Genomic DNA, 55,318 nt, shown 5'->3' with positions numbered 1-55,318 from the left:
GGGCGAGCTTTACGCCACCGACATGAGCCTCGTGCTCGAACTGATCGATGCCGTGGAGGTGCGTCACGGCGCCCGCGCGGAGCTGGACCCCCTGCTGGAAGCGATCCGCGCCTCGCTCGTCCCGGTGGAGCCGGCGGCGGGCGATATCTTCCTCGTGGTCGGCGCCTTCTGGATCTTCCCGGATTATGATCTGCTGAAGACGCTCCGGGATCGAGGCGTCGCCGTGACGGTCTTCATCCACGACATCATTCCCGTCAGCCACGCGGGCTATGCCGAACCGGCCGCCAGCGAGGTGTTCTGCCGCGCGCTGGTCGACATGCTGGAGGTGGCGAGCTTCGTCACCACCAACTCGGCTTTCGTCGCCGCCGAGGTCCGCCATGTTCTGCGCGAGCAGATGGCGCTCGACACGCCTGTCGTCGCCGTCCCGCTCGCGACCGAGCTGGCGCTGGCCCCGCCCGACCCCGATCAGGAGGCGGCGCTGCGGGCGGGATATCCGGGCGGCTATGTGTTGTGCGTCTGCTCGATCGAGGGCCGCAAGAACCATCTCTATCTCGCGCGGCTGTGGGACGCGCTGATCCGGTCCGGGCGGACGGCCGTGCCGACGCTGGTGCTGGTCGGCAAATGGGATCGCAAGTCCGAGGATTTCCGCGATTATCTGGAACGGACCGGCCATCTCGGCGGCAAGGTGCGCATCCTGTCGGGAATCTCCAACGCGATGCTCGCGAGCCTCTATCACGCGAGCCGCTTCACCATCTTCCCCAGCCTCATCGAAGGCTGGGGCCTGCCGCCGGGCGAGAGCCTGATGCTGGGCAAGGGCTGCATCGCCTCGGCGACCAGCTCCATCCCCGAAGTGGGCGGCGATCTGATCCGCTACATCGATCCGCTCGACGTCTCGACGGGGTTGGCGCAGGTGACGCGGCTGCTCGACGATCCGGCCGAGCTTTCCGCGTGGGAAGAGGACATCCGCGCAAGATTCCGCCCGCGTTCATGGCAGGCGTTCGCAGCGGACCTGCTCGGCGTGACGCGGCGGCTCGCCGCCTATACCGCCACGCGGAGGCCGCACGCTCACGCCCGGCTGGCGGCGGGCGAGATGGCCGTGGTGGGTGCCGAGGATCTCGCCGCGGTCGCCGGCGCGGGGCGTCCGCTGCGCACGGCACGCATGGCGCGAGCGGCAGGCTGGCACGCCCCGTCGGCGGACGGCGTCTGGTCCAGCGCACCGCAAGCCACTCTGCGCTTCCTCGCAATGGATTGCCGCGCCGGTGATCGGCTCCGCCTGATCGTCGAGCTGCGCCGGGCGACGGGCTCCGCTTCGATGTGGATCAGCCTCGACGCCGGCATGGGCGAGACGACGCCCGTGGAGCTGGATGAACGGCTCCAGCGCTTCGAATGCGATGCGCTTGTCGGCGAAAATGCCGTGGTGGAGCTTCGCCTCCGCACCGAGGGAGACCCGGCGCACCAGAATGGGCAGACGGTCCATGCGCTGCTGTCGCGGATCGGTTTCCACGGCCCCGACGGGCGGGGGCGGCTCGCTCTGGCGGAAGAGGTGCTGATCCCCGCCTAGGCGGCCCGCCCGATCACCTCCAGCAGCGACCAGCGCGCCGCATGGTCGCCTTTCTCGACAAGGCAGAACCCCGCCACGCCGAGCGACACCGGATAAGGCCTGCGCCCCATGCCGAGATCGGCGGGGACGCCCTCCTGCCGCGCGCCGCGCAGGAAGAGCCTCAGCACGCCGTCGCGCGCCACCGGCACGTCCATCGCGATCCATTTGTCCTCGCCCGCGCGGACGATGCCCTCGATGCGCGGCAGGTTCTCGATCTTGAGCACATAGCCGCAGTCGCTATGCGGCAGCCCTCGCAGCCGGAAATAGAGGCGCGGCGTGCGGGCGCCCTTCGGCAGCCGGACGGCCAGCTCGCCGCCTTCCGCGAGCGTCCAGCAACCATCCGCATCGGGGACGTGCCAGCCCTGCCCGGCACGGAAACCCTCGCCCGCATCCTCCAGCGCATACCATTGCCCGAAACGCGCCTCGGCCACCGGGCCACGGATCGTGCTCCACCCGAAATCGGCGACTTCGGCCACCCAGCCCGCGCCGAACGACGTCCCCCTCACCCTCTCCGGCTGCAACGCCTTGCAGAGCGCGAGCAGCGTCCCCCGCGCGGCATCCGAGCCGACGAAGAAACCCGACGCATGGTCCACCGCCCTGGCAAGCCATCCGACCGACGGCAGCGGTCCGGGCAGGCATATCCGATAGGACAGGCCGAGCCGGCGCTGCATCGCCCGGATGGACAGGAAATAATTCCCGAGCCGCATCGGCGCACCGAGTCCGATCAGCACGCCGCCGGGCGGGAAGGTGACAGGCTGCGCGGCCATCAGCCTCAGTCGCGCATCCATCCGCTCGGCCGCGTCCGCCGTCCCCTCCCATCCGAGCAGCGCGCGCCGCGTCCCGGGCGGCACCTCCACCCAGTCGTTGCGGTCCACCGTCAGGCAACAGAGGCTAACGCCGGTTCCCGTTTCCCGCAGCAGGGCGAGCTGCGCCCGCACAGCGTCGTCGGGAGCATCGTCATGCAGCCAGCGATCGATCAGATCGGAAATGTCGAGGGCGACCGCCGTCTCCGCCGGTGGCTCGACGTGGAGCATCTCGCGCAGAACGGCATGAAGCTCCCCGCCCGGCGCGCGCGCCAACATATCCGCCAGCTCGATCACGGCTTCATTGCGCGCAGGCTCGGCCAGCGCCGCCCGCGCCAGAAGACGCACGGCCTCTTCCAGCCCAGCTCGCTGCCGGGCGTTGCGGCCGAGGATCAGGAGCGGTTCCGCCCAGTCCGCCCGACTGTCGGACGCCGCCCTATAGGCCGCCTCCGCTTCGCCCTCCTCGCCCAGCTCGCTGAGCATATGGCCGAGCTGCACCCAGATATGGGACAGCGCGCCATCACGGGACAGCGCCTCGCGATAAGCATCGGCGGCCTCGCGCCATTGGCCGGCCTCACGGGCGCGGTTGCCCCGGACGATCAGGCGTTGGACAAACCAGGTGACGCGGATACCGGCGCTTTTGTGGGTCTTGAGCGCGAAGGCCATGCGGGGGCTTTGCCAGCGCGCGGAAACCCTGTCCAGCCGCGCCCTTGCGGGGCCACGCAAAGCTGCCTAACCGATCGAATATCGCCAGGGGACGCGTGTTGGACAGGCTCAGGATCGGCATCGACGGCTATAATCTCGCGATGCACCGGGGCACCGGTGTCGCGACTTACAGCCGTGCGCTCGCCGACACGCTGCTGGAGGCCGGGCACGGCGTCGAAGGCGTGTTCGGGCTCTCCGTCGGCCGCTCGCCAGCGACACGGGAGACCCGCTTCGTCGAAGCGCTCCGCCGCCACCATCCCAAGCCGCTCAACCGCCGCGACGCCGCCCGGCTGATGCTGAAGGCCGCAGCCCCGGCGCTCAAGGCGCGCGCTTTCGACGTACCGCTGGGCGGCCTGATCGCGCGGGCCGATTTCCCGCAGCGCCTCCCCGCCTTCTCCCGCCTGACGAGCGTGGCCGACCTGTTCATGGTCGCCAACCGGCATTTCAAGCTCCACGGCCGCTTCGTCACGCTGGAGATGGAGAACCCGCCCGAGATCATGCACTGGACCTATCCGGTGCCGATCACGCTCAAGGGCGCGCGCAACATCTATACGCTGCATGATCTGGTGCCGCTGGTGCTGCCGCACACCACGCTCGACATGAAGCCCAACTATCGCCGTCTGGTGCAGCGCTGCGTCGACGAGGCCGCGCATGTCTGCACCGTCTCGGAGGCGAGCAAGCACGACATCGTGGAGTTGCTCCACACGCGATCGGACCATGTCACCAACACCTATCAGACGTCGCTGCCGCCTGTGGTGGAGGCTTCGGAGGAGCCGTTCGGCGGACCGCTTCCGGGGCTCAGGCCCGGCGGCTATTTCCTGTTCTTCGGCGCGATCGAGCCCAAGAAGAATGTCGGCCGGCTGATCGAGGCCTATCGCTCGCTCAGGACCGGGACGCCGCTCGTCATCGTCGGCCCGCGCGCATGGCAGAGCGAGGTGGAGCTGGCGCGCCTCCCCGCCCATGGCACGCTCGACGGCCCGGCGGGCGAGCGGATCGTCCAGATCGACTTCCTGCCCCGCGCCGAGCTGCTGCGGCTGATCCGCTCGGCGCGGGCGGTGCTGTTCCCGTCGCTCTACGAGGGGTTCGGGCTGCCGGTGCTGGAAGCGCTGCAACTGGGCGCTCCCGTGCTGACCTCGACGGCCGGCTCGCTCCCCGAGGTGGCGGGCGACACGGCGGTGCTGGTCAATCCGCTCGACGTGGCGGCGATCGCCGAGGGGATGCGGGCGCTCGACAGCGATGAAACGCTCCGCCGCCGCCTCTCGGAAGACGGCCCACGGCAAGCCGAACGCTTCGCGCCCGAACCTTATCTGCGTCGTCTGGAGGCCATGTACGCGCACGTCATGGCCACCACCCGGCCAGGCTAGGCCAGGATCAGCCCCGCCGCCTCCACGAGCGTCGCGCAGACGGGCACGCCCTGCGCGCGCATCGCCGCCTCGTCCTTCCGGCCATGGCCGGTCGTGACGAGAATCGACCGCGCGCCCACCGCATCCGCCAGCCCCACATCGGAGCTTTTGTCCCCGATCACCCAGCTCCGGGCGAGATCGAGCCCCAGTTCTTCGGCCGCCTGTCTCGCCATGCCGGGGCGCGGCTTGCGGCAATCGCACTCCTCATCCGGCGCGTGGGGACAGAGATACCAGCCGGCGATGACGATCCCCTCCGCCGCCAGCAATTCCGCCACGCGGGCGTTGACCGCCTTCGCCGCCATCAAATCGAAATAGCCGCGCCCGATGCCCGACTGGTTGGTCAGCACCGCCAGCACGAAGCCTGCCTCCGCCAGCGCGCGCAGCCCTTCCACCGCGCCCGTCTCCAGTTCGACCAGCGCCGGATCGCTCAGATAGTCGCGCTCGACGATGATCGTGCCGTCCCGGTCGAGCAGGACGGCCGGGCGGCCGCTCACTCCGCCGGAGCCTGCGCGCGGGCGATGATGCTGCTGGTCGAGCGCCCCGGCACCAGATCGAAGGTCACGACCTTGCCGCCGCGCGCCTGCACGATGTCATGGCCGACGACCTGCTCGATCGTGTAGTCCGAACCCTTCACCAGCACGTCGGGCTGGAGCGCCTTGATGAGTTCGTAGGGTGTGTCCTCGGCGAACATCGTCACCGCGTCGACGAAGCCGAAGGCGCCGAGAATCTGCGCGCGGTCCGCCTCATGGTTGATCGGCCGCGTCGGCCCCTTGAGCCGGCTCACCGAGGCATCGTCGTTCACCGCGACGATCAGCCGGTCGCACTGCGAGCGCGCGAACTCCAGGATCTGGATGTGGCCGACATGGAGGATGTCGAAGCAGCCATTGGTGAAGCCGACGGTCAGCCCCTCGCGCTCCCACTGCGCGCGCAACCGCGCGGCGTGCGCCTGCGAGACCACCTTGAGCTGCGAGGAAACCATCCCCGCGCGGCTGAGGCGGACCAGCTCATCCTCCAACTCGGAGCAGGAGACCGTCGCCGTGCCATGCTTGCCGACGACCAGCCCCGCCGCCGCATTGGCGATCCGCGCCGCGTCGGCCACGGCCATGCCGCCGCCGAGACACAGAGCCAGCGTCGCCACCACCGTGTCGCCTGCGCCGACCACGTCGAACACCTCGCGCGCGCTCGCCGGGAGATGCGCCACCGCGCCGTCGCGGCCGATCAGCGACATGCCCCGGCCCGCGCGCGTGATGAGCATCGCGTCGATATCGGCATCCGCCAGCGCTTTCGCGCCGGCACGCTCGGCGTCCTCGTCCTCGTGGATGGCGATGCCGGTGGCGTCGCCGGCTTCCTTGGCGTTGGGGGTGACGACGCTCGCCCCTGCATAGCGCGCCAGCCGCGCCGACTTGGGATCGACCACCACCGGCACGCCCGCCTTGCGCGCCACAGAGATCACCTCGGCGATGAGCGCGTCGGTCAGCACGCCCTTGGCATAATCGGAGAGCACGACGACCTGATGCTCGCCGATCCGCTTCTCGACCTCGGCGACGATCTCACGCGCGGCGGCGTCGGCGATGTCACCGGGCTCCTCATGATCAACGCGGAGCAGATGCTGCCCCTGCGCCACGAAACGCACCTTCTCGATCGACGGCCGCGCCGCATCGACCACCAGCACCGGATCGATCCGCCCGCATTCGGAGAGCAGCGCGCGCAGCTCCGCCCCCACCGGATCGTCGCCCACAGCCCCGATCAGCGTGCAGCGCCCGCCGAGCGCCGACACGTTCCGCCCGACGTTCGCGGCGCCGCCGGGCACGCTCTCGGTCGCCTTGCGGAGCACGATCGGCACCGGGCTCTCGGGCGAGATACGCTGGACGCTCCCCTCGACGAAACGGTCCAGCATCACGTCGCCCACGCACAGGATGCGGATCGTCGTGAAGTCGGGCAGGTCGGTCATGCGGGGCTCCGAACGGGGTCGAGCAGCGGCAGGAAGCCGGTCATGATGTGGTAGAAGGAGGAAGCCGGCGCGGGCTCGTCGATGAGCGTGCCGTCGGCATCGATCCGGTCGCGCCACAGGCCCTTGACCGGCACGTCGAGATAGCGGCGCAGCGTCGCGAGGCTTTCGAGCGCGGCGGCCTCGCCCTCGCCCGCCGGCATCTCGTCTGCAAAGGTGAGCATGGTGCGCAGCCGCTCGGTCTGCGCCCAGAGGCGCGCCGAGCCGTCGACCACGCCGCCCGCCGCGTCCACCGAGAAGATGGCGCGGCCGCCATGGATGCCGTGACGCTCGCCAAAGCGGTACAGACGCTCGGAGGCCTCGCGATGCTCGCCGCCCAGCGCTCTGCCCGCGCGGTGCAGGAGGAAGGCCCATTCGAACTGGTGCCCCGGCTCGCGCAGGCCGCCGTCGGGGCCGGGCGCGAAACGCCAGTCGCCATCATAATATTCGCCGACCGCGCCCGTCGCCGGATCGATCAGCCGTTCGAGCGCGAGCCCGACGATCGCCCGCGCCTGCCGCTCGAAGCGCGGCCCGCCGCCCGCCTCGACCCACGCCAGCAGCGCCTCCAGCATGTGCATATGCGGGTTGGAGCGCAGCGGCAGGCGACGTGGGTTCGCCTCCTCGAAGCCGCGCTCGAGGTGCGCCCACAGCGTCTCCAGCGTGTCGAGCAGCGCCTCGGCGCGCTCCAGCAGCATCGCCGGACGTCCCAGCGCCGCATAGGCCGACGCCCAGCCGAACAGCACGAAAGCCTGATCGTAGAGGTCCGGCGTCTCGACATGCGGTGCGCCGTCACGCGTCACAGCCGAGCGGAACAGCCCATCCTCACGGGCGTAGGCGGCCTGCATGAAATCGAGCCCGTGCATCACAGCATCACGCCACGGGCCGTCCCAGCCCAGCTTTCCGGCCTCGGCATAGACGAAGGCCTGCCGCGCCTGCACGCGCAACCGCTTGGGGCTGTCGACGGGGCGGGCCTGCTGGTCCAGCCGGTCATGGAAGCCGCCATATTCCCGGTCGGCGCCCGATTGCCACCAGAGCGGCAGAGCGGCGTCCAGCAGCCACTCGCGCGCCCAACCCTTTGCCTGGCCCAACTCGTTCACGCCTGTCCCCTCACGCTGCGCACGCCTCACAGATAGGGGCGCGCGGCTTCATACACTTCGTCCACCCCGATCGAGCGCACACACACCGCGTCGCGCCCGCAGAGCTGGAGATCGTTCAGGCCGCAGCCGGTGCACGGCATCCGCTTGGAGACGATCACGCCCTCGCTGTCCTGCCCCCACTCGTTCCAGTTGAGGCGGTCGACATGGACGCTGACCGTCGGCACCCCGCGCGTGGCGGCGAGATGCTTCGGCCCGGAATCATTGCCTACCATCAGGCGCGCATTCGCCAGGATGGCGTCGAAGGCGCCGGCATCGAGCCCGTGGAGGAAGTGGATGCGCTCGCTGGCCACCGCGGCCGGGCGCGAGGGATCGGCGGGATCGTCCCAGAAGATCGCGACGTCGTGCGCCGTCCCGGCAACGATCCGCTCGGCGAGCGCGAGATAATGCTCGCCGGGCCAGCGGTTGATCGCATGGCGCGCGCCGGTGTGCAGCACGACATATCCTCGCGGCGAAAGCCCCTGCCCGGCCAGCACCGCATCCCCGCTCGCGACGCGGATGACGGGCGGACGCCTTGGCGTCACGGCGACGGCGAGCGCCTCCACCAGCGTCAGCACGGTGGCCGCGTGGGAGAGCTTTTCGAGCTGGTTCACCTTGTCGCGCGAGCGCAGGCCGATGCCGAAGTCGAGATAGGTGAAGCGATCCGAGTTGAAGCCCACCAGATAGGTCGCGCTGCTGAGCAGCAGCAGCGGGCGCGTTTCGTCGCCGGGGCAGAGGTCGATCGCAAGATCGAAATGCGCCTCGTCGAAATGGGCGCGGAGCCGCTCCTCCTCCTCGACGGGCAGATGGCGGCGCTCCGTCTCGGCATTGTAGGGAAGCGCGACGGTCACGACCTCCTCGGCCAGGCCCGAGGCCTCGATCACCGCGCGCACGCCCGGCTGGACGAGCATGGTGACGCGCGCCTCCGGGAACAGCTCGCGCAGCCGCGCCACGGCGGGCAGCGAGGCCGACACGTCGCCAAGCTGATCGACGCGCACCGCGAGGATGCTGCGGATCGGCCGATCGAAGAGCGAACGCGCGGCGGGGCGCAGCTCGGCCGGCGCCGAGACGACGGCCGTATCCGGGGCCTGCCCGTCCGTGGGGGACGGCACGAAGCTGTTGGACGAAGCGAGATCGGTGCCGAGTTCGCCCACCTCGATCACGTTGACGAACAGCCCGTGCGAGGGAACCCACCGCCCCGCTTCCACGCTCAGCCAATGGCGGCCGCGCGGCAGCTTCGCGCTGTCGATCCAGGCGTTGAGGACATGGAGGCGCAGCTTCGCGCCGCCACGCTCCACGGGCGTGACCGGCACGGTGGCGATGCATTGCTTGGCGGCGCCATCGTCGAGGTGGATCTCCACCGTCTCCAGCGGCACGGGCGAGACGATCCGCGCCCGGATCGCGACGACGCCGGCCAGCAGCGGCTCCTGCACGCCGTCCCGATCCATGGACAATGCGCCCACCTGATCGAGCACGACCGAGGGATGGACGTTGCCCCGCGCGCGCACCGCGCGATGATCGGTGCGCCCGAGCGCGCCCAGCCAGTTGCGCTCCCCCTCGCTCTCCAGCTTCAGGCGGTTGGGCAGCAGCCGCGCGGTGAGCGCGGGCAGAGGCGTGTCATCCTCGTCGCCGATCAGCTCGCCGGGGCCCTCGGCCATCGCATAGGGCAGGATGGTGGTGCCCGCGAGGCGGTTGGCGTGAGCGATCTGCTTCATCGCCTCGGGCCGATGCTGGCTGCCGCGCACCGAGCTGTACGCCTTCACCGCGCCGCGATAATCGCCATATTCCTTGAGGCAGTTGCCGATCTGGATCTTCAGATCCTCACGCCACGGCAGCCATTCCAGCCCCCGGCGATAGCCGATCACGGCCTCGATCCATTCGGACTGGGAGCGGAACGTGTCGGCGCGGCGCACATGCGGCCGGCCGATCCACAGCCGCACCGGCTTGGAAGCGGCCGCCAGCATACGGGCGAACGGGCCGTCGGCGGGCGCGCGGCGGCGCCCCTTTGCGATCGGAGGGCTCATTTCGCGGCCCGCGTCGCGCGGCGCGCCCGCCGCGAACCCGCGCGGCCGACTCGATCCGGATGAGCCAAGCCAGGGCCACCGATGGCGATACGCGACAGAGTCAAAAGCCTGTGTTCCAAGAAGATCGTGCTATGGTCTGTCGCCTACACGGGCCTCCGGCGAAGTGCAATTCCGGCTTTGCGGGCGGACTCCGGGCGGGATTGAATGCCATCTACCGATCCGGGCCAAAGCGCTGTAAACGCCGTCCGGCCCGGCTGAGGCCCGGCGCGCGTGCACACCCAGGACGAACGATGATCAGGCTCCAGAACGTATCGAAACATTACCATCTGGGGAAAAGCGACAAGATCGTCTTCAGCAATCTCGACTTCGAGATCCACAAGGGCGAATCGATCGGCATCTGCGGCGCGAACGGCGCCGGCAAGTCGACGCTGCTCCGCCTGCTCGCAGGCGTGGAGCGGCCGACCAGCGGCAAGGTGACGCGCAGCATGACGACGAGCTGGCCGCTCGGCTACACCAGCGCGTTCCAGAGCAGCCTGACCGGTGCCGACAATGCGCGCTTCATCTCGCGCATCTACAACCGGCCCGAGCAGGAACTGCTCGCCTTCGTCGATGATTTCGCGCAGCTCGGCCAGTATCTCTATCAGCCGGTGAGCACCTATTCCGCCGGCATGGCCGCGCGCCTCGCCTTCGGCGTGTCGCTGGCGATCGAGTTCGACTGCTATCTGATCGACGAGGTCACCGGCGCGGGCGACGAACGCTTCCGTGCGCGTTCGGAAGAGGCGCTGATGGCGCGGCGCGACAATGCCTCGCTCGTCATGACCTCGCACGACCCCAACACGCTGCGCGCCTACACCCGGCGCGGGGCCGTGCTCTATGGCGGCGCGCTCGTCATGTACGACACGATCGAGGAAGCCTGCGACGTTCATCACCGGCTCCAGCTCCGCGGGCTCTGAGCTGCCTCAACAGACGCTGGCGCGGAACGGCTTTTCTGGTTAAGCGGAGCGCAACTGTGGCCATGTTCTGGCCCGGAGCGGGGCAATGGTCGCGTAAGGGAATTGGGCTTTCCATGAAGAATGTTGTGACGGCTCGGACGGGCCTTGGCATGCTGCTGGCTTCGACGGTGGCACTGGGGGGATGCGCCACGCTTCCCACCAACGGCCCCACGGCGCATCAGGTCCGCAAGGGCGCGGAGCATAGCCAGCCGCCGCTGAAGTTCGAGATCGTCGACATCACGCCGCAGATGGTCGAGGCGCTGCGCGCCGAGGACCTCCAGCTTTCCAGCAAGGTGCCCACCCTCGCGCAGCTTGCCGAGGATCGCCCCGTCGATGCGGTCGGGCCCGGCGACGTGCTCGGCATCGGCATCTTCGAAGTCGGCGTCTCGCTCTTCTCCTCGCGTTCGCTCGGCGAGGGTTTCGACCCCTCCGCCCACCCGCAGCTCTTCCCCGACCTCACTGTCGCGGCGGACGGCACGATCAACCTGCCCTATGCCGGCCGGCTCGAGGTGGCGGGCAAGACGCCGCACGAGATCGAGCAGATGATCGACCGTGCGCTGTCGCAGAAGTCCCAGAACCCGCAGGCGATGGTCACGGTGAAGGAGAATGTCAGCAACGCCGCTTTCGTCAGCGGCGAGGTGGGCAAGCCCGGCCGTTTCGAACTGGACCTGACGCACATCCGCCTGCTCGACGCCATCGCGCAGGCCGGCGGCAGCAAGAACTCGTCGGAAGACACCGTCATCCGCTTCTCGCGCGGCGACCGCGTCGTCGACGAGCGGCTGGGCTTCATCCGCGCAGGATCGGCCGACGATCTGGTGCTGGTCCCCGGTGACCGCATCGAACTGATCCGCCGCCCGCGCAGCTACACCGTGTTCGGCGCGACCGAGAAGGCCTCGCAGGTGTCGTTCGAGACGGGCGCCGTGTCGCTTGCCGAGGCGATCGCGCGCTCGGGCGGCCCCAACGATGCCTCGGCGGACGCGTCGGCCATCTATCTGTTCCGCTATGACGGGATCCCCGATTCTGCCGATGTCGGTGCGCCCAAGGTCTATCGCCTCAACATGCTGAACCCCGCGAGCTACCTGCTCGCCCAGCGGCTGGAGATGCGCGACAAGGACGTGCTCTACTTCGCCAATGCCGCCTCGAACCAGCCGTCCAAGCTGATCGGCATCATCAACAACCTCTTCTCGCCGTTCGTGACGGCCCGCGCGATCTCGCGTTAAACTTTAGTCGGAGGGGCGCGCGCCGGCCGCTCCTCCGCCTATTGTCAGGGCGCGTTTCCTGCACGGCTCAACGCTACGCTAAGATCTTCTCAACGGCTGGATCGCTATGAAAACAAGGCGGTCCAGGTTTCCCTGCGGCTGGCCGGTGACAGGCAGAGTGAGCCCGCGCGATGGCAGCGATCAACGCAGATCAGAACACCGAACTCACCTATATCACCGGCATCACCGACACGGGTCGGATAGCCGCCACCAGCTTCGATACATGGAACCGGAACTCCCCGGCGACCTACGGCACCACCAGCTACGAGGCGAAGTGGGGCACGCCGGCCGCGGGCACGGGCGCCACGATCACCTATATGTTCGACCCGGCCGCGCACTGGACGACGACGGAGCAGAACGCGTTCATCGCCACGATGCACCTCTGGTCGGACGTCGCCAACATCACCTTCGTGCAGGTATCGAACTCGGCATCAGCGGACATCACCCTCTCGCGCGGCTCGGACGGCACCGCGGAAGGCGGCATCAACGATCTGTATCCGGGAGCGATCGGCTCGGCGTCGCTGGGCCGCGCCGACACTGCCAACATCACGATCGACACCAGCGTCGCGGGGTTCGGTCCGCTCGGATCGACCTTCTCCAACTATGGCGGCTATCCGTGGCAGGTGCTGCTGCATGAGGAAGGCCATGCCCTCGGCCTCGGCCATGCCGGCCCCTATAATGACGGCGACACGAGCACCACCCCGCAGCTCACCCAGTACGACTCCCGCGCCTGGTCGATCATGTCTTATGTCGACAGCGGCTCATTGGCGGTCCAGACCGTCCCCTCCACGCCGAGCGGCGGCTTCGTCTGGGGATCGTCGCAGTCCAGCAACGGCGGCTATTATGCCAATGTCTCGACGACATGGATGCCGCTCGACATCCTCGCCATCCAGCGCGTCTACGGCGCGCCGGTGGATTCGCCGCTCAGCCACGGCGGGCAGGTGTTCGGTTTCCACACCAACATCGCAGGCGACACCGCCCAGTTCTTCGACTTCACGGTGAACACCCGCCCCATTGTCACCCTGTGGGACGGCGGCGTCGGCAACACGCTCGACCTGTCGGGCTTCAGCGCCGCCTCGACCGTCAGCCTGGTGCAGGGGACGTTCAGTAGCGCGGCCGGCCTCGTGAACAACATCGCCATCGCCTATGACACGCGGATCGACACCGCCATCACCGGCCCCGGCAACGACATCATCCATGCCAACGACAACAGCGACGTTCTGATGGGCGGCGCGGGCGCCGACACGCTCTATGGCGGGGCGGGCAACGACCATATCTACGGCAACGCCTCCACCACCACGCAGGGCAGCACGGATGGGGCGGACATCATCTACACGGGCGGCGGCACCAACTATGTGAACGGCAATGCCGGCAACGACACGATCATCAGTTCGGACGGCGACGACCGGCTCTATGGCGGCGCGGGAAACGACCGCATCACGGCCGGCAACGGCTCCGACCATATCAACGGCAATCTCGGCAACGACGTGATCCAGGCCGGCAACGGCAACAACATCATCCTCGGCGGCCAGGGGGACGACCTCATCACGGTCGGCAGCGGCGACAATATTCTGGAAGGCGATCTCGGCAACGATGTGCTCATCGCCGGCACCGGCGTCGACATCTTCATCGGCGGCGGCGGACCGGACCTGTTCGTCTTTTCGTCCGGCGACGCCTCGACGAAGATGAACGGCTATTGGGACGAGATCAGGGACTTCGCCGGCGGCAGCGACAAGATCAACGTCGGCCACACCATCTCCACCGTCCTCCATGCGGCGCAGGCCTTTGCCGATGCGACCAGCGCCGAGGCCTATGCCCAGACGCTGATGACCGCCGCCGCGAACCTGTCCGACGCGGTCGCGCTTCAGGTCGGCTCGGACACCTTCCTGTTCTACAACGACATGGGCATCAGCACGGTGATCACCGCCGGCATCAAGCTGGACGGCTTCACCAGCTCATCGCTTTCGGCGTCGGACTTCACCAGCGCCACCACCCACCTGTAATCAGGCGGCGCCGAGCTTCGCCCGCTCGATCAGCGGCTGCCACCAGCCGGGATTGGCGAGATACCAGGCGAGCGTCATGTCGAGGCCGCCCTCGAAGTCGTAGCCCGGCTCGTAGCGCAGCTCGTCGCGCGCCTTGCGCTCGTCGATGGCATAGCGGCGATCGTGGCCCTTGCGGTCCTCGACATAGGTCATCAGCTCGGTCGTCGAGCGGCCCTGCGCGGCGGGCGCGTCCGGGAAACGCTCCGCCAGCGAGGGATCGGCCGCGAAGGCCGCATCCACATGGGCGCAGATGCGACGGACCACCTCGATGTTGGGCAGTTCCTGCCCGCCGCCGATATTGTAGGTCTCGCCCGGCTTGCCGTTGCTGAGCGCGAGGTCGATGCCCCGGCAATGATCCTCGACATGCAGCCAGTCGCGCACGTTCATGCCGTCGCCGTAGATCGGCAGGTTCCGGCCGTTCAGCGCGTTGATCATGAACAGCGGGATCAGCTTTTCGGGGAATTGGTACGGCCCGTAATTGTTCGAGCAATTGCTGGTCGTGACGTCGAGCCCGAAGGTGTGGTGATAGGCCCGCACCAGATGGTCCGCCGAGGCCTTGGACGCCGAATAGGGTGAGTTGGGCGCATAAGGCGTCGTCTCGCTGAACGCCGCATCGTCCGGCCCGAGCGAGCCGTAGACCTCGTCGGTCGAGACATTGTGGAAACGGTGCGGACGCCCCGTCCCCTTGTCGAGCCACACGGCACGCGCCGCCTTCAGCAGGCTGTGCGTGCCGAGCACATTGGTGTCGATGAACGCATCTGGCCCGGAGATCGAGCGGTCGACATGGCTCTCCGCCGCGAAGTGGACGATCGTGTCGATGCCCCGCTCGTCGAGGAGCTTCGTCACGAGATCGGTGTCGCGGATGTCGCCGACCACCAGCTCGGCGCCCGGTACGTCGGCGATATTCTCGCGATTGCCGGCATAGGTCAGCGCGTCGAGGACGACGATCTCCCCGCCCGGTGCCTTCTCCTGCCAGTAGCGGACGAAATTGGCGCCGATGAACCCAGCGCCTCCGGTGACGAGCAGCTTAGCCATGGGCCTGGATCTCTTTCAGCATCGTGCGGAGCTGGACGCGCCAGTGCGGCGCGGGACCGCCCAGCGCCGCATAGGTGTCGCGCTTGTCGAGCACGGAATAGGCAGGACGCGTCGCCGGCGTCGGGAAGTCGGCGGTGGCGATGGGGACGATGGGCACGGCGGTCGGCAAAAGCCCGAGCGCCAGCGCCTCCTCCTGGATCGCCACCGCGAAGTCGTACCAGCTCGCCACGCCCGCGTCGGTGTAATGATGGATGCCGCACGCGCCCTGCCCCGCCAGCGTCCAGAGCGCGGCGGCCAGGCCGGGCGCATAGGTCGGCGTGCCGATCTGGTCGGCGACGACGCGCACCTCCGGGAGCGTGCCCATGAGGCGGAGCATGGTCCGCACGAAATTATGGCCCACCGGGCCATAGACCCACGCCGTCCGCACGATCAGCGCTCCCTCGCCGGCAAGGCGCTCGCCTTCCAGCTTGGTGCGGCCGTAGACAGAGAGCGGGTTCGGCTGCGCATCCGGCGCATAAGGGCGGCTAGCCGTGCCGTCGAACACGAAGTCGGTCGAGACATGGACGAGCCGCGCGCCCACCGCCCGCGCCTCTTCCGCAAGGATGCCGACGGCAGTGGCGTTCACCCGATGGGCGGCCTCCTCCTCGCTCTCGGCGCGGTCCACGGCGGTGTAGGCGGCACAGTTGAACAGTACGTCCGGCCGCACCTCCTCCAGCGCGACGCGCACCGCCGCCCGATCCGTGATGTCGAGATGCTCGACGTCGCGATCGATGACCGTGACGCCTCCAGGCACGCACCCCCGTAGCGCATGGCCAAGCTGGCCGTTGCCGCCGGTGATCAGCGCCTTCACGCAAAGGCCTCGATGCGATCGAGCGGCAGGCCCGCCTGATCCTTGGCCGAGATGACCGGCTCGATCCCTTCGAGTGGCCATTCGATCGCCACCGCCGGGTCGTTCCACGCAAGACTGTGCTCGGCGGAGGCATCATAAGGCGCGGTGCATTTGTAGAGGAAGTCGGTGTCGTCCTCGAGGCTCAGGAAGCCGTGCGCGAAGCCCTCCGGCACCCAGAACATCCGCTTGTTCGCCGCCGACAGCTCCACGCCCGCCCAGCGCCCGAAGGTCGGCGAGCCGCGCCGGATATCCACCGCCACGTCCCACGCGCGGCCCGAGGTGACGCGCACCAGCTTGCCCTGCGGACGGGGGTTCTGGAAGTGCAGGCCGCGCAGCACGCCCTTGCGCGAGCGGCTGTGATTGTCCTGCACAAAATGGAGGTCCAACCCCGCCTCGGCGAAGCGCGCCGCGTTCCAGCTTTCCATGAAGAAGCCGCGCTCGTCGCCGAACACCTGCGGTTCGATGATGAGCGGGCCGTCGATGCCGACGGGCAGGACTTTCATGCCAGGTCCGTCCTTCGTTCGAGGAGGTCGAGGAGATAGGCGCCATAGCCGCTCTTGCGCAGCGGCACCGCGAGGCGTTCGAGCTGGGCATCGTCGATCAGGCCGGTGCGCCACGCAATCTCCTCGGGGCAGCAGACCTTGAGGCCCTGCCGCTCCTCGGTCACGCGCACGAAATGGGCGGCGTCGATCAGCGAGGCGTGCGTGCCGGTATCGAGCCACGCGAAGCCGCGCCCCATGATCTCGACGGAGAGCGTCCCCTCCTCCAGATAGCGGCGGTTGAGGTCGGTGATCTCCAGCTCGCCGCGCGGCGAGGGTTTCAGCGCACGGGCATATTCCGACGCGCGGCCGTCGTAGAAATAGAGCCCCGTCACTGCATAGCGCGAGCGCGGCTGGGCGGGCTTCTCCTCGATGGTCTCGGCGCGGCCGTCCTTGTCGAACGACACCACGCCGTAAGCGGTCGGATCGTTGACATAATAGCCGAACACCGTCGCCCCGCTGTCGCGCGCGGAGGCCTTGTGGAGCATCTCGGGCAGGCCGTGGCCGTGGAAGATATTGTCGCCGAGGATCAGCGCGGAGGGGCCGCCGTCCACGAATGTCTCGCCGATATGATAGGCCTGCGCGAGGCCCTCCGGCTCGGGCTGGACGGCATATTCGAAGCGCATCCCCCATTCCTCGCCGCTGCCGAGCAGAGCACGGAACGCCGCCTCGTCGCCGGGCGTGGTGATGATGAGGATTTCCCGGATGTCCGCCAGCATCAGCGTCGACAGCGGATAATAGATCATCGGCTTGTCGTAGACCGGCATGAGCTGCTTCGAGACAGCCCTGGTCAGCGGATAGAGCCGCGTGCCCGAGCCCCCGGCCAGAATGATACCCTTGCGCACAGACGCCCTCCCTTACAGCGCAGGTCGATAGGGGGAGCGGCGCGCCACAGCAATAGAACGATTGGCGGTGGGCTTTTTCAGGCCCTTTCCCCGCCCATGTCGGGCCACGGCCGGTCGAGTGTGATGTGTCCGGCGCGCTTGAGCTGGTCGACGGCGCGCTTGACCTGCTGGCTGTCGCCGCGCGGCATGACGAGCACGGCGTCGCGGGTGGCGATGACGATGACGTCCTTGACGCCGATGGCGGCGACCAGCGGGCCTTCGGAGCGGATCAGGCAGTTGGAGGTGTCGATGGCGAGCACCTCGCCATGGTGGGCGTTGCCGTCATGGTCCTTGACCGCCAGCTCGTGGAGCGCATCCCAGCTTCCGACATCGGACCAGCCCATCTCGACCGGCACGACCGCGACGCGGTCCGCCTTCTCCATCACCGCATAGTCGATCGAATCCGACGGCGAGCGCCCGAACGCCAGCGGATCGGGATGGAGCCGGCCGCCCTCGCGCCGCCCCGAGGCCACCGCCTCGCGCGCGGCGGCCGCGATCGCCGGCGCATGGAGATCGAGCGCCGCCATGTAGCTCGCCGCCGTGAACAGGAAGATGCCGCCGTTCCACGAATAGCAGCCCTGCGCCAGATAGCCCTCGGCGGTGGCGAGATCGGGCTTCTCGACGAAGCGGGCGACGCGCTGGACGCCGGGCGCGATCTCCTCGCCGCGGCAGATATAGCCATAGCCCGTCTCGGGCGAGGTCGGCGTGATGCCGAAGGTGGCGAGCCAGCCGGCCTCCACCAGCGGCACCGCCTTCTCGATCGCGGCGTGGAAGGCGGAGACGTCACCGATGACATGATCGCTCGGCATCACCAGCAGCATCTGGTCGGGCTCGGCGGCGGCCGCCGCCAGCGCGATGGCAGGCGCGGTGTTGCGCGCGGCGGGCTCGAGGATCAGCGTGCCGGGCTCGATCCCCGCCTCATGGAGCTGCGCCTCGATCGCATCGGCGTGGGCGGCGTTCGCCACCACCATCGGTGCCGCGAACCGCTCGCCCCCCATCGTCCGCCGCGCCGTCATCTGGAGCATCGTCTCCACATGCGTCAGCGACAGGAGCTGCTTCGGACGCTCCGTCCGGGACAGCGGCCACAGCCGCGTGCCGGAGCCGCCGGACAGGATCACAGGGATGACAGAACGCATGAAAACTCGCAGCCGGTTAACCAAGGCCCCTGCCTTCCCCGGTGGTTGCAGTTTCGTCAAGCCGGCAGGCCTGCCCGCCCTGTGCTCCACGTCGCCGATGCGACCGAAGCCCGCAAAATCGGGGCGGATCGGGAACTTCCCTGCGCCTTGCCTCGCTTTGCCAGGGGTCGTAACGCCCCCCGATGGGGAATCGCGGCTTTCGATCCGCGCACCCGGGAGCTAAAAGAGGCTGCCGCGGAGGCAACCGGAGGTTTATGATTATTCGCATCGCCCTGCTGGCGCTGGCCTGCATTCTCGCGGCCGATATCGGCTGGATGGCCATGTCCGCGAGCCTCTGGATGCTGCCCGCGATACTGGCGGGCTGGTACGCCGCCGACATGGCGTCAGGCGTGGTCCATATGTACATGGACTATAAGCCCTCGCGTGCCGGGATCGGGCTCGACAAGATCTTCTTCTACGAAGGATCGCGCGAATCCGCCGAATATCTGGCGCTGCGCGACGCAGCCTTCTCTCAGCTCAACCCGATCGAGCGGCTGATCTACGACTTCAAGAACCATCATCCGCGCCCCGACGCGCTGGGCCGCCGCTCGATGGTCACCCAGATCGGCTCGTCCGTGCTGTTCGCCACGCTGCCCTTCACGATCCTCGCCAACATCGTCTTTCTGCTGTTCCCGCTGCCGCTGTGGCTGATCGCGGGCGTGCTGACCTTCGTGGTGGGGGCGAGCTTCGCCCAATATTTCCACGGGACGCTGCACCGGAAGGACAATCCGTTCATCGTGCGGGCGATGCAGCAGACGAAGCTGCTGATGAACGCCGAGGATCATCAGCGCCACCACGCGACGCTCCAGTGCGATTTCAGCACGATCAACGGCTGGTCCAACCCCGCGCTGAACCGCGTCTTCAACGCGATGCGCCGCCGCGGCTATCTGCGCGACGAGGGCCTCATCCCAAACTGAGGCCTCAGCGGCCCGCTTCCATCGCCGTCACCAGCCGCTCGCGCGCCTCAATCGCGAGCGCCTTGCGATCCGCCCAGCCGGACGGATCGATCGGGTCAAGAAAGCGGATCGTCACCTTGCGACGGCCCGGCAGGCCCAGCACGCGCATCATCTCGCGCCCCATGCCGATCCCCCGATCCCAGGCGAGATCGGGTGTGTCGCGGCCATAATCGATGGCGACGGGCTGGAGGCGGATGCCGGGCACCGGCGGCAGCAGCGCTTCGAACAGCGAGGCACGGAATGGCTTGACCCCCTGCCCGTCGCCCGTGCCGCCTTCGGCGAACAGCGCCACCGGGCATCCCTCCGCCAGCGCCTCGCGCACCAGCCCGGCCTGCTCGCGCACCTCGCCCCGCTTCTTGCGCGCGATATAGACGGTGCGGTTCAGTCCCGCGAGGAAACCGAAGAGCGGCCAGCGGGCGATCTCGTCCTTCGCCACGAAGCGCGCGCCCGAAGCGCCCGCCAGCACCAGAATGTCCAGCCATGTCAGATGGTTCGTCGCCATCAGCACATGCGAGCGCAGCGGCGTTCCGACGATGCGGACATCCGCCCCCGCCGCGCGGCCGGCCAGCCGCAGGAAGCTCGTCGGCCAGGGCGACCGCCGCCCGAACAGCCGCCACAACCCATGCAGCGGCACATGGACCGCCAGCAGCGCCGCGATCATCGCGACGCGGCGGCGGCCACGCCAGAGATTGGCGTCAACCGCGCTTTTCCCCGGCAGACTCAACGCGAGCACGGCATCCGTCCATCGACTCCGTCATTTCGTTCATTGGCGAGCATGGACCAAATGCCTATCAGGGACGATCGGGACGCTGCCGGTCGCATGATGCCGAGGTCCCCATGCGATCCAACAGGGTTGCCACGACGGAAATATCGGGACTGGGACATATGTCGAAGACGGTTGAGCTTAATCATAATATTGCGCAACTCTCCCCGGCGGATCCCGATCCCAAGCCCAACAAGAAGCTCGTTCCGAAAAAGCCCCTCTGGATGCGGATCGGCGTCCGCCTCCAGCCCAAGATCAACGCCATCGTGGCCCGCGCGTCCAGGATCGGCAACCATCCCTTTTACGAAACGCACAATTTTCCGTGGATTTCCGCGCTGGAGGAGAATTGGGAGGCGATCCGCGCCGAGGCGGCCAACGTCCTCCAGGATCTGAGCACCGTCCCCCCGCTCGCGGAAATCTCGCCCGATCACCGGCGGATCGCACCGGCGGGCAAGTGGCGCTCCTATTTCCTCTACGGCTATGGCTATCGGGTCGACGCCAATTGCGACGCCTGCCCGCAGACGGCGGCGCTGCTGAAGAAGGTGCCGGGGCTGAACTCGGCGCTCTTCTCGATCCTCGTGCCGGGCACGCATATCCCGGCGCACACCGGCGTCTCCAAGGCGATCCTCACCTGCCACCTCGGCCTTCAGGTGCCGCGCGAGGCGGAAAAGTGCCGGATGCGGGTGGATACCGAATATACCACCTGGGAAGAGGGCAAGGCCTTCGTGTTCGACGACATGTTCAACCACGAAGTCCTGAACGACACCGACGACACGCGCATCATCCTGCTGGTCCAGTTCCGCCGGCCGATGCGTCCGCTGGGCCGGCTGGTCGGCGGGCTGTTCATCTGGGCGGTGAAAAAGTCCCGTTTCGTGCAGGATGCGCGCCGGGGTGTCGCGAAGTGGAGCGAGCAGCGACATTGAGACGTTGACGCGGGCGGCCGTGTGAGCGTCGATGTCCATCGGCGCTTGTGCCGCTATTCTCCGGCTTCGGCCGGCGCCGACGGAGACGAACGCATCCATGCTCGGTTTCCTGAACCGAAAACCCGCACCGCCCTGCCTGCCGGCCGGGTTGCGGGCCTATGCGATCGGGGACGTGCATGGTCGCCTCGATCTGCTGACCGAGATGCTGGCGCGCATCCGCGAGGACAACGCCGCCCGTCCGCCCGCCGAAACGCGCGTGGTGCTGCTCGGCGACCTGATCGATCGCGGGCCGGATTCTGCGGGCGTGGTGGATCTGGCGATGCGTCCGCTCGATTTCGCCTCCCTGACCGTGCTCCAGGGCAATCACGAGGCGATGATGCTCCAGGCGCTGGCCGGCGATCATGAGGCGCTGACCGGCTGGCTCCGCTTCGGCGGCAGCGAATCCCTCCGGAGCTGGGGCGTCTCGCTCGAAGCGATCGAGCGCTATGAATATTCCCGTCTGATCGCCGCCTGCCGCGCGGTGATCCCGCCGGCGCAGCTCCGCTGGCTGGCGACGCGGCCGAGGGGATTGCAGCTCGGCGATTATTATTTCGTCCATGCCGGCATCCGGCCGGGAGTCGCGCTGCATCGCCAGTCGGATCAGGACCGGCTGTGGATTCGCGAGCCTTTCCTGCACAGCACCGCCCGCCACTTCGCCGTGATCGTCCACGGCCATTCGGTGACGCCGGACGTCGAGCTGCTGCCCAACCGCATCGGCATCGACACCGGCGCTTATGCGAGCGGCACGCTCACCGCGCTCGGCCTCGACGGCGAGGAGCAATGGATTCTCCAGACCGGCTGATCCGCTCGCCCGGCGGGAGATGGCCCCGCGCGCGCAGCACGTCCGAGCCCAGCCGCATCTTCGCCCAAGCCCACCACAGGCGATATCCGATCCGACCGAGCATCGTCATATTCGCGTGCCATAGCCCCCCGCCTGCCCGGAAGGATAGTGCTCGGCGGCCCCAAGAGGACCGCTTGCGCTCCCTCTCCCCATCATGCAATCAGCCGGCCGATATCGGCCTGAGAGTGAGATACCTATGCGGATTACCATGATCGGAACCGGCTATGTCGGGCTCGTGTCCGGCGCGTGTTTTTCCGACTTCGGCCATGAAGTGATCTGCGTCGACAAGGACGAGTCCAAGATCGCCTCGCTGGAACGCGGCGTGATGCCGATCTACGAGCCGGGCCTCGACGCGCTGGTGGCCACCAACGTGCGCGCCGGCCGCCTTTCCTTCACCACCGACGTGAAGGCCGGCGTCGCCAACGCCGACGCGGTGTTCATCGCGGTCGGCACGCCGTCGCGCCGCGGCGACGGCCATGCGGACCTGAGCTATGTGTTCGCCGCCGCCAAGGAGATCGCCGAGGCCGTTGACCACGACATCCTGCTCGTCACCAAGTCGACCGTGCCGGTCGGCACCGGCGACGAGGTGGAGCGCATCGTCCGCGAGGCCGCACCGGGCCGCACGATCCGCGTCGCCTCCAACCCCGAATTCCTGCGCGAAGGCGCCGCGATCGAGGATTTCAAGCGCCCCGACCGCGTGGTCTGCGGCACCGACGACGAGGCTGCTCGCGAGGCGCTGCGCCAGATCTACCGGCCGCTGTCGCTCAACCAGTCGGCCCCGGTGCTGTTCACCGGCCGCCGCACGGCCGAGCTGATCAAGTACGCCGCCAACGCCTTCCTCGCGACCAAGATCACCTTCATCAACGAGATCGCGGACCTCTGCGAGGCGGCGGGCGCGGACGTGCAGGAGGTGTCGCGCGGCATCGGCCTCGACAATCGCATCGGGCGCAAGTTCCTCCATGCCGGCCCCGGCTATGGCGGCTCCTGCTTCCCCAAGGACACGCTGGCGCTGCTCAAGACCGCCGAGGACATGCAGACGCCGCTCCGCATCGTCGAGGCGGTGGTGTCGGTCAACGACAGCCGCAAGCGCGCCATGGGCCGCAAGGTGCTGAAGGCGATGGGCGGCGAGGCGCGCGGCAAGCGCGTGGCCGTGCTCGGCCTCACCTTCAAGCCCAACACCGACGACATGCGCGACAGCCCCGCCATCGCCGTGATCCAGACGCTTCAGGACGCCGGCGCCCAGATTTTCGCCTGCGATCCCGAGGGTGTGGAGCAGGCGAAGAAGGTTCTGCAAGGCGTTGAATTCGTGTCCGATCCCTACACGGCCGCCGAGGGCGCGGACGCGGCGGTGATCGTCACCGAGTGGGACGCCTATCGCGCGATGGACCTCAGCCGCCTCGCCAGGACCATGGCGAAGCCGCTGCTGGTCGACCTGCGCAATGTCTATTCGCGCGAGGAGGCCGAGAAGGCCGGCCTCGACTATGTGGGCGTCGGCAAGCCGGCCTGACCCGATTGGAGCGGGAGGCGCCCAGCGTCTCCCGCTTCCGTCACCCCGGACTTGATCCGGGGTCCAGCTGCCTTCGCCGTGGCCGAGAAGAAGCGGGATCTCGGATCAAGTCCGGGATGACGGCTAAGAGGGGAGCCGAAGCCCCTCCTCCTCCTTCTCGATATGCGGGATAGGACAGCGCGACGCAGTGCCCTCCTCGCGGGCGCGCTCCATCGACAGGAAGATGCTGAGCAGGATCGGCCACGCCCAGGTCGCCGCCGCATCGCCCACCGTGTCCGGCCAGTTCCAGTTGCCGAGATAGAGCCGGTCCATGATCTCGTTGCCGATCTCGGCCGCGAAGACGACCGCCAGCGGCAGCGCGCTCCCCTGCCGCCGTCCCGTCACCAGCGCGGTCAGCGACCAGATGAGGAGCCCCGCCTGCACATGGACGAACTTGTCGCTCTCGCCGGACCGGGCGACGATCCAGTCGATCATGCCGTGATAGTCGTAGACCAGCTGCATGGTCCCTCCCGGCCTCAGGCGGCGCGCTTCGCCCTATAGCCCCGATACCAGTCCACCCACAGCGGAATGCCGACATCGATCGGCGTCGTCGGCTGGAAGCCGAGATCGCGCTGGATGGCGGTCAGATCCGCATAGGTGGCGGGCACGTCGCCGGGCTGCATCGGCTTCTCGATGCGGATCGCCTTGCGGCCGCATGCCTGCTCGATCAGCGCGATGAGTTTCTCTAGCTCTTCCGCGCGGTTATTGCCGATATTGTAGATGCGATGGGGAGAGTGGCTGCCCCCCGCCTTCTCCGCGCCATCGTCCGGCGGCGGGTTATCGAGCGCGGCGAGGATGCCGGTCACGATATCGTCGATATAGGTGAAGTCCCGGAGCATGTTGCCGCCGTTGAAGACCTCGATCGGCTCGCCCGAGAGGATCTTGTCGGTGAAGCCCCACACCGCCATGTCCGGCCGCCCCCACGGGCCGTAAACGGTGAAGAAGCGCAACCCCGTCTGCGGCAGGCGATAGAGATGCGCATAGCTCTCGCTCATCAGCTCGTCGGACTTCTTGGTGGCCGCATAGAGCGAGATCGGGAAATCGACGCGCGCCTCGACCCGGAAGGGCAGGTCCGGGCTCGTGCCGTAGACCGAGGAGGATGAGGCGTAGACGAGGTGCTTCACCTGCCGCGTCCGCCCCAGCTCCAGGATGTTGAGATGGCCGACGAGATTGGAGGCGGCATAAGCGCGCGGATTAAGGATCGAGTAGCGGACCCCGGCTTGCGCGCCGAGATGGACGATGCGATCGATCGATTCGCCGGCCAGCGCCGTCTCCAGCGCCTCATGATCGGCGAAATCGAGATGGTGGAAGGTGAAGCGCCCTTCCGCGCCCTCCTCACTCCGGATCGCAGACAACCTGTCACGTTTCAGCGACACGGGGTTATAATCGTTGAGATTATCGATCCCGAGCACATGCTCGCCACGACGGATCAGCCGGCGGCAGACATGCGATCCTATGAACCCGGCCGCCCCCGTGACGATGATGGTCATTCGCGCCAATCCCCTTCGCCCGCCCGCGCGGCGTGATGTGCTCCCCCGCTGCCGATAGCATGGCCGGCAGCGGGGTCACGCGATCTTCCGGTGCTAGCCCGTTCAGGCGTGCTGGCGACGCTCTTCCAGCCCGCGCTCCCACGCCAGCGCATGGGCGACGATGGTGTCGAGATCGGCATGACGCGGTTGCCAGCCGAAGGCCGCGACGATCGCGTCGTTGGCCGCCACCAGCGAGTCCGGGTCGCCCGCGCGGCGCGATTCCATGCGGCGCTCGATCGGGCAGCCCGCCGCTTTCTCGACCGCATCGAGCACCTCCAGCACCGAGAAGCCCCGGCCATAGCCGCAGTTGAGCGTGTGGCTCTTCTTGGGGTCCGCGATCAGCGCCTCCAGCGCCAGCAGATGTGCTGCCGCGAGATCGGAGACGTGGATGTAATCGCGCACGCCCGTTCCATCCGGCGTGTCATAATCGGTTCCGAACACGCTGACATGGCTACGTTTTCCGGTCGCCGCCTCGCCCGCTACCTTGATGAGGTGGGTGGCGCCCGCCGTCGCCTGACCGGCGCGGCCCTGCGGATCGGCGCCCGCCACGTTGAAGTAACGCAGCGCGCAATAGTTGATCGGGTGCGCGGCGGCGGTGTCCTTCAGCATGATCTCGGTCATCAGCTTGGACATGCCATAAGGGTTGATCGGCCGCGTCGGCGTCATCTCGCGGACGGGGCTCTCGTCGGGGATGCCGTAGGTCGCGGCGGTCGACGAGAAGATGAAGTGAGCGACCCCGCCCGCCACCGCCGCCTCGATCAGCGTGCGGCTGTTGGCGGTGTTGTTCCCGTAATATTTCAGCGGGTTCTCGACGGACTCGGGGACGACGACCGAACCCGCGAAGTGCATGATGGCGCCGATGTCATGCTCCGCGAGGGTGCGGCCGACGAGCGCCGCATCCCCCACATCGCCTTCGACGAACACAGCTCGCCCGTCCACCGCCCAGCGAAAGCCGGTGACGAGATTGTCGAGCACCACCACAGGCCAACCGGCGTCGAGGAGGGCCAGCACGGCATGGCTGCCGATATAGCCGGCACCGCCCGTCACGAGCACGGGAAAGCGCGTCGTCGTCATAAGATCAATGTCCCTTCAGGTAACGGTCGAACCATTCCACGGAACGCCGGCGGACGTCGGCGACGTGCGCCGGGTTGCGGATGCCATGGCCCTCGTCAGGATAGATGACGAGGCTGGTGGCAACGCCCATCGCCTTCAGCCCGTTCCAATATTCGATCGACTGGGTGGGCGGCACTTCGATGTCCCGTTCTCCCACCGTGATGAGCGTCGGGGTCTTCGCCTGGTTGATATACTTGATCGCCGAGACGTCCCAGTAGGCCGCCTGGTCCTCGTACATCGTCTTGCCGAAGAAAGGTGTCATCCATGTGTTGATACCGTTGGTGCCGTAATAACTGATCCAGTTGGAGAGGCCGGCCGCGGCGTGGATCGCCTTGAAGCGATGCGTCTGGGTGTTGGCCCACATCGACATGAAGCCGCCATAGGAGCCGCCCATCAGGCCGAGGCGGTTGTCGTCGATCGGCGCGCCCTTCTCCACGGCGTCGATGCCGGCGAGGATGTCGCGCAGGTCGCCGCCGCCGAAGTCGCGCTTGTTGGCGGCGGTGAAGGCCTCGCCCTGCCCGTAGCTGCCGCGCGGATTGGGGTAGAACAGCCAGTAGCCCGCGCCGATCAGCGCCGAGGTCGTGCCCTGCCAGACGAACTGCGGGATCGAGGCCGCCGCCGGGCCGCCATGGACGACCGTGATCATCGGCTGGCTGGCCGGGCCGCTCCACGCCGCGCCCTTCGGCGCGAGGAGCCAGCCCTGCACGTCCTTGCCCTCGCTCTTCCACGTCAGGCTGCGGGCGACGACGATCGGCTTATAGCCGTCATTGTCGTGGCTGATCTGCGCCGGATGCGAAGCCGGGCCGGCGAAGATGGCGGGGCCGTGCTCGTAATCCTGCGCGACCGTCGCGATCAGGCCGTTCTGCGAATAAGCGACGCGGCCGTCGCCCGCTGAGAGGCTGACACCCGCCGACCAGACAGCCTCGCCCGCGCCCTTGGCCGGATCGATCTCGACGATCACCGCCTGATCGCCCTTGAGCGCGGTGGCATGGAGCCCGCGCGCGTCCCAGTCGAGCGAGGTGAAGCTGCCCTTGTAGCCCGGCGTCGCGTTGCGCGGAGCGCTGCCCGCGAAAGGCACCGTCCAGACATCGCCGCCGACCGAGCCGAAATCGCTCATCAGGCCGCCGATGAACGCCACCGTCCGCCCATCGGGCGAGACGCGCGGGAAGTTCGCCTGCACGCCCGGCGCGGTGATGGTGCGGACGGCGCCGGTCTTCGCGTCAATCGCGTCGATGGTCGCGACCCACCAGTTGGCATCGCCATTGCCCTTGGCGGTGGTCGCGACGAAGCCCTTGCCGTCGGGCGTCCAGTCATATTCGTAGACGAAGCGGTCGGCCGGCGAGACGAGGCGGAGCGCCCCGCCCGCGAGCGCCACGATGGCGATGCGCTGCTCGTCATTGGCCTCGCCGATCTCGCCGACCTCCCGCGCGCCGGCCTGGGTGGCGCCGGTCTCCTTGCGCGCGCCGACCGTGGCGAGGATCGCGATGCTCTTGCCGTCGGGCGACCAGCGCGGCTCCGCGGCGAGGCCGTCGACGCTGGCGAGCTTCCGCGCGCCGGCGGCATCGTGGAGCATCAGCGTGGCGGTGCCGGCCTTGCGGTCCCGCGCGATGAAGGCGAGCTGCCCCGCCGGGCCGAAGCTCAGGCCGCTGTAGGAGCAGGCCGCGCACGGATCGAGGCGCGAGAGCACCCGTCCCGTCGCCGCCTCGCGCAGCACGATGATGCCGCGTGCCTCGGTGGCCGCATCGGGCTCGTTGGCGCTGTCGACGGTGGCGATGCGATCGCCGGCCCGCGCGAAGGCCAGACCTGCGAACTGGTGGAGCGGCTGGGCGATGGCCGGAGCCGCGGATGCCAGCAACATGGAACACGCAACGAGACGATAGCGCACAAGGCCCCCTTCGATATCTTTCCGGCTAGGCGATAGCATGGCGACACCTCTTCGCAACGTCGCCATCCTCCTTTCACCCCACTTGCGCGGCCGGGCGGCATTGACCACAAGCGCCCCAAGCATGGATGGAGAGAGCCGGATGTCTGAAGCGCGCCCGATCGATGTCGCCACGAGGGAGGCGATGCAGATCCGGTCGCTGGACGACCCGGACGGCTTCTGGCTCGAACAGGCCGCCCGTCTCGACTGGATCAAGGCACCCGCCAAGGCCGGCGACTGGTCCTTCGACGAGCAGGATTTCCATGTCCGCTGGTTCGAGGACGGCGTGCTCAATGTCGCCGCCAACTGCCTCGACCGCCATCTGGCAACGCGGGCCGACCAGACCGCGATCATCTGGGAGCCGGACGTCCCCACCGAGGAGCCGCGCCGCTTCACCTATGCGCAAGTCCATGCCGAAGTCTGCCGCTTCGCCAATGTGCTGAAGGCCCATGGCGCGAAGAAGGGCGACCGCGTCACCATCTACATGCCGATGATCCCGGAGGCCGCCTTCGCGGTGCTGGCCTGCGCGCGAATCGGGGCGATCCATTCGGTGGTGTTCGGCGGCTTCTCGGCGGACGCGCTGGCCGGCCGCATGGAGGATTGCGGCAGTACGCTGGTCGTCACCGCCGACGAGGGCCGGCGCGGCGGCAAGCATGTGCCGCTCAAGGCCTATGTCGACGAGGCCTCGACCATCTATGGCGGCATCGAGACGGTGATCGTGGTCCGCGCCACCGGCGGCGGCGTTGCCATGAAACCCGGCCGCGACGTCTGGTATCATGAGGCCGCAGCACAGGTTTCCGCCGACTGCCCGGCCGAGCCGATGTCCGCCGAGGACCCGCTGTTCATCCTCTACACCTCGGGCTCCACGGGGAAACCCAAGGGCGTGATGCACACCACCGGCGGCTATCTGCTCTGGGCGGCGCTCACCCATGCCACCGTGTTCGATTATCGCGAGGGCGAGGTCTATTGGTGCGCGGCCGATATCGGCTGGGTCACGGGGCACAGCTATATCGTCTATGGTCCGCTGGCGAACGGCGCGACCACGCTGATGTACGAAGGCGTGCCCAACTGGCCCACTCCGTCGCGCATCTGGGAGGTGGTGGACCGCCATCAGGTCGCGACGCTCTATACGGCCCCCACGGCGCTCCGTGCGCTGATGAAGGAGGGTGACGGCTATGTCACCCGCACCAGCCGGAAGTCGCTCCGCCTGCTCGGCTCGGTCGGCGAGCCGATCAACCCGGAAGCGTGGCGCTGGTATCATGAGGTGGTGGGCGAGAGCCGCTGCCCGATCCTCGACACATGGTGGCAGACCGAGACGGGTGGCCACATGATCACGCCGCTGCCCTCCACCCCGCTCAAGCCGGGTTCGGCGACGCTGCCCTTCTTCGGGATCGAGCCCAAGCTGCTCGATGGCGAGGGCCATGAGCTGCACGGAGAGGCGGAGGGCAACCTCGTCATCGCCCGCTCCTGGCCCGGCCAGATGCGTGGCGTGTGGGGCGACGAGAAGCGCTATTTCGAGACCTATTTTCGCACCTTCCCCGGCGTCTACACGACCGGCGATGGCGCGCGGCGCGATGCGGACGGTTATTACTGGATCACCGGCCGCGTCGACGACGTCATCAACGTCTCCGGCCACCGCATGGGCACCGCCGAGGTGGAGAGCGCGCTCGTCCTCCACGAGAGCGTCGCCGAGGCTGCTGTCGTCGGCATGCCGCACGACGTGAAGGGTCAGGGCATCTACGCTTATGTGACGCTCAACGTGGGCGTGGAGGCCAGCGAGGAGCTGCGCAAGGCTCTGCGCGATTGGGTGCGCCACGAGATCGGCCCGATCGCCACGCCCGACGCCATCCAGTTCGCCCCCGGCCTGCCCAAGACGCGCTCGGGCAAGATCATGCGCCGCATCCTGCGCAAGATCGCGGAGGGCGAGGTCGGCGCGCTGGGCGATACCTCGACGCTCGCGGACCCGGCGGTCGTCGACGATCTGGTAAGGAACCGCGTGCATTGATGGAGCCGCCGGGAACGGCCGGCGATGCGACGAGTCGAAGCGCTCAGCCGGCGCCGTTCAGCCGGTTGTCAGTCGATGAACGATAGCTGACGCGTCGCACTCCAGCAGAAAGACGCCCGGTGACCCGCACGCTTTTCGTCGCCCTGATCGCCACCGCCGCCCTCAGCGGCGCCGCGCACGCCCAGTCCGGCCGGCCGATGCCGTCCTATGACGACGGAGAGCCGCCGCAGGCCGGCGGCTATTACGACAGCTACGGCACCGCCGACGCCCGCGAGGATGCCGATCGGGGCGCATCGTCGCACTGGGTGACGCCCAAGCCCTATGCCCGCGCGGATCAGGTCGACGAGGGCACGCCCAACGACGCCGCCCACCGCGCCGACCGCGCCTATACGGCGCAGCTCAACCGCAATGCCAACACGCGCCCGGCCCGCAGCCCCGGCACGCGCTCCAGCGCCTATTCGCGCGAGCAGGCGCAATATCAGGCGGAGCTTGCCGCGCACGACCGGGCGATGGACGACTATCGCTATGCCCGGCAGCGCTATGCCCAGCGCATCGCCAACTGGCGCGCCCGCGCGGACGCCTGCGAGGCGGGCAACATCGACGCCTGCGACGGCCCCGAATAAGCCACGGGCCCGCGAGGCCGGCGCCGCCCAGCGCCGGCCCGCCAATGCTTATTTCAGCAGCACCAGCTCTTCCGACATGGTCGGATGCAGCGCCACCGTATCATCGAACTGCGACTTGGTGAGGCCGGCCTTCACCGCCACCGCCGCCGCCTGGAGGATTTCCGGCGCGTCCGGCCCGATCATGTGCAGGCCGAGCACCCGGTTGGTCGTGGAATCGCACACCATCTTGTAGAGTGCGCGCTCGTCGCGATTGGCGAGCACGTTCTTCATCGGCCGGAAGTCCGATGTGTAGATCTTGACGGTGCCGTACTTGTTGCGCGCCTGCGATTCCGTGAGGCCCACGGCCGCGATCGGCGGATGGCTGAACACCGCCGACGGGATGCAGCCATAGTCCACACGGCGCGGAGTGCCGCCGAACTGCGTGTCGGCGAAGGCCTGACCCTCGCGGATCGCCACCGGGGTAAGCTGCACGCGGTCGGTGACGTCGCCTACCGCGAAGATCGAGGGCACGTTGGTGCGGCTGTCCCCGTCCACCTTGATCGCGCCCCGCTCGCCCATCTCGACGCCCAGCGCTTCGAGGCCGAGCCCTTCGCTGTTGGGCAGGCGGCCGGTCGCGAACATCAGCAGGTCGGCTTCGATCGGATCGTGGCCGGTGACGTGGATGGTGAGCGTGCCGTCCGCTTTCTTCTCCACCTTCTCGAACGGTGCGTGGAAGCGGAAGTCGATGCCCTTCTTGATCGAGATCTGGAGCAAGCGGTCGCGCACGCTGTCGTCATAGTGGCGCAAGATCTCGCCGCCGCGGTTGATGATCGTCACCTTAGCGCCGAACTCGTTGAAGATGCCGGCGAACTCGTTGGCGATATAGCCGCCGCCTGCGATCGAGATGCGCTTCGGCACGCTATCGAGATGGAAAGCCTCGTTGGAGGTGATGCCGTGCTCGGCGCCGGGGAAATCGGGGATGGCCGGCCGCGCGCCGGTCGCGATCAGGATGATGCGCGCGGTGTGGCGCGTGCCGTCCGCAAGCTGCACCTCGTTCGGGCCGGTGACGACGGCGCGCTGGTGGAAGACCTGCACGCCATGGCTGTCGAGCGTATTCTGGTAGAGCCCTTCCAGCCGGTCGACGTCGGCGAGCACATTGTCGCGCAGCACCGTCCAGTCGAACCCGCATTCCGGCACCTGCCAGCCGAAACGCTTGGCGTCCTTCAGATCCTCGGCGAAATGCGCGCCGTAGATCAGCAGCTTCTTGGGCACGCAGCCGCGGATCACGCAGGTGCCGCCGACGCGATATTCCTCCGCCATCGCCACCTTCGCGCCGTGCGCCGCCGAGATGCGCGCCGCGCGGACGCCGCCCGAACCGCCGCCAATCACGAACAGGTCGAAATCATGATCGGACATGGCATCAGGCTCCTTGGGGTGGTGGGCGCGATGTAGCTTTCGTTTCGGCTTCCGCCAATCGCTTCTCATCATCACAGACATCGACCGTCTGCGCGGCTTGACCTCGACCCGCCGGTTCCGCAAAGCCCTTTCGTGCCTGCCACTTCATCGACCGCGCTCGACTCCGCCCGTTCCCCCCGCTCGTCCCATGACTGGTGGGGCGCGATCCGTTTCGTCTTGGCGGTGGCCGCGCTGGCGCTGGGGCTGCGCTCCTTCGTGGTGATGCCGCGCAGCATCCCGTCGGAATCGATGATGCCGCGTCTTTTGGTGGGCGATTATCTGCTGGTCGCGAAATGGCCCTATGGCTGGTCCCGCTTCAGCCTGCCCTGGACGCCGGCCAGCCCGCACGGCCGTCTGCTGGGCCGCGCGCCGGAGCGGGGCGATGTCGTCGTCTTCCGCGCGCCGCCGGACGACAAGGCGGACTATATCAAGCGGCTGATCGGGCTTCCGGGCGATCGCATCCAGATGCGCCATGGCGTGCTGTGGCTGAATGGCAAGGCCGTGCCCAAGGTCCGCATCGCGGACTTCATCGTGCCGATGGCCGCCAACACCGAATGCAGCTCCATCCCGGACGTGCAGGTGCCCTATGGCGCCGGTGCCGACCCGGAGGGCCGCCGTATCTGCCGCTTCCCCCGCTATCGCGAGACGTTGCCGAACGGCATCAGCTACGACGTTCTCGATCAGGGCGAGACGCCGCAGGACGACACGCCTGTCATCACCGTCCCCGCCGGCCATTATTTCATGATGGGCGACAACCGGGATATGTCGGCGGACAGCCGCTTCGCCGCGGCGCCGGGCGGCGGCGTCGGGCTGGTGCCCGCCGAGAATCTCGAAGGCCGTGCTATCGTGACCATCTTTTCCACCAACGGTTCGGCCCGCTGGCTGAACCCCAGGAGCTGGCTGCACGCGATGCGGCCGGCGCGCATCGGGCACGGTTTCCAGTGAGCGACGATCTTCTTCTCTGGTTGGAACAGACGCTCGGCCATCGCCCTGAGGCGCCTGAGCGTTTCCTCTCCGCCCTCACCCATTCGAGCCATGCCGGCGAGAGCTATCAGCGGCTGGAGTTTCTCGGCGACCGCGTGCTCGGCCTCGTCATGGGCGAGTGGCTCTATGCGCAGTTCCCGAAGGAACCCGAGGGCAGCCTCTCGCGCCGCCTCAACGCGCTCGTCTCCGGCGAGACCTGCGCCGAGATCGGCAAGGAGATTGGCGTCGGCCCGCATCTGCGCCTCGGCAAGCAGGCGCGCGACGACGGGGCGCAGTTCAGCACCTATGTGCTGGGCGACGTGGTGGAGGCGCTGATCGGCGCGGTCTTCCTCGAAGCCGGACTGGAGGGCGCGCGCGCCTTCGTCCGCAAGGCGTGGGGCGATCGCGTGCTCAAGCAGAACGCCGCACCCAAGCATCCCAAGGCCGAGCTTCAGGAGTTCGCCGCCGCCAAGCAGTGGCGCCCGCCGGTCTATGCGATCGCGCGCAAATCGGGGCCGCACCATGCCCCCACCTTCACCGTCACCGTCGAAATCCCCGGCCGCGCCTCGGCCGAGGGGAACGGATCGTCCAAGCAGGAGGCCGAGACCGAGGCCGCCCGCGCTCTTCTCAAGGAATTGAAGTCATGACCGAACGGTGCGGCCTGGTCGCCGTCGTCGGCGCGCCCAATGCGGGCAAGTCCACCCTCGTCAACGCGCTCGTCGGCCAGAAGGTCGCGATCGTCAGCCCCAAGGCGCAGACCACGCGCGTCCGCCTGATGGGCATCGCCATCGAGGGCGAGAGCCAGATCCTGCTGGTCGACACGCCCGGCATCTTCGATCCCAAGCGCCGGCTGGACCGCGCGATGGTCGCCGCCGCTTGGGAAGGCGCGCAGGACGCGGACCTGATCCTCTTCGTGATCGATGCCAAGACCGGCATGACCCGCCGCATCGAGCCGCTGATCGAAGCTATCGCCACCCGCCGCGAGCCCAAGCTGGTCATCCTCAACAAGGTGGACGTGACGCCCAAGGGCGAGCTTCTCGCCCTCGCCTCCGCGCTGCACGAACGACTGAACCCCGAGGCGATCATGATGGTCTCCGCCTCCACCGGCGACGGCGTGGCGGACTTGAAGGCGCATCTCGCCCAGCGCGTCCACGAAGGGCCTTGGCACTTCCCCGAGGATCAGGTCTCCGACGCGACCGACCGGATGCTCGCTGCCGAGGTGACGCGCGAGCAGCTCTATCTCCAGCTCCACGCCGAGCTGCCCTATGCCTGCGCGGTCGAGACCGAAAAGTACGAGGAGCGCGGCGACGGCTCGGTCGCGATCCACCAGCAGATCCTCGTCGCGCGAGACAGCCAGAAGGCGATCGTGCTCGGCGCCAAAGGCTCGCGTCTGCGCGAGATCGGCAGCCGCGCGCGCGCCGAGCTGGCGCCGCTGCTCGGCCGCAAGGTCCACCTCTTCCTCCACGTCAAGGTCAAGCCCGACTGGGAGGAGGATCGCAGCCTCTATCGCGAGATCGGGCTCGACTGGGTGGATTGAGCGGCCGCCGCCTCGCGGTGCGCCGAGACGATCTTCACCGGCGCCACGAGGAACTGCCCCTTCATCACGCCCGTCCCCTCGGTGGGCGAGGTCGGCTCGTCGAGGATGTGGCGGACGATGTCCATCCCCTCGACGACATGGCCGAAGGCCGCGAAGCCGAGATTGTCGCCCGGCTGCTTGGGATCGGCGTCCATCGAGGGAATGGCGCCGACGGTGATGACGAAATCCGCGTTCGCCGTGCCCGGCGCGGCGCGCGCCATGGTGATGGTGCCGTCGCTGTGGGTGAGGCCGGTCTGGGTGGTCGGCTCATGCCTGATCGGCGGCAGCACACGCTTGGGATCGTTGCGCAGGCCGCCCTGGATGAAGCCATAGCCCGGCGCCACCTTGGTCGCGCGGTAGAAGGTGACGCCGTTCAGCCGCTTCTGATCGACATAGCGGAGGAAGTTGGCGGTGGTGATCGGCGCCCGCTCCTTCTCCAGCTCCAGCACGACCCTGCCCTCGCTCGTCTCTAGATCGACGCGCACCGTCGCGGGCTTCGGCGCGGGCGGAGGCGGCGCGGCGGCAGGCTCCTGCGCGAAGGCAGCGGTGGAGACCAGGGCGGCAAGCAGGGCGAATCGCAGCATCATGCGCAAAGCCTAGCCCATCCCGCCACCGGTGCACGATGGGATCAGCTCACCGCCGCCTGCTCCGCCAGAATCTCGTCGACCCATTCGGGCACCATCACGCTCGCCGGCCCCAGCCGCGTCTCGTGGAAAAAGACGCTGCCTGCCGACGGCTCCAGATTCAGCTCCAGCGTGTCGGCCCCGGCATGGCGCGCGGCCTCGACGAAGCCCGCCGCCGGATAGACCGCGCCCGACGTGCCGATCGACACGAACAGGTCCGCCTCCATCAGCGCGCGATCGATGCGCTCCATCTCGTAGGGCATCTCGCCGAAGAACACGATGTCCGGGCGAAGCGCATCTTGCCCGCAAATCTCGCAGCGCGGGCCGCCGAGCATGTCGCCGCCGAACAGCCGCCGCTCGCCGCAGCCTTCGCACAGCGCCGACAGCAGCTCGCCATGCATGTGCAGGATGCGCGCCGCGCCGGCCCGCTCGTGCAGGTCATCGACATTCTGGGTGACGATCAGCAGCTCGCCCGGCCATTCCGCATCGAGCCGCGCCAAGGCCTCATGCGCCGCGTTGGGAGATACCGTGGTGAGCGCACGGCGCCGCTGGTCGTAGAATTCCAGCACCAGCGCACGATCGTGCTCCAGCGCTTCCGGCGTGCAGATATCCTCGACGCGGCGGCCTTCCCAGAGGCCGTCCGGCCCGCGGAAGGTCGCGAGTCCGCTCTCGGCCGAGATGCCCGCGCCCGTCAGGACGACGATCTTCTGGATGTCCGGCATGAACGCGATTGTGCCATGCCGGCGACCGAAAGGCGAGGTCGCCCTTCGGCGGATCAGGCCGTCAGCGCGGCGACCAGAGCGCGGACCTTCTTCTGCCGCCACTGGGGCAGCGGCGCGATCAGCCAATAGCTGTTCGTCGACGCCTTCTCCGCCAGCTTCGCGACACGCCCGGCAGCTACATCCGCCTCGGTGAGCAGCGCCGGCACCGTGGCGCGGCCAAAGCCCGCTGCCGCGGCATCCAGCGCGAGGCCGGCATCCGCCACCGTCACGCCCGCGCCCTTGGCCTCGTCGGCGAGGCAACCGGGCCAGGAGATCACCGTCTCCGCCCCGCCCTCGACGCCCACCGTCCAATAGCTGGGGGTGCCGAGCGAGACGCCCTCATGCTCGCCCTTCCCGTCCGTGAAGCAGATGGCGAGGTCGAGATTGGCCTGCGTGAAATCGAGCCCCTCGTCCGACGAGAGCAGCACGAAGCGCAGCTCGGGATCGGTCTTCGCATAGGTCGCCAGACGTGGCGCCAGCCACTTGGCGAGGAAATCGCGCGGCGCGGCGATGGTGAGCGTCTTGGAGGACTGGCCCGCCTGCATGGCGCGCACCGCCTCCTCGAACTGGAGGAAGCCGGCGCGCAGCGCCTCCAGCCCCGCCTCGCCCTCGGGCGTCAGCTCCAGCCCGCGCGTCGTGCGGCGGAAGAGGACGACGCCCAGCGTGTCCTCCAGCGCGCGGATCTGCTGGCCGACGGCGGCCGGCGTCACCGCCAGCTCGTCGGCGGCGCGGGTGAAGCTCAGATGGCGGGCGGCGGCGTCGAGCACGCGCAGGCCGTTCAGCGGAAGATGGGTGCGCTTCATGCGATCAATGCGCCGTCGCCGGGGCCAGCAGCGGGAAGCGCGGGATCGGCGCCTCGAAGGCCGTGCCGTCCTCCGCGATCATCCCGTAGCTGCCTTCCATGGAGCCGTTGGGCGTCTGGAGCGGGCAGCCGGACACATAGTCATAGCTCTCGCCCGGCTCGATCATCGGCTGATCGCCGACCACCCCTTCCCCCCGCACATCGTGCCGATCGCCCCGTCCATCCGTGATCATCCAGTGCCGGGTGAGCAGCTGCACCGCCTGATCCCCATCATTCTCGATGCGGATATGATAGGCCCAGAACCAGCGGCCATGCGCGGGCTCGGACTGTTCGGGCAGATAGCTCACCGACACGCGGACGGTGACGCCGCGCTCGCTATGCTCATAGGGGAAGAGCGCCTTCATCGGATCTCCTTACAACCCCACCGAGCGGAGCGCCGAGTCGAAATCCTCGATGACGTCGTCGGCATCCTCCAGCCCGATGGAGAGGCGCAGCATCCCCTCGGTGATCCCCATCCCGGCGCGTACCTCCTCGGTGAGGCCGGCATGGGTGGAGGAGGACGGGTGCGTCATCAGGCTGCGCGAGTCGCCGATATTGTTCGAGATATCGACGAGCTGGAGCGCATCGAGCAGCCCATGCGCCTGCTTGCGCCCGCCATCGAGGAAGAGCGACAGGATCGTGCCACCCGTGGACATCTGCCGCATCGCCAGTTCGTGCTGAGGATGCGAGGCGAGGCCCGGATAGAGCAGCCGGGGCACGCGCTTTTCGAGGAAGCTCGCAACCTTCAGCGCGTTCTCACTCTGCCGCTGAACGCGCAGGTCGAGCGTCTCCAGCCCCTTCAGCACCACCCAGGCGTTGAACGCCGAGAGCGTCGGCCCCGTGTTGCGGGTGAAGGCCAGCAGCGTGTTCTCGATGAAGTCCCGGTTGCCCGCGACCGCGCCGGCCAGCACGCGGCCCTGCCCGTCCATCAGCTTGGTGGCCGAGTAAGCCACCACGTCGGCCCCGAATTCCATCGGCCGCTGAATGATCGGCGAGGCGAAGGCATTGTCCACCACCGTGGTGATGCCGTGCTTCTTGGCGATGTCGCAGATGCCACGGATGTCGCAGATGTCGAGCGTCGGGTTGGCCGGCGTCTCGAAGAAGAAGACCTTGGTCTCCGGCCGGACCGCCGCTTCCCATGCCGCCGTGTCGCTGCCGTCGACGATGGTGGTGGCGATGCCGAATCGCGGCAGCAGCGTGTCGGTGAGCCAGCGGCACGAGCCGAACGCCGCCCGAGCGCCCACCAGATGGTCGCCCGCCGAAAGCTGGCACAGCAGAGCCGCCGTCATCGCCGCCATGCCGGACGCCATGGAGCGCGCGGCCTCGGCACCCTCCAGCAGCGCGATTCGCTGCTCCAGCATCTCCACGGTGGGGTTCTGGAGGCGCGAATAGGTCATGCCCTGCTGCTCGCCGGCGAAGCGCGCTGCCGCGTCCGCCGCACAATCATAAGCGTAGCCCGATGTCAGGAAGAGCGCTTCCGACGTCTCGCCAAATTCCGAACGAACGGTGCCGCCGCGCACCGCCTGCGTTGCCGGCCGCCAGCGCGTGGTGACGCTGCGGTCCTGTCCCGTGTGCCTCTTCATCGCGACACGCTTTGCCGCGCCGGGCGCGCCCCCGTCAATGCGCCGCTTGAACCAAAGTCCGCCCCGTCCGATATTCACAGGCGAGTCAGAGGAGCCCCATCCATGACCTGCGAACTTCAGCAGATTCCGCTCAAGACCATCGACGGCAAGGACAGCAATCTCGGCCTGTTCGCGGGCAAGGTGCTGCTGGTGGTGAACACCGCGTCGCGATGCGGCTTCACCCCGCAATATGAGGGACTGGAGGCGCTCTACGAGAAATATCGCGACGAGGGCTTCGCGGTGCTGGGCTTCCCCTCCAACGACTTCGGCCAGCAGGAGCCCGGCAGCAATGCCGACATCGCGCGCTTCAGTGCGGAGCGGTACGGCGTGGATTTCCCGATGTTCTCGAAAATCTCGGTCGCCGGCGAGAGCCGGCATGCGCTCTATGATGAACTCGTCACCGCGCAACCCGTGGCCGATGGCGACGACGAGTTGCGCGAGCGGCTGCGCGAACGCGGCATCAAGACGACCACCGGCTCGGAAATCTCATGGAACTTCGAGAAGTTCCTGATCGGCCGCGACGGCGATGTGGTCGCCCGCTTCTCGCCGGATACCGCCCCCGACGACGACGCCCTCATCAGCGCCATCGAGCGGGAGCTGTTCGCCAGCGAATAAGCCGTAGATTCTCCCCGCCGGGCGGGGAGGATCAGAGCGCCGCCAGCACCGCGTCGCCCATCTGGGAGGTGGTGGTCGTGCCGCCGAGATCGGCGGTGCGATGGCCGGCGGCCAGCGCGGCGGCCACGGCGGCCTCGATGCGATCGGCTTCCGCCGGCTTGCCCAGCGAATAACGCAGCATCATCGCCGCCGACAGGATGGTGGCGAGCGGGTTGGCCTTGCCCTGCCCGGCAATGTCCGGCGCGGAGCCGTGGATCGGCTCGTACAGGCCCTTCTTGTTCACATCGAGCGTTGCCGACGGCAGCATCCCGATCGACCCCGCGCACATCGACGCCTGATCCGAGAGGATGTCGCCGAACAGATTGCCCGTGACGATCACGTCGAACTGGCCGGGGTTGCGCACGAGCTGCATCGCGGCGTTGTCGACATACATGTGGCTCAATTCGATCTCGGGATAGTCGCGCGCCACCTCGATCACCACGTCGCGCCAGAGCTGCGACGTCTCCAGCACATTGGCCTTGTCCACCGAGCAGAGCCTGCCGCGCCGCGCCTTCGCCGTCTCGAAGCCGACGCGGGCGATGCGGGCGACCTCGTCCTCGTCATAGCTCATGATGTCATAGCCCTGACGGCGGCCGGCGGGGGTGGTGCGCATCCCCTTCTCGCCGAAATAGACGTCGCCATTGGTCTCGCGGACAATCACGAGATCGATCGAGCGCGCAACCTCCGGGCGCAGCGCCGAGGCGTCGGCCAGCTCGGGGAAGAGCTTGGCGGGGCGCAGGTTGGCGAACAGCGCCAGCTCCTTGCGCAGCCCGAGGATAGCCTGTTCCGGGCGCAGCGCGCGCTCCAGATGGTCGCAGGAGGGATCGCCCACCGCGCCGAACAGCACGGCGTCCGCGCGCTTGGCAAGGTCGAGCGTCGCGGGCGGCAGCGGATGCCCCTCGGCGCGATAGCCCGCCGCGCCCACCGGCGCTTCCTCATAGCTGAGCGCGGTGCCGCACACGGCATCGAGCACGCGACGCGCCTCGGCGGTCACTTCGGGTCCGATCCCGTCTCCGGGCAACAGCGCGATCAGCATGGGCAAGTCCTCCGATGTGGAATTGCCGCCGCCCATGCCAGCCGGCTCACCCCTCGGCAAGCCGCCTGACCCGCGCCACCAGCCTCTCGCGCGCATCGAGCACGCCGGAGCGCGGCCCGGAGAGCAGATCGCGCTCCAGAAAGAAGCCCGTGAGGCGCAGCGCGTCGCTCACCTCCGCCCAGTCCGCCTCCCCGCCATGGAGCAGGAAATGCGGCAGCGGCAGCAGCTTCGCCGCATAAGGCTCACCCGCCGCGCGGGACACCGCCTGCCCGCTCCTGGGGCTGACCCAGGCGAGATCCTCCGTCTCCCCCGTGGCGACGCAGGTGGCGAGATCGAGCCCGAAGCCCAGCTCCGAGAGGAGCAGCAACTCGTAGCGCACCAGCGCCCCCGCCCAGCCCCGCGCGGAGGGCGCCGCCTCGACCGCCGCCAGCACGCCGTCGAGCGCGTGATAGAGGCGCGGGAAAGTCAGCCCCTCGGGCAGCGCGGTCGCGGTGAGCGCCGTCACCCACTCGATCGCGGCGGCGGGCAGCGGCTCGGCGAAGAGGCCCGCGCGGCTATGGACCAGCTCCACCGTCAGCCCGGCAAGCTGCTCCTCATTGCGTGCGCGGAAATCCGCAGCGACGAGATTGCCCGGCAGCAGCACCGGCCGCAGCCGCCGCGAATGGCCGCCGCGCACATAGCCGGGCTGGAGCCCGTCCTCCGGCGTCAGCAGGCGCGCCACCGCCCCATGCTCGCCATGGGCGCGCACGGCGCAGACGATGGCGGTGGCCTCGATATGCATGACGCCCTGTTAGGGCTTCCGCCGGGCCACCGCCAGTTGGGTCGGCATCAGGCGTTGGCCAGCCTCTGTTCGAGCGCCGCCTGCTCCTCCAGCATCGCCTCGGGCAGATGATCGCCCAGCCGCGCCAGATCGCGGGCGGAGAGCGCCGCTTCCTCGATCCAGACGCTCGGGTCCACCGCCAGCAGCTCGTCGAGCTTCGCCTGCGGCATGTCCAACCCGTCGAGATCGAGCGAGCCCGTCGCTGGCACGCGGCCGATCGGGGTGTCGCGCGCCTCGGCACGGCCCTCGATGCGGTCGACGATCCATTTCAGCACGCGGCTGTTCTCGCCATAGCCCGGCCAGAGGAACTTGCCCTCCGCGCCCTTCCGGAACCAGTTGACCAGATAGAGCCGCGGCAACTGCGCCGGATCGGACGCAGCCGACGCCCCGATCCGCAGCCAATGCTCGAAATAATCGGCCATGTTGTAGCCGCAGAAGGGCAGCATCGCGAAGGGATCGCGGCGCAGTTCGCCCACCTTCCCCTCGGCCGCCGCCGTGCCTTCGGACGCGATGTTGGCCGCGAGATAGACGCCGTGCTGCCAGTCGAACGCTTCCGTCACCAGCGGCACCGCCGTCGCGCGACGGCCGCCGAACAGGATCGCCGAGATCGGCACGCCCGCCGGGCTGTCCCACTCGTCCGCGATCACAGGGCATTGCTCGGCGGGCGCGGTGAAGCGGGCGTTCGGATGCGCCGCCGGCGTGCCGAGCGAGGCGTCCCAGCGATTGCCGCGCCAGTCGGTCAGGCCTTCCGGCGGGCTGTCGGTCAGCCCCTCCCACCACACGTCGCCATCATCGGTGAGCGCGGTGTTGGTATAGATGCAGTTGGCATGGAGAGTCTCGACCGCGTTGCGGTTGGTCGCCATCCCCGTCCCCGGCGCGACGCCGAAGAAGCCGGCTTCCGGGTTCACCGCATAGAGCCGCCCGTCCTTGCCGAAGCGCATCCAGGCGATGTCGTCGCCGATCGTCTCGGCCTTCCAGCCCGGGATGGTCGGCTCCAGCATCGCCATGTTGGTCTTGCCGCACGCGCTCGGGAAGGCGGCGCAGACATAATGCACCGTCCCCTCCGGCGAGGTGAGCTTGAGGATCAGCATATGCTCGGCGAGCCAGCCCTCGTCGCGCGCCATCACCGAGGCGATGCGCAGCGCGAAGCATTTCTTGCCGAGTAGCGCATTGCCGCCATAGCCCGAGCCATAGGACCACACTTCACGCGTCTCGGGATAATGGACGATCCACTTCTCGTCCGAGCAGGGCCACGCCACATCCTTGTGCCCGCGCAGCAGCGGCATCCCGACCGAGTGGACGCAGCGGACGAAGAAGCCATCGTCGCCCAGCATCTCCAGCGCAGGCGTGCCCATGCGGGTCATGATCTTCATGCTGGCGACGACATAGGGGCTGTCGGTCAGCTCGACGCCGATCGCGCTCTTGTCCGAGCCGAGCGGCCCCATGCAATAGGGCACGACATACATCGTGCGGCCCTTCATGCAGCCGCCGAACAGCGGGTTGAGCGTCGCGCGCATCGCGTCCGGGTCGCGCCAGTTGTTGGTGGTGCCGGCATCCTCCTCCCGCTCGGAGCAGATGAAGGTCCGGCTCTCGACACGCGCGACATCGCGCGGATCGGAGCGGGCGTAGAAACTGTTGGGCCGCTTGGCCGGATCGAGCGGGATCAGCGTCCCCGCCTCGACCATCAGAGCCGTCATCTCCTGCCATTCGGCCTCGGAGCCATCGCACCAGCGGATCGCATCCGGCTTGGTGAGCGCCGCGATCTCGTCGACCCACGCCAGCAGCGCCGCGTGTCGCGTCAACGGTTTCGCATGCCCGTGCATATGCACAGGCTCATAGAGCAACGTCGCCATTCATCTTCTCCCGCGGGAGCTGCTCTCGCGCCCAAAATGCCGGGCTGCGGGCACTCCTCTCGTCCCGTTCTGTCCAACGGCCTTAGCCCCCGAACGGCTCCGGCGGGAGGCTGACAACGTTGCCTCCCCCTTTATAATATTGCGCGTCCCGTCCCGAACCGGGACCGGCTCGTCGACATGCGAAACTCAGCCGCGCGGGTGAAAATGATCGTGGATCGCCTGCGCCATCGCCTTCGAGATGCCGGGCGCCTTCTCCAGATCCTCCAGCGCCGCACCGCGCACCGCCTTGGCTGATCCGAAGTGCATCAGCAGCGCCTTCTTCCGCGCCGGGCCGATGCCGGGAACATCGTCGAGCGGATTGGCGGTGAAGCTCTTGGCGCGCTTGGTGCGGTGCGCGCCGATCGCGAAGCGGTGCGCCTCGTCGCGCAGCCGCTGGAGATAGAAGAGCAAAGGCGAATTGAGCGGCAGCATCGATTCGCGCCCGTCGGGCAGGTGGAAATGCTCGCGGCCCGCATTGCGGTCCGGTCCCTTGGAGATGCCGACCACGGGCACATCCTCGACCCCCATCTCCTGTAACGTGTCGCACACGGCCGAGATCTGCCCCTTGCCGCCGTCGATCAGCAGCAGGTCCGGCCATTCGCCCGACTTGCGATCGGGGTCTTCCTTCTCCAGCCGGGAGAAGCGCCGCTCCAGCACCTCGCGCATCATCGCGAAGTCGTCGCCGGGGGCCGTCTCGGGGTTGCGGATGTTGAACTTGCGGTAGGCGCCCTTGCGCATCCCCTCCGGCCCCGCGACCACCATCGCGCCGACCATGTTGGTGCCCATGATGTGGCTGTTGTCGTAGATTTCGATGCGGTTGGGCGGACCGTCCAGCTCGAACAGCTCGGCCAGTTCGCGCAGAATCTTCCCCTGCGTGGTGGACTCCGCGAGATGGCGGTCGAGCGCCTCTTCGGCGTTGCGCGTGGCCTGTGCCAGCAGGCGGCGCTGCTCGCCGCGCTGCGGGCGCTTCAGCTCCACCTTGCGCCCCGCCCGTTCGGAGAGCGCGTCGGCGAGCAGCGCCTGCTCCTCCAGATCGCGGTCGATCATCACGAGGCGTGCGGGCGGCACCTCCTCGTAGAATTGCGCGAGGAAGCTCGCCAGCACCTCCTCCTCGGGCACGTCGGCGGTGTGTGCGGGGAAGAAGCTGCGATGGCCCCAATTCTGTCCGCCGCGGATGAAGAAGGCCTGGATGCAGGCCGTCGCGCCCTTGGCGTGGACCGCCCAGACGTCGGCGTCGGACACGCCCTCGGCGTTGATCGCCTGCGTGCCCTGGATGAAGGTGAGCGCGCGGAGGCGATCGCGCAGGATCGCGGCCAGCTCGAAGTCCATCGCCTCGGCGGCGGCGGTCATCTGGTCGCCGAGCTTCTTCTGCACCTGCGTCGACTTGCCGGCAAGGAACGCCTTCGCGTCCTCGACCAGCTCGGCATAATCGGCCTCGCTGATGCGATCGACGCAGGGCGCCGAGCAACGCTTGATCTGATAGAGCAGGCAGGGCCGCGAGCGGTTCTGGAAGAAGCTGTCGGTGCAGGAGCGCAGCAGGAACAGCTTCTGGAGCGCATTGAGCGTCCGCGTCACCGAACCGGCGGAGGCAAACGGCCCGTAATATTGCCCCTTCGCCCGCCGCGCGCCGCGATGCTTCTGCACGCGCGGGAAGGCATGATCCTCTCGCAGCAGGATGAAGGGAAAGCTCTTATCGTCGCGCAGCAGCACGTTGTAGGGCGGCCGGAAGCGCTTGATGAGCTGCGCCTCCAAGAGCAGCGCCTCGGCCTCGGTGGAGGTCGTGACGATCGTCATCGAGCGCGTCTGCGACACCATGCGGAGCAGGCGCTTGGGCAGGCGCGTCACCTGCGTGTAATTGGTCACGCGGTTCTTCAGCGCGCGCGCCTTGCCGACATAGAGCACGTCGCCGCGCGCATCCTGCATCCGATAGACGCCGGGGCGCACCGGCAGCGTCTTCAGCACGTTGCGGATCGCCGCCACGCCCGTTTCCAGATCGGGCTGGTCCGATCCGCGCACGGTGTAGACGGATTTCTCTTCGTTGAATCGGTCGGTCGTCTGGTCGTTCACATCGGCGATGTAAGCGCGCGCCGCAGCGATGCCCAGCCCTCAGCGCTTGAGGCCGATGCCTCCCACCGGCACTGTCGCTACCCCCGTCTCCACCCCCGCAACCAGATCGCGAGCTTTGGCAACGGCCGCCTGCACGGACGGGAGTTGCAACGAGGCATCATGGCTCGCCTCGCTCTCCCACACCTCGGTGATCCAGATCGCGTCGGCGTCCTCCACGTCGCGCGCGACGATATAGCTGAGGCAGCCGGGCATCCCTTCCGCGCCCTCCAGCACGATCGGGATCAGCGCCTCGCGCTGGCCGGCCACCGCCTTCATCTTGCCGATAAGGCCATAGAGATCGGCCTTGCCCGTGGGCGTGGGCGCCGCCGAAGCCGCCGTCGCCGCCATTGATCCGAGCAGGAATACGCGCCGTTCCATGGCGTCAGAATATCGCATCGATCCTGTGCCGCAACCGGAACAAGATGACCGGGATTTCATGCGTTCCGGCCCCTGCCCCACGCTAGAAATCCCCCATGAGCGAAGGAATCGAAACGCCCGAAGGTGGCAATCGCAAACTGAACCGGATGGTGGCGACCACCGTGGTTGCGCTCAGCGTCGTGATGGCGGTGGGCAAGATCAAGGACGACAATATCGTCCAGGCGATGCAGGCCGATCAGGCCGCCAAGATCGATCTGTGGAGCGAATATCAGTCGACCCGGATCAAGGCCCACGACCAGCAGATCGCCGCGACGCTGCTCCGCCGTCTGCCGGGCGCCGGGGCCGACGCCGCGCAGGCCGATCGCGAGGCCGCCCGCTACACCGCCGAGACGCGCGACCTGAAGGCCAAGGCGCAGGCCGCCTCCGACGATTATGACGTGCAGGGCCGCCGCGACGACCAGTTCGACCTGTCGGACGGCTTCCTCTCGATCGCGCTCGCGGTGGCGGCCATCGCCGCGCTGGTGGAGAGCGTCTCGCTGCTCGGCGTCGCCTGGGTGGCGGCGGCGCTGGGCCTGCTCTTCCTCGTCGCGGGGTTCGCCCAGCTTCCCATCCACCCGGACGCGCTGGTCGCCTTCCTGAGCTGAGAGGCGCGCAACGAAAAAGGCCTCCCGCTCATCGCAGGAGGCCTTTTCTGGTTTGGCCGCCCCGCCGGAGCGGGAACGGGATCAGTTGAGGCGCGAGATCGTCTTTTCGACGAGCAGCTTGTCTGCCGCCGCGTCATGACGCTGGCCGATCAGCGCGGCGGCGGCAGCCGTCGCGACGGTCGCCGTCTTGGCGCGGACCTCGGCGATCGCGGCGCGCTCGGCGGCGGCGATCTTTTCCTCAGCCATCTTGCCGCGACGGGCGATCAGCTCATCGGCGTCAACCTTCGCCTGCGCCACGAGTTGCTCGGCCTCGATCTTGGCATGGGCCAGGATCGCCTCGGCGTCGCGGTGGGTGGCGGCGGCGGTGGCCTGCGCCTTGGTGCGGAGCTGCTCGGCCTCGGCGCGCAGAGCCGCGGCCTCGTCGAGCTGCTTGCGGATCGCGTCGATCTTGTGATCGAGGCCACGACCCATCGCCTGCGGCACCTTCTTCCAGACCATGATGAGGATCACCACGATCATCGACAGCGCGACCCAGCCGGGCGCCGCGAGACCGAAAGCGGTATCCTCATGCTCCACCACCGTCGGGGCGACAGTGACGGCGTGAATCGTCTGGGCGGCTTCAGAGTGGACGGTCATCTCTTGCTTCCTCAGGCAGCGAGGCCGGCGCGGACCGCGCCCAGCGCCTCGTCCTCAGTGACCTTCGCACCCGACAGGCGCTCGACGATGTCGCGCGTGATGTCGGTGGCGACCGTCTCGACTTCGGCCAGCGCCTTCACCCGCGCCGCGGCGAGAGCCTCTTCGGCCTCGTGCAGCTTGGTGGCGACGGCGGCCTGCGCGGCCTTCAGGCGCGTGTCGGCATCCCGCAGGGCGCCGTCCTTGGCGGACTGCACCGTGTCGTTCGCACCCTGGTGCGCCTGATCCATCTCGGCATGATAAGCCTGATCGACGGCTTCCGCCTCGTCGCGCGCCTTCTCGGCGGCGGCGAGGTCGCCCGCGATCTTTGCACTGCGGGCGTGGATGGTGCCTTCGATCTTCGGCAGCATCCCCTTGCCGATGACGACGTAAGTGACGGCGAACACGATCAGCAGCCAGAAAAGCTGCGAAGCGTAGATCGTCCCGATTTGATCGATTTGAGGCATCTGTTCCTCCGCCCGTTACCGGGGCCGGGCAAGCCGGCCCCGATGGTCAGGGCGTCAGCCCTTGACGACGAAGAGGATGAGGATCGCGACGACGAACGCGATCAGGCCGAGAAGCTCGGCGGCGGCGAAGCCGATGAAGAGACGGCCCTGCTGGCTGTCAGCGGCCGACGGGTTGCGGAGAGCCGAACCGAGGAACGAGCCGAACACATTGCCCACGCCGAGCGCCGCGAGACCCACGCCGATCGCCGCGAGACCGGCGCCGATGACCTTGGCAGAAGCGAGATCCATGATATTTTCCTCTGTTGAAACAGTGAGTTGTTGAAAGGACTTAGTGAAGGTTGATCGCGTCGTTCAGGTAGAGCGACGTCAGCAGCGCGAAGACATAGGCCTGGATCGCGGCGACGAGGATCTCCAGCGCCGACACGCCGATGATCATCAGGAAGCTCAGCACGCTCACCACCGGGCCGATCGCCGTGCCCGAGTTGATGCCCTGGATCACGAAGCTCGCGAACACGTCGAGCAGGATGTGCCCGGCGGTCATCGCCACGAACAGTCGCAGGCCCAGCGAGAAGGGGCGCACCATGAACGACACCAGCTCGATCAGGAAGATCAGCGGCACCAGCAGTGCGGGCGTCCCGTGCGGGATGAAGAGCTTGAAGAAATGCAGGCCGTGCTTGGCGAAGCCCACGATCAGCACGATCGAGAAGCTCATGACCGCCAGCACGCCGGTGACGGTGATGTGGCTCGTCACGGTGAAGGCGTGGAGGCCGGGGATAATCGCCAGCGGGAACAGGCCGATCAGGTTCGCCGCGAGGATGAACATGAACAGCGAGAAGACGTAGGGCGTGAAGCGCTTGCCCTTCTCGCCGATATTGCTCTCGATCATGTTGTTGACGAAGTCGGTCATCGTCTCGACCGCGGCCTGCCAGCGGCCGGGCACGAGCTGACGCTTCATGCCGCCCATCATGAACAGCCACAGAGCCCCCAGCACGATCACCATGAAGGCCGCGCTGTTGGTGAAGGCGATATTATGACCCCAGACTGCCCAGTCCGCGCCCGCAATCGGGTTCACGCGGAACTGCGACATCGGATCGATTGCGCCGGCTGCTTCGGCTGCCACCCTAGACCCTTCTCATGCTCGAAGCGCCCGAATTACTCCGGGCGCTCGTTCGAAATCCGATAGATGTTCCTGAAGGCGACCACCGTCCCGGAGAACAGCATCACCAGCAGGAGCCAGGGTGACGTTCCCAGCCAGCGGTCGATGAGCCAGCCGATGATCGCGCCACCTGCGGGCCCCGCAATCAGCTCGGTCAGTACGCGGCTGCCCTGGTTATAGCCCTTCCGGGGCTTACCGGCCGCCTTGCCCTTCCTCGCCGCTTCGGCGTTCCGGGCAGCCTTCAACCGCTCATCGAGCGACGACAGGCCTTCCCCCTTCCCGCCTTCCGGGAGCCCTCGGGGATCGTCTTGCGTCATGCCACCTCCCTCCTGGAAGGCCCATGCCGCGGGCGAGCCCCCTAGGCGGGCCACCCATTAGGGAGGGGGCCGGCCTGAGTCAATGTGCGCGGCCCGCCCCCTGTCCGCAGGGTATCAACCGCACTGCGCGGGGAGCTGGATCGGCGCGGCGCCCTTCGTGGCCCACACGCCTTTCGCGACGCTGTAGGAGCGGCCCGGCTTCAGCCCGGCGAGCGTCTTGCAGCCGATCGACGCGGCGAAAGCCTCGATCGGCACATTCTTGCTCTGCGCGACCTGCGTATAGCCTTCGCGCCGCTTGATGTTGATCGCATCCACCTTGGCCTTCACGCCACCCGACGGCGCCTTGGCGAAGCCGAGATAGCCGTCCGCCTGCTCGCCCACCGCGCCCGAGGCCATGGCCGCCTCCACCTCGGCATCCATCTGCGCGAGCGCCGCGGTCGAGCCGCCGAGCGCCAGCGCGAGGCCCATGAAGGCGATACCGATCTTCGATGTCCGCATCATTTCGGGAACAGCTCCGGATTGTTGGTGATGAAGTCCTCAGCGTCCTTCTTCAGGCTGACCACGACCTCTTGCTTCACACTGATGTTCAGGTTGATCTCGATCGGCTTGTCGGGCGCCTTCACCGAGACGCAGCCGGCCAGCATCATCACGCCTGCGGCCAGAACTGAAGAACGTCCGATCATCCTCGAAGGGCTCGCACCCTCACCGCTCGTCGTCAATATCGGCTCGTTCATCGCATGGTCTCGCTTTCGGCGGGCTGAATGGCGGCGGGCGCGCCATTGTTGAGCAGGACGCTGGGGTCCACGAAGGCGCGCGCCGAGCCCATCAGGCCCCGGAAAGGCGCGCGGATCTGGATGTTGAAACGGAAGGGCAGGTTGCGGATCAGCCGCGCCGCCATGGTCGTGTCGCCGGTATCCTGGCGCACGCCGTCGAAATTGACGCGGCTGACGATCTCGCCGTCGAGCTTGCCGTCCAGCCCGATCGAGAGCGCCTGATACCGAATCTTCTTGAGCGCATCGAAAGCGAGCTTGCCGGCCATGCCCAGCTCGGCGTTGGTCAGCTCGCCGACATAAGCGAGGCTACCGCCGCCTTTCCGCGCGACGAGTTCCCCGCCAACGATCCGCCCGCCCGACTGATCGAACAGCATCGGCAGTATGCCGTCGAACGTGCCCGTCGCCGAGATGTTCGGAAAAGCGAGCTGCTGGACGAAGGCGGCGGCGTCCAGCCCCTTCACGCGGAAGGTCAGATGGCGTTCGGCGCGCTGGTCGAAGTCGAGCACGGTCGGGTCGAGCACCAGCTCGCCGCCCGCGAACGGCCAGCGCGCATCCTCCACCGCCACGCGCTGCCCACCGAGAAGCTGGTAATGGACGACGCCGTTCGACACCGCGACGCCGGGGTTCACCTCGGCGATGCGCACCTCCTGCTCCGGCGGCGTCGCAAGGCCGAGCAGATCGGAGAACGCGATCGTGCCGGCGATCTTGCTGACCGGGCCGAAGGCGGCGGCGAGATCGAGGCCGTCGGTGTGGAAGCGGCCGCCGCTAGTGACGCCCTTGTCGCTCCAGTCGATCCGCCCCTGCCCCGCGACCGTGCCGGATACGTTCGCGATCACGCCGAGCGTGAGCGGCGTCAGCACTTCGGGCTGGAGTTGCTTGGGGGCGAAGCCGATCCCCGGCACGTCGATCAGGGCGTGGCCGGTGCCGGTCGACAGGGCGTGGACGATCGAGACATGGGCGATCGCCGTCTCGTGCCTGGGTTCGCGCAGCGTGGCGCTCGCCTCGATATGCCCGTCCGCGAGCCGCAACACCGCATCCCGCGCGACGAGCGGCGCGAAACGGGCCGGCGCCGCCGCGTCGGACACGCCGAGGCCGCCCTTGAGATCGAGCCCTCCGCCAGCAATGCGCCATGTGCCTGCCAGGTCGGCCAGATCGAGCGGCACATGCGCGATTCCCGCCGACGCGCCCTCGAAACGGCCATGGTCGAAGGCGCCGGTAATCGCCTCGGCGTCGAGCCGCGTCACCGCCTCTCCCGCGCCCAGCCGCACCGCGAGCCCCCGAGCCGCGAACCCCGTCCGCGCCAGTTCCACCCGACCCGCGGTGACAGACAGCGGCGACGCGCCGGAATGCCCCCCGAGCCGGACGTTGGCAGCGACCGCGCCGAATCGGAGCGCACCTCCAGCCGGCCGCTCCACGAGCGCGCCGCCGTTGCCGCACAAGCCGACATGCGCCGGATCGAGCCGCACCCCGCTCACCGCGAGGGACCGGAAGCTCAGTGGAGTGCAACGTTCGTCGATGGCGAAGCCGCCCCGCCGGTCGACGCGCCCGGCGATCGGCAGCGTCAGCCCCTCGATCCGGCCGGACGCCACCGGCCCGTCGAGCGTCACCACCGTGGAGAAGCGAAGGCCGGCGTCCGTCCAGCCGAAGCGCAGCGGCGTCATCGCCAGTTGCGCCTTGTCCGCGCGATAGGGCGTGAGCCGCGCCTCGCCCGTCAAAGCCGCCCCGGCGCGTGGCTGCGACACCCGGATGTCCAGCGCCGGCAGGTCGCCTCCGCCGGTCGCGATATGTCCGTCGAGCCGCCACGCCTTGTCCGTCGCCCGCCAACCGAAACCGCCGCCCCGCTCAATCCGCACGAAGCCACCGTGCCGCCCCGTCGCGGTCAGGCGCTGCACCTCGATCATATTGCCCGTGCGGCCGCCCAGCGTCAGCGCGACTCGCGCGTCGACGTCGGCGCTCGCCAGCATCCGGTCGACCGCGCCGGACGCACGACGGGCAAGGGGTGTCACGGGGCTTCCCGCCGGCATGTCAGCCGCCGCCAGCAGCGCCCGCCGCCGCGCCGGGGCCAGTGCAGCATCGCGCAAGGCAAGGTCGCCCGCGAAGGAGACGGCTCCGACGCCCGGCGCGAAGCGGAAGGCGCCGCCGATCATGCCCTTGGCCGCGTGCCCCGCCGAGGTGCCCGGTCCATCAAGATTCAGCCCCGCCGTGCCGACCAGTTCCTTCGCGTCGCCCGAGAAAGTGACAAGCCCCGAAGCCGATCCGAATCGCCCGGCCTCCGCGCCGCCGCCGAAGCCCGCCAGCGCAATCCCGCCCCGCCCACGGTCCAGCGTGCGCGCGAGGCGGATATCCAGCGTCGCCTGCCCCGCTCCAAGACGGAGAGCCTTCTGAGGGCAATCCACGCCCCCGATATCCAGCGGCCCGCTCAGATGGGGCTGGCCGGCGCGCGTCTCCAGCAGGAGGTGCCCGCTCGCCCCGCGAATCGCGCAGCCGCCTGCCGCCAGCGCCGGTGCGGCGAGCCGGATGCTCCCGCTGAACCCGTCGGACAGCAGCCCGCTTCCCTCGAACGCGCCCGTCACCCGGCCGGCCGGCGTATCGAGCATGACCCGGCCGTCATGCAGAGACGCCGCTATCTCCGGCAAGGTCGTCGGCGCGTTGCCCGAGGGCTTGGGAAGCAGCCGGTCGATCGCCCCCAGCGACAGGCGCCCATCGACGACACGCGCCGCCAGACGCAGGCCATCCGCCTGCACCGCCTTCACATAAGGGCCGCCAAGGCCATAGCCGAGCGTCAGGACGATGCTCTTCGCCACCAGATCGGGCCTTGCCGGATCGCCGATGCGCACCGCCTCCAGCCGCTGCTCGAACGGGCCGATCGAGACGATTCGATAGCGCGCGGGCACATGCGCCTCGCTCAGGGTGCGGCCCGCGAAATGCTCGACGATCGGCCGGCGCTCGATCCAGCCGGCCAGAAGCGCCGCCAGCGCGACGCCACCCGCCAGCGCCGCGCCGCGAACGATTCGGCGGTTCGCCGGACTGCGGCCTTCCTCGCCTTCTTCCACGCGCACTCCCAAGCCTCGACCCGAGCCCTGCATAAGGAGAGGGCCGCCACCTTCCCAGCCCGAAACGATCGATTGCGCGGGCCGCTCCGCCTGCTAGCACTTCTCCCGATGAGCGAGATGCTGCCCGACGTCGCCGGACACCGCGCCCGCCTGCGCCGCCGCCTGATCGAACAGGGGGCCGACGCGCTGCTCGACCATGAGATCGTCGAATATCTGCTCGCCCTCGCCATCCCGCGCCGCGACACCAAGCCGCTGGCCAAGGCGCTGCTCCGCGAGTTCGGCGGGATCGGCCCACTTCTTTCCGCCGAGCCCGAAGCCTTGATGCGCGTCCCCGGCATGGGCGAGGCGGCGGCCGGCGCGATCCGCATCGCGCACGCCTCCGCGCTCCGCCTGTTGCGCGCACCGATGGAGGCGCAACCCGTGCTGTCGGGCTGGCAGGCGCTGCTCGACTATCTCCAGGCGGACATGGCGCATATCGGGGTCGAGCGGGTGCGCGTGCTCCATCTCAACACGCGCAACATGCTGATCCGCGACGAGACCATCTCCGAAGGCTCGATCGATCAGGCGGCCGTGCATGTCCGCGAGGTGATCCGCCGCGCGATCGAACTGGGCTCCGCCTCGATCATCCTGGTGCACAATCATCCGAGCGGCGATCCCGCGCCCAGCCGGCAGGACATCGCCCTCACCCGCCAGATCATCGACGCCGGGAGCACGCTGGGCGTCACCGTCCACGATCATGTCATCATCGGCGCGAAGGGCCATGCGAGCCTGCGCGCGCTGGGGCTGATCTAGGGCGTCACTCGCCCGGCGCGCGGGCGCCCGCCGTCACCACCTTGGCCTTGTCGGCCTTCGCCTTGTCGATGGCCATCGGCGCGGGGGTCGCCATCAGGAAGCGGACCATCTCCTCGGGCGTCACGCCGCCGTCATGATCCGCGTCCGCGCGGGCGAAGGCGGTCGCCGTCGCGTTCATAGCGGAGACCGGTGCGATGCCCGCCGCATGGGCACGGGGCGCCACCACGCCGCCATGGGCGCGCAGCACCCATGTGCTGAACTCGAGCGGGGTCAGCTTGCCGCGGCCGGTCGTGTCGTAGCGTGGCCACTCCGCCTTCACGGCGGCCAGCACCTCGGCCCGGCCGGGCTTGTCCGCCGCCTTCGCCGGAGCCGGGATCGCTACCGGCGTTGCCGCAGCACCGGCGGCAAGCAGCGCCGCAAGGATCATCATCGTCGACAGTCTCCTTCGGGCGACAGGGGCTGCCACGGAAAACTTGCTGCCTCATGAACGGCCTGCCGAGACGTTCGGCTGCCGCGCCGCCCTGCCCTCCGACGGCCCCTTTGGTTGCCGCCCCCGCCCCCCTCTGCTAGGCGCGCGGCCGTCATCCCGCCGTCATGAAGGATCCTGCCATGATCCCCCGCTACTCGCGCCCCGAGATGGTCGCGATCTGGACCCCCGAGAGCCGTTTCCGCATCTGGTTCGAGATCGAGGCCCACGCCCTCGACGCGATGGCCGAGTTGGGCGTCGTGCCCAGGGACGCCGCCCGCGCCGTCTGGGACGCCGACGCCAAGGCCGGCCCCTTCAACGTCGAGCGCATCGACGCGATCGAGGCCGAGACCAAGCACGACGTCATCGCCTTCCTGACGCACGTCTCCGAGCGCACCGGCCCGGAAGCCCGCTTCCTCCACCAGGGCATGACCTCGTCCGACGTGCTCGACACCTGCCTCGCCGTGCAGTTGAAGCGCGCCGCCGACATCCTGATCGCCGACGTGGACAAGCTCCTCGACGTGCTGGAGCGCCGCGCGTTCGAGCATAAGCTGACGCCGACGATCGGCCGCAGCCACGGCATCCACGCCGAACCCGTCACCTTCGGCCTCAAGCTCGCGCAGGCGCATGTCGAGTTCCAGCGTTGCCGCAAGCGCCTCGTCGATGCGCGCGAAGAGATCGCCACCTGCGCCATTTCCGGCGCGGTCGGCACCTTCGCCAACATCGATCCGCGCGTGGAGGAATATGTCGCGGACAAGATGGGTCTCGTCCCCGAGCCCGTCTCGACGCAGGTGATCCCGCGTGACCGTCACGCGATGTTCTTCGCGGTGCTGGGCGTGGTCGCCTCGTCGATCGAGCGCCTCGCCATCGAGGTCCGCCACCTCCAGCGCACCGAAGTGCTGGAAGCGGAGGAATATTTCTCGCCGGGCCAGAAGGGCTCGTCGGCGATGCCGCACAAGCGCAACCCGGTGCTGACCGAGAACCTGACCGGCCTCGCCCGCCTCGTCCGCGCGGCGGTGACGCCGGCGATGGAGAATGTGGCGCTGTGGCATGAGCGCGACATCTCGCACTCCTCGGTCGAGCGCGGCATCGGCCCGGATGCGACCATCACGCTCGACTTCGCGCTGGCGCGTCTCACCGGCGTGATGGACAAGCTGCTCGTCTATCCGGCGCGGATGCAGAAGAATCTGGATCGCATGGGCGGCCTCGTCCATTCGCAGCGCGTGCTGCTGGCGCTGACGCAGGCCGGCGTGTCCCGCGAGGACGCCTATCGCCTCGTCCAGCGCAACGCGATGAAGGTGTGGGAGTCGGACGGCGAACTGTCGCTGCTCGAACTGCTCAAGGCCGACCCGGAAGTGACCGCCGCGCTCACCACGAGCGAGATCGAGGACAAGTTCGACCTCGGCTATCACTTCAAGCATGTCGACACGATCTTCGATCGCGTCTTCGGCCGCCACGCCTGAATCTCTCCTCCCCGCTCTGCGGGGAGGGGGACCAGCCGCAGGCTGGTGGAGGGGAAGGCGCGACGCTTAACCCNCCNCNC

The 55,318-nt window shown here is 68.3% G+C and carries 53 protein-coding genes (1 of these 53 cut by a window edge); 18 read left to right on the top strand and 35 right to left on the bottom strand.

Features of this window, described 5'->3' with window-relative positions:
* A protein-coding gene (locus ST3T6A_RS0107520) for a glycosyltransferase family 4 protein (RefSeq protein WP_019832300.1) crosses the window boundary here: on the top strand, nt 1-1,561 show its 3' portion. The gene continues 497 nt to the left of window position 1, outside the view; the window shows 1,561 of its 2,058 coding nt (coding positions 498-2,058); its start codon lies beyond the left edge, outside the window; it ends in the stop codon at nt 1,559-1,561.
* On the opposite strand, the gene ST3T6A_RS0107515 is transcribed toward ST3T6A_RS0107520, so the two are convergent.
* Complete coding sequence (locus ST3T6A_RS0107515) at nt 1,558-3,069, bottom strand: hypothetical protein (RefSeq protein WP_026359518.1); 1,512 nt, start codon at nt 3,067-3,069, stop codon at nt 1,558-1,560. The genes ST3T6A_RS0107520 and ST3T6A_RS0107515 overlap by 4 nt on opposite strands.
* A gap of 98 nt (nt 3,070-3,167) precedes the next feature.
* Here ST3T6A_RS0107515 and ST3T6A_RS0107510 point away from each other — a divergent pair, with 98 nt between their 5' ends.
* Complete coding sequence (locus ST3T6A_RS0107510; RefSeq protein WP_019832299.1) at nt 3,168-4,472, top strand: glycosyltransferase family 4 protein; 1,305 nt, start codon at nt 3,168-3,170, stop codon at nt 4,470-4,472.
* On the opposite strand, the gene ST3T6A_RS0107505 is transcribed toward ST3T6A_RS0107510, so the two are convergent.
* From ST3T6A_RS0107505 to ST3T6A_RS0107490, 4 genes are read right to left on the bottom strand one after another with little or no spacing between them, the layout of a single operon-like run.
* Nucleotides 4,469-5,005: a D-glycero-alpha-D-manno-heptose-1,7-bisphosphate 7-phosphatase gene (locus ST3T6A_RS0107505; RefSeq protein ID WP_019832298.1), complete on the bottom strand. Its 537-nt coding sequence runs from the start codon at nt 5,003-5,005 to the stop codon at nt 4,469-4,471. The genes ST3T6A_RS0107510 and ST3T6A_RS0107505 overlap by 4 nt on opposite strands.
* Nucleotides 5,002-6,462, bottom strand: a complete 1,461-nt coding sequence (gene rfaE1 / locus ST3T6A_RS0107500) for a D-glycero-beta-D-manno-heptose-7-phosphate kinase (RefSeq protein WP_019832297.1) — start codon at nt 6,460-6,462, stop codon at nt 5,002-5,004. Before rfaE1 ends, ST3T6A_RS0107505 begins: the two co-directional genes overlap by 4 nt.
* The gene (locus ST3T6A_RS19580; RefSeq protein ID WP_157602569.1) at nt 6,459-7,595 is read right to left on the bottom strand and encodes an AGE family epimerase/isomerase; all 1,137 of its coding nucleotides are present in this window, start codon (nt 7,593-7,595) and stop codon (nt 6,459-6,461) included. Before ST3T6A_RS19580 ends, rfaE1 begins: the two co-directional genes overlap by 4 nt.
* 26 nt (nt 7,596-7,621) lie before the next feature.
* Nucleotides 7,622-9,655: a glycosyltransferase family 9 protein gene (locus tag ST3T6A_RS0107490; protein ID WP_019832295.1), complete on the bottom strand. Its 2,034-nt coding sequence runs from the start codon at nt 9,653-9,655 to the stop codon at nt 7,622-7,624.
* A 290-nt stretch (nt 9,656-9,945) separates the two neighbouring features.
* Here ST3T6A_RS0107490 and ST3T6A_RS0107485 point away from each other — a divergent pair, with 290 nt between their 5' ends.
* The 3 genes from ST3T6A_RS0107485 to ST3T6A_RS0107475 all read left to right on the top strand — a co-directional run bounded on the left by ST3T6A_RS0107485 (nt 9,946) and on the right by ST3T6A_RS0107475 (nt 13,909).
* The gene (locus tag ST3T6A_RS0107485) at nt 9,946-10,608 is read left to right on the top strand and encodes an ABC transporter ATP-binding protein (protein WP_019832294.1); all 663 of its coding nucleotides are present in this window, start codon (nt 9,946-9,948) and stop codon (nt 10,606-10,608) included.
* Nucleotides 10,609-10,757: 149 nt separating this feature from the next.
* Nucleotides 10,758-11,867 carry a polysaccharide biosynthesis/export family protein gene (locus ST3T6A_RS0107480; RefSeq protein WP_157602566.1) on the top strand — a complete coding sequence of 370 codons (1,110 nt, stop codon included), beginning with the start codon at nt 10,758-10,760 and terminating at the stop codon, nt 11,865-11,867.
* Between the two features lie 170 nt (nt 11,868-12,037).
* Nucleotides 12,038-13,909 (top strand): M10 family metallopeptidase C-terminal domain-containing protein, encoded by a 1,872-nt coding sequence (locus ST3T6A_RS0107475; protein WP_019832292.1) that lies wholly within the window; start codon nt 12,038-12,040, stop codon nt 13,907-13,909.
* Here the strand turns inward: ST3T6A_RS0107475 and rfbB are convergent, their stop codons facing one another.
* The 5 genes from rfbB to ST3T6A_RS0107450 form a co-directional block, all read right to left on the bottom strand.
* Entirely contained in the window at nt 13,910-14,983 is a 1,074-nt protein-coding gene (rfbB, locus tag ST3T6A_RS0107470; protein WP_019832291.1) for a dTDP-glucose 4,6-dehydratase, read from the bottom strand.
* Nucleotides 14,976-15,833: a dTDP-4-dehydrorhamnose reductase gene (rfbD, locus tag ST3T6A_RS0107465; RefSeq protein ID WP_019832290.1), complete on the bottom strand. Its 858-nt coding sequence runs from the start codon at nt 15,831-15,833 to the stop codon at nt 14,976-14,978. The genes rfbB and rfbD overlap by 8 nt, the downstream gene beginning before the upstream one ends.
* A complete protein-coding gene (gene rfbC, locus ST3T6A_RS0107460) occupies nt 15,830-16,375 on the bottom strand; it encodes a dTDP-4-dehydrorhamnose 3,5-epimerase (RefSeq protein WP_019832289.1) in 546 nt (181 codons plus the stop codon). Before rfbC ends, rfbD begins: the two co-directional genes overlap by 4 nt.
* Nucleotides 16,372-17,256, bottom strand: coding sequence for a glucose-1-phosphate thymidylyltransferase RfbA (gene rfbA / locus ST3T6A_RS0107455; protein WP_019832288.1), 885 nt, complete (start codon nt 17,254-17,256; stop codon nt 16,372-16,374). The genes rfbC and rfbA overlap by 4 nt, the downstream gene beginning before the upstream one ends.
* 77 nt (nt 17,257-17,333) lie before the next feature.
* Nucleotides 17,334-18,431 (bottom strand): mannose-1-phosphate guanylyltransferase/mannose-6-phosphate isomerase, encoded by a 1,098-nt coding sequence (locus ST3T6A_RS0107450; RefSeq protein ID WP_019832287.1) that lies wholly within the window; start codon nt 18,429-18,431, stop codon nt 17,334-17,336.
* A gap of 254 nt (nt 18,432-18,685) precedes the next feature.
* On the opposite strand from ST3T6A_RS0107450, the gene ST3T6A_RS0107445 reads away from it, so the two are divergent.
* Nucleotides 18,686-19,387 carry a fatty acid desaturase CarF family protein gene (locus ST3T6A_RS0107445; protein ID WP_019832286.1) on the top strand — a complete coding sequence of 234 codons (702 nt, stop codon included), beginning with the start codon at nt 18,686-18,688 and terminating at the stop codon, nt 19,385-19,387.
* A 4-nt stretch (nt 19,388-19,391) separates the two neighbouring features.
* Here the strand turns inward: ST3T6A_RS0107445 and ST3T6A_RS0107440 are convergent, their stop codons facing one another.
* Entirely contained in the window at nt 19,392-20,159 is a 768-nt protein-coding gene (locus tag ST3T6A_RS0107440) for a lysophospholipid acyltransferase family protein (protein WP_019832285.1), read from the bottom strand.
* Nucleotides 20,160-20,311: 152 nt separating this feature from the next.
* Between ST3T6A_RS0107440 and ST3T6A_RS0107435 the strand changes: the two genes are divergently transcribed.
* From ST3T6A_RS0107435 to ST3T6A_RS0107425, 3 genes are all read left to right on the top strand, one after another.
* A complete protein-coding gene (locus ST3T6A_RS0107435) occupies nt 20,312-21,112 on the top strand; it encodes an aspartyl/asparaginyl beta-hydroxylase domain-containing protein (protein ID WP_019832284.1) in 801 nt (266 codons plus the stop codon).
* Nucleotides 21,113-21,209: 97 nt separating this feature from the next.
* Entirely contained in the window at nt 21,210-21,953 is a 744-nt protein-coding gene (locus ST3T6A_RS0107430) for a metallophosphoesterase family protein (RefSeq protein WP_019832283.1), read from the top strand.
* 235 nt (nt 21,954-22,188) lie between these two features.
* Nucleotides 22,189-23,499: a UDP-glucose dehydrogenase family protein gene (locus ST3T6A_RS0107425; protein ID WP_026359515.1), complete on the top strand. Its 1,311-nt coding sequence runs from the start codon at nt 22,189-22,191 to the stop codon at nt 23,497-23,499.
* Nucleotides 23,500-23,622: 123 nt separating this feature from the next.
* Here ST3T6A_RS0107425 and ST3T6A_RS19575 read toward each other — a convergent pair whose 3' ends face one another.
* From ST3T6A_RS19575 to ST3T6A_RS0107405, 4 genes are all read right to left on the bottom strand, one after another.
* Nucleotides 23,623-24,000 carry a hypothetical protein gene (locus ST3T6A_RS19575; protein WP_019832281.1) on the bottom strand — a complete coding sequence of 126 codons (378 nt, stop codon included), beginning with the start codon at nt 23,998-24,000 and terminating at the stop codon, nt 23,623-23,625.
* A 14-nt stretch (nt 24,001-24,014) separates the two neighbouring features.
* A complete protein-coding gene (locus tag ST3T6A_RS0107415) occupies nt 24,015-25,028 on the bottom strand; it encodes an NAD-dependent epimerase/dehydratase family protein (RefSeq protein ID WP_019832280.1) in 1,014 nt (337 codons plus the stop codon).
* 102 nt (nt 25,029-25,130) lie between these two features.
* A complete protein-coding gene (galE, locus tag ST3T6A_RS0107410) occupies nt 25,131-26,141 on the bottom strand; it encodes a UDP-glucose 4-epimerase GalE (protein ID WP_019832279.1) in 1,011 nt (336 codons plus the stop codon).
* Nucleotides 26,142-26,145: 4 nt separating this feature from the next.
* Nucleotides 26,146-28,038, bottom strand: a complete 1,893-nt coding sequence (locus tag ST3T6A_RS0107405) for a S9 family peptidase (RefSeq protein ID WP_019832278.1) — start codon at nt 28,036-28,038, stop codon at nt 26,146-26,148.
* Between the two features lie 166 nt (nt 28,039-28,204).
* On the opposite strand from ST3T6A_RS0107405, the gene acs reads away from it, so the two are divergent.
* Both acs and ST3T6A_RS0107395 read left to right on the top strand, forming a co-directional pair.
* Complete coding sequence (gene acs / locus ST3T6A_RS0107400; RefSeq protein ID WP_019832277.1) at nt 28,205-30,106, top strand: acetate--CoA ligase; 1,902 nt, start codon at nt 28,205-28,207, stop codon at nt 30,104-30,106.
* 119 nt (nt 30,107-30,225) lie between these two features.
* The gene (locus ST3T6A_RS0107395) at nt 30,226-30,729 is read left to right on the top strand and encodes a hypothetical protein (protein ID WP_019832276.1); all 504 of its coding nucleotides are present in this window, start codon (nt 30,226-30,228) and stop codon (nt 30,727-30,729) included.
* A 48-nt stretch (nt 30,730-30,777) separates the two neighbouring features.
* Here the strand turns inward: ST3T6A_RS0107395 and gorA are convergent, their stop codons facing one another.
* Complete coding sequence (gorA, locus tag ST3T6A_RS0107390; RefSeq protein WP_019832275.1) at nt 30,778-32,124, bottom strand: glutathione-disulfide reductase; 1,347 nt, start codon at nt 32,122-32,124, stop codon at nt 30,778-30,780.
* Nucleotides 32,125-32,256: 132 nt separating this feature from the next.
* On the opposite strand from gorA, the gene lepB reads away from it, so the two are divergent.
* From lepB to era, 3 genes are read left to right on the top strand one after another with little or no spacing between them, the layout of a single operon-like run.
* On the top strand, nt 32,257-33,108 hold the full coding sequence (gene lepB / locus ST3T6A_RS0107385) for a signal peptidase I (RefSeq protein WP_157602560.1): 852 nt from the start codon (nt 32,257-32,259) through the stop codon (nt 33,106-33,108).
* Nucleotides 33,105-33,773, top strand: a complete 669-nt coding sequence (rnc, locus tag ST3T6A_RS21445; RefSeq protein WP_019832273.1) for a ribonuclease III — start codon at nt 33,105-33,107, stop codon at nt 33,771-33,773. Before lepB ends, rnc begins: the two co-directional genes overlap by 4 nt.
* Nucleotides 33,770-34,663 carry a GTPase Era gene (era, locus tag ST3T6A_RS0107375; RefSeq protein WP_019832272.1) on the top strand — a complete coding sequence of 298 codons (894 nt, stop codon included), beginning with the start codon at nt 33,770-33,772 and terminating at the stop codon, nt 34,661-34,663. Before rnc ends, era begins: the two co-directional genes overlap by 4 nt.
* Here era and ST3T6A_RS19570 read toward each other — a convergent pair.
* Genes ST3T6A_RS19570 through ST3T6A_RS0107350 form a run of 5 tightly spaced genes read right to left on the bottom strand, consistent with a single transcriptional unit; the run spans nt 34,630 to nt 38,510 of the window.
* On the bottom strand, nt 34,630-35,289 hold the full coding sequence (locus ST3T6A_RS19570) for a peptidylprolyl isomerase (RefSeq protein ID WP_019832271.1): 660 nt from the start codon (nt 35,287-35,289) through the stop codon (nt 34,630-34,632). The two genes, era and ST3T6A_RS19570, sit on opposite strands and share 34 nt — an antisense overlap.
* A 41-nt stretch (nt 35,290-35,330) precedes the next feature.
* Nucleotides 35,331-36,047, bottom strand: a complete 717-nt coding sequence (locus ST3T6A_RS0107365) for an NAD-dependent deacylase (RefSeq protein WP_019832270.1) — start codon at nt 36,045-36,047, stop codon at nt 35,331-35,333.
* Between the two features lie 53 nt (nt 36,048-36,100).
* Nucleotides 36,101-36,889 carry a LysR family transcriptional regulator gene (locus ST3T6A_RS0107360; protein ID WP_019832269.1) on the bottom strand — a complete coding sequence of 263 codons (789 nt, stop codon included), beginning with the start codon at nt 36,887-36,889 and terminating at the stop codon, nt 36,101-36,103.
* Nucleotides 36,890-36,893: 4 nt separating this feature from the next.
* Nucleotides 36,894-37,292, bottom strand: a complete 399-nt coding sequence (gene apaG, locus ST3T6A_RS0107355; RefSeq protein ID WP_019832268.1) for a Co2+/Mg2+ efflux protein ApaG — start codon at nt 37,290-37,292, stop codon at nt 36,894-36,896.
* Between the two features lie 9 nt (nt 37,293-37,301).
* Nucleotides 37,302-38,510 (bottom strand): trans-sulfuration enzyme family protein, encoded by a 1,209-nt coding sequence (locus ST3T6A_RS0107350; RefSeq protein ID WP_019832267.1) that lies wholly within the window; start codon nt 38,508-38,510, stop codon nt 37,302-37,304.
* A gap of 102 nt (nt 38,511-38,612) precedes the next feature.
* Between ST3T6A_RS0107350 and ST3T6A_RS0107345 the strand changes: the two genes are divergently transcribed.
* Entirely contained in the window at nt 38,613-39,164 is a 552-nt protein-coding gene (locus tag ST3T6A_RS0107345; RefSeq protein WP_019832266.1) for a glutathione peroxidase, read from the top strand.
* A gap of 31 nt (nt 39,165-39,195) precedes the next feature.
* Here the strand turns inward: ST3T6A_RS0107345 and leuB are convergent, their stop codons facing one another.
* The 5 genes from leuB to ST3T6A_RS0107320 form a co-directional block, all read right to left on the bottom strand.
* Nucleotides 39,196-40,239 (bottom strand): 3-isopropylmalate dehydrogenase, encoded by a 1,044-nt coding sequence (gene leuB / locus ST3T6A_RS0107340; protein ID WP_026359513.1) that lies wholly within the window; start codon nt 40,237-40,239, stop codon nt 39,196-39,198.
* 46 nt (nt 40,240-40,285) lie between these two features.
* Nucleotides 40,286-41,020, bottom strand: a complete 735-nt coding sequence (gene recO, locus ST3T6A_RS0107335) for a DNA repair protein RecO (RefSeq protein WP_019832264.1) — start codon at nt 41,018-41,020, stop codon at nt 40,286-40,288.
* A gap of 47 nt (nt 41,021-41,067) precedes the next feature.
* Nucleotides 41,068-42,912: a phosphoenolpyruvate carboxykinase (GTP) gene (locus ST3T6A_RS0107330; RefSeq protein WP_019832263.1), complete on the bottom strand. Its 1,845-nt coding sequence runs from the start codon at nt 42,910-42,912 to the stop codon at nt 41,068-41,070.
* A 186-nt stretch (nt 42,913-43,098) separates the two neighbouring features.
* Nucleotides 43,099-45,018: an excinuclease ABC subunit UvrC gene (gene uvrC, locus ST3T6A_RS0107325; RefSeq protein WP_019832262.1), complete on the bottom strand. Its 1,920-nt coding sequence runs from the start codon at nt 45,016-45,018 to the stop codon at nt 43,099-43,101.
* A 39-nt stretch (nt 45,019-45,057) separates the two neighbouring features.
* Nucleotides 45,058-45,435, bottom strand: a complete 378-nt coding sequence (locus ST3T6A_RS0107320) for a putative quinol monooxygenase (RefSeq protein WP_026359511.1) — start codon at nt 45,433-45,435, stop codon at nt 45,058-45,060.
* Nucleotides 45,436-45,530: 95 nt separating this feature from the next.
* Here ST3T6A_RS0107320 and ST3T6A_RS0107315 point away from each other — a divergent pair, with 95 nt between their 5' ends.
* Nucleotides 45,531-46,079, top strand: coding sequence for a DUF4337 family protein (locus tag ST3T6A_RS0107315; protein ID WP_019832260.1), 549 nt, complete (start codon nt 45,531-45,533; stop codon nt 46,077-46,079).
* Nucleotides 46,080-46,160: 81 nt separating this feature from the next.
* Here the strand turns inward: ST3T6A_RS0107315 and ST3T6A_RS0107310 are convergent, their stop codons facing one another.
* The 8 genes from ST3T6A_RS0107310 to ST3T6A_RS19565 form a co-directional block, all read right to left on the bottom strand.
* Nucleotides 46,161-46,715 (bottom strand): F0F1 ATP synthase subunit B family protein, encoded by a 555-nt coding sequence (locus ST3T6A_RS0107310; protein ID WP_019832259.1) that lies wholly within the window; start codon nt 46,713-46,715, stop codon nt 46,161-46,163.
* A gap of 11 nt (nt 46,716-46,726) precedes the next feature.
* Nucleotides 46,727-47,218, bottom strand: a complete 492-nt coding sequence (locus ST3T6A_RS0107305) for a F0F1 ATP synthase subunit B family protein (RefSeq protein WP_019832258.1) — start codon at nt 47,216-47,218, stop codon at nt 46,727-46,729.
* A gap of 54 nt (nt 47,219-47,272) precedes the next feature.
* Nucleotides 47,273-47,506, bottom strand: a complete 234-nt coding sequence (locus ST3T6A_RS0107300; RefSeq protein WP_019832257.1) for a F0F1 ATP synthase subunit C — start codon at nt 47,504-47,506, stop codon at nt 47,273-47,275.
* A gap of 40 nt (nt 47,507-47,546) precedes the next feature.
* Nucleotides 47,547-48,305: a F0F1 ATP synthase subunit A gene (locus ST3T6A_RS0107295; RefSeq protein ID WP_019832256.1), complete on the bottom strand. Its 759-nt coding sequence runs from the start codon at nt 48,303-48,305 to the stop codon at nt 47,547-47,549.
* Between the two features lie 65 nt (nt 48,306-48,370).
* Nucleotides 48,371-48,691 (bottom strand): AtpZ/AtpI family protein, encoded by a 321-nt coding sequence (locus tag ST3T6A_RS0107290; protein WP_019832255.1) that lies wholly within the window; start codon nt 48,689-48,691, stop codon nt 48,371-48,373.
* 114 nt (nt 48,692-48,805) lie between these two features.
* The gene (locus tag ST3T6A_RS0107285; protein ID WP_019832254.1) at nt 48,806-49,192 is read right to left on the bottom strand and encodes a YdbL family protein; all 387 of its coding nucleotides are present in this window, start codon (nt 49,190-49,192) and stop codon (nt 48,806-48,808) included.
* Nucleotides 49,189-49,374, bottom strand: coding sequence for a YnbE family lipoprotein (locus ST3T6A_RS0107280; RefSeq protein ID WP_037538025.1), 186 nt, complete (start codon nt 49,372-49,374; stop codon nt 49,189-49,191). The genes ST3T6A_RS0107285 and ST3T6A_RS0107280 overlap by 4 nt, the downstream gene beginning before the upstream one ends.
* 47 nt (nt 49,375-49,421) lie before the next feature.
* Nucleotides 49,422-52,517: a YdbH domain-containing protein gene (locus ST3T6A_RS19565; RefSeq protein ID WP_162140515.1), complete on the bottom strand. Its 3,096-nt coding sequence runs from the start codon at nt 52,515-52,517 to the stop codon at nt 49,422-49,424.
* Between the two features lie 108 nt (nt 52,518-52,625).
* On the opposite strand from ST3T6A_RS19565, the gene radC reads away from it, so the two are divergent.
* Nucleotides 52,626-53,309: a RadC family protein gene (gene radC / locus ST3T6A_RS0107270; RefSeq protein ID WP_026359506.1), complete on the top strand. Its 684-nt coding sequence runs from the start codon at nt 52,626-52,628 to the stop codon at nt 53,307-53,309.
* A 4-nt stretch (nt 53,310-53,313) separates the two neighbouring features.
* On the opposite strand, the gene ST3T6A_RS0107265 is transcribed toward radC, so the two are convergent.
* The gene (locus tag ST3T6A_RS0107265; protein ID WP_019832250.1) at nt 53,314-53,739 is read right to left on the bottom strand and encodes a hypothetical protein; all 426 of its coding nucleotides are present in this window, start codon (nt 53,737-53,739) and stop codon (nt 53,314-53,316) included.
* Nucleotides 53,740-53,918: 179 nt separating this feature from the next.
* On the opposite strand from ST3T6A_RS0107265, the gene purB reads away from it, so the two are divergent.
* On the top strand, nt 53,919-55,238 hold the full coding sequence (gene purB, locus ST3T6A_RS0107260) for an adenylosuccinate lyase (protein ID WP_019832249.1): 1,320 nt from the start codon (nt 53,919-53,921) through the stop codon (nt 55,236-55,238).
* Nucleotides 55,239-55,318: the final 80 nt, after the last annotated feature.

The sequence above is a fragment of the Sphingomonas sp. PR090111-T3T-6A genome, from assembly GCF_000383095.1.
Taxonomy (GTDB): Bacteria; Pseudomonadota; Alphaproteobacteria; order Sphingomonadales; family Sphingomonadaceae; genus Solisphingomonas.
This window is presented reverse-complemented; position numbering and strand designations above follow the sequence as displayed.

What these genes read in the sequence shown, in the direction of transcription:
- ST3T6A_RS0107515 (WP_026359518.1), bottom strand. Translation starts at nt 3,069, where the DNA reads ATGGCCTTCGCGCTCAAGACCCACAAAAGCGCCGGTATCCGCGTCACC.
- rfaE1 (WP_019832297.1), bottom strand. Translation starts at nt 6,462, where the DNA reads ATGACCGACCTGCCCGACTTCACGACGATCCGCATCCTGTGCGTGGGC.
- ST3T6A_RS0107490 (WP_019832295.1), bottom strand. Translation starts at nt 9,655, where the DNA reads ATGAGCCCTCCGATCGCAAAGGGGCGCCGCCGCGCGCCCGCCGACGGC.
- ST3T6A_RS0107485 (WP_019832294.1), top strand. Translation starts at nt 9,946, where the DNA reads ATGATCAGGCTCCAGAACGTATCGAAACATTACCATCTGGGGAAAAGC.
- ST3T6A_RS0107480 (WP_157602566.1), top strand. Translation starts at nt 10,758, where the DNA reads ATGCTGCTGGCTTCGACGGTGGCACTGGGGGGATGCGCCACGCTTCCC.
- ST3T6A_RS0107475 (WP_019832292.1), top strand. Translation starts at nt 12,038, where the DNA reads ATGGCAGCGATCAACGCAGATCAGAACACCGAACTCACCTATATCACC.
- rfbB (WP_019832291.1), bottom strand. Translation starts at nt 14,983, where the DNA reads ATGGCTAAGCTGCTCGTCACCGGAGGCGCTGGGTTCATCGGCGCCAAT.
- rfbC (WP_019832289.1), bottom strand. Translation starts at nt 16,375, where the DNA reads ATGAAAGTCCTGCCCGTCGGCATCGACGGCCCGCTCATCATCGAACCG.
- ST3T6A_RS0107450 (WP_019832287.1), bottom strand. Translation starts at nt 18,431, where the DNA reads ATGCGTTCTGTCATCCCTGTGATCCTGTCCGGCGGCTCCGGCACGCGG.
- ST3T6A_RS0107445 (WP_019832286.1), top strand. Translation starts at nt 18,686, where the DNA reads ATGATTATTCGCATCGCCCTGCTGGCGCTGGCCTGCATTCTCGCGGCC.
- ST3T6A_RS0107435 (WP_019832284.1), top strand. Translation starts at nt 20,312, where the DNA reads ATGTCGAAGACGGTTGAGCTTAATCATAATATTGCGCAACTCTCCCCG.
- ST3T6A_RS0107430 (WP_019832283.1), top strand. Translation starts at nt 21,210, where the DNA reads ATGCTCGGTTTCCTGAACCGAAAACCCGCACCGCCCTGCCTGCCGGCC.
- ST3T6A_RS0107425 (WP_026359515.1), top strand. Translation starts at nt 22,189, where the DNA reads ATGCGGATTACCATGATCGGAACCGGCTATGTCGGGCTCGTGTCCGGC.
- ST3T6A_RS19575 (WP_019832281.1), bottom strand. Translation starts at nt 24,000, where the DNA reads ATGCAGCTGGTCTACGACTATCACGGCATGATCGACTGGATCGTCGCC.
- ST3T6A_RS0107415 (WP_019832280.1), bottom strand. Translation starts at nt 25,028, where the DNA reads ATGACCATCATCGTCACGGGGGCGGCCGGGTTCATAGGATCGCATGTC.
- galE (WP_019832279.1), bottom strand. Translation starts at nt 26,141, where the DNA reads ATGACGACGACGCGCTTTCCCGTGCTCGTGACGGGCGGTGCCGGCTAT.
- ST3T6A_RS0107405 (WP_019832278.1), bottom strand. Translation starts at nt 28,038, where the DNA reads ATGTTGCTGGCATCCGCGGCTCCGGCCATCGCCCAGCCGCTCCACCAG.
- acs (WP_019832277.1), top strand. Translation starts at nt 28,205, where the DNA reads ATGTCTGAAGCGCGCCCGATCGATGTCGCCACGAGGGAGGCGATGCAG.
- gorA (WP_019832275.1), bottom strand. Translation starts at nt 32,124, where the DNA reads ATGTCCGATCATGATTTCGACCTGTTCGTGATTGGCGGCGGTTCGGGC.
- era (WP_019832272.1), top strand. Translation starts at nt 33,770, where the DNA reads ATGACCGAACGGTGCGGCCTGGTCGCCGTCGTCGGCGCGCCCAATGCG.
- ST3T6A_RS19570 (WP_019832271.1), bottom strand. Translation starts at nt 35,289, where the DNA reads ATGATGCTGCGATTCGCCCTGCTTGCCGCCCTGGTCTCCACCGCTGCC.
- ST3T6A_RS0107365 (WP_019832270.1), bottom strand. Translation starts at nt 36,047, where the DNA reads ATGCCGGACATCCAGAAGATCGTCGTCCTGACGGGCGCGGGCATCTCG.
- ST3T6A_RS0107360 (WP_019832269.1), bottom strand. Translation starts at nt 36,889, where the DNA reads ATGAAGCGCACCCATCTTCCGCTGAACGGCCTGCGCGTGCTCGACGCC.
- apaG (WP_019832268.1), bottom strand. Translation starts at nt 37,292, where the DNA reads ATGAAGGCGCTCTTCCCCTATGAGCATAGCGAGCGCGGCGTCACCGTC.
- ST3T6A_RS0107350 (WP_019832267.1), bottom strand. Translation starts at nt 38,510, where the DNA reads ATGAAGAGGCACACGGGACAGGACCGCAGCGTCACCACGCGCTGGCGG.
- ST3T6A_RS0107345 (WP_019832266.1), top strand. Translation starts at nt 38,613, where the DNA reads ATGACCTGCGAACTTCAGCAGATTCCGCTCAAGACCATCGACGGCAAG.
- leuB (WP_026359513.1), bottom strand. Translation starts at nt 40,239, where the DNA reads ATGCTGATCGCGCTGTTGCCCGGAGACGGGATCGGACCCGAAGTGACC.
- recO (WP_019832264.1), bottom strand. Translation starts at nt 41,020, where the DNA reads ATGCATATCGAGGCCACCGCCATCGTCTGCGCCGTGCGCGCCCATGGC.
- ST3T6A_RS0107330 (WP_019832263.1), bottom strand. Translation starts at nt 42,912, where the DNA reads ATGGCGACGTTGCTCTATGAGCCTGTGCATATGCACGGGCATGCGAAA.
- ST3T6A_RS0107320 (WP_026359511.1), bottom strand. Translation starts at nt 45,435, where the DNA reads ATGGAACGGCGCGTATTCCTGCTCGGATCAATGGCGGCGACGGCGGCT.
- ST3T6A_RS0107315 (WP_019832260.1), top strand. Translation starts at nt 45,531, where the DNA reads ATGAGCGAAGGAATCGAAACGCCCGAAGGTGGCAATCGCAAACTGAAC.
- ST3T6A_RS0107310 (WP_019832259.1), bottom strand. Translation starts at nt 46,715, where the DNA reads ATGACCGTCCACTCTGAAGCCGCCCAGACGATTCACGCCGTCACTGTC.
- ST3T6A_RS0107305 (WP_019832258.1), bottom strand. Translation starts at nt 47,218, where the DNA reads ATGCCTCAAATCGATCAAATCGGGACGATCTACGCTTCGCAGCTTTTC.
- ST3T6A_RS0107300 (WP_019832257.1), bottom strand. Translation starts at nt 47,506, where the DNA reads ATGGATCTCGCTTCTGCCAAGGTCATCGGCGCCGGTCTCGCGGCGATC.
- ST3T6A_RS0107295 (WP_019832256.1), bottom strand. Translation starts at nt 48,305, where the DNA reads ATGTCGCAGTTCCGCGTGAACCCGATTGCGGGCGCGGACTGGGCAGTC.
- ST3T6A_RS0107290 (WP_019832255.1), bottom strand. Translation starts at nt 48,691, where the DNA reads ATGACGCAAGACGATCCCCGAGGGCTCCCGGAAGGCGGGAAGGGGGAA.
- ST3T6A_RS0107285 (WP_019832254.1), bottom strand. Translation starts at nt 49,192, where the DNA reads ATGATGCGGACATCGAAGATCGGTATCGCCTTCATGGGCCTCGCGCTG.
- ST3T6A_RS0107280 (WP_037538025.1), bottom strand. Translation starts at nt 49,374, where the DNA reads ATGATCGGACGTTCTTCAGTTCTGGCCGCAGGCGTGATGATGCTGGCC.
- radC (WP_026359506.1), top strand. Translation starts at nt 52,626, where the DNA reads ATGAGCGAGATGCTGCCCGACGTCGCCGGACACCGCGCCCGCCTGCGC.
- ST3T6A_RS0107265 (WP_019832250.1), bottom strand. Translation starts at nt 53,739, where the DNA reads ATGATGATCCTTGCGGCGCTGCTTGCCGCCGGTGCTGCGGCAACGCCG.
- purB (WP_019832249.1), top strand. Translation starts at nt 53,919, where the DNA reads ATGATCCCCCGCTACTCGCGCCCCGAGATGGTCGCGATCTGGACCCCC.